We start from the raw sequence: 57,671 nt of genomic DNA on the forward strand, positions 1-57,671 counted from the left end.
ACCTCGAGCTCGGCGGGATCGCGCGGGCCGTACACCATGAACTCGGTGCCGAAGTCCTCGTACTGGTGGGGCTCGGCCCAGCCGAGTTCGGTGAGACGGGCGCCGCGTTCGGCAGGCAGCACCAGGTGCACGCTGGTGTCGTCGACGCCGTGCAGGTGCACGGGCTCGAGCCGCCCGTCGGGGAACAGCGAGGTCTCGACGGTGCGCGCGACCTCGAGCTCCTCGAGGAACACCGCCCGGGACGATTTCGGCGAGACCTGGCTGTGTCCCTCGACGACCCCGTCGGGGGCGAAGACGCTCGCCACGAGGCGGCCCCACAGCTCGGGCGTCGCGCGCTGGTCGAGCTGGCGCTGCGGCCCCTCGGTGGAGACGGTCGGGCGGGGGCCGTGGCGCGGGGTGTCGATCACCACGTCAGGCTAGAGGATCGCGGCCGGCGCGAGCTGGAGGCATCCGGTCGCATTGGCGTGCTCGCAGCGCAGCGACTACACTCGATCGACTGAACTCTCTCGGGCCGACTCCGGCCGAGCCTCTTCGCAACTGAATGGATCGTATTCGCATGGCAAGCACCGCTGACATCAAGAACGGCGTCGTCCTCTCGATCGACGGCCAGCTCTGGAGCGTCATCGAGTTCCAGCACGTCAAGCCCGGCAAGGGCGGTGCGTTCGTGCGCACCAAGCTGAAGAACGTCGTCAGCGGCAAGACCGTCGACCGCACCTACAACGCCGGCGCGAAGATCGAGATCGAGAACGTCGACCGCCGCGACTTCACGTACCTGTACAACGACGGCGACGGCTTCGTCTTCATGGACGCGACCGACTACGACCAGATCACCGTCTCGTCGACGGTCGTCGGCGACGCCGCGAACTTCATGCTCGAGAACCAGGCCGTCACCATCGCCCTGAACAACGGCAACCCGCTGTACATCGACCTGCCGGCCTCGGTCGTGCTCGAGATCACGTACACCGAGCCGGGCCTCCAGGGCGACCGCTCGACCGGCGGCACCAAGCCCGCCACCGTCGAGACCGGCTACGAGATCCAGGTGCCGCTCTTCCTCGAGACGGGCACCAAGGTCAAGGTCGACACCCGCACGGGCGACTACCTCGGCCGCGTGAACGACTAGTGAGCGCCCGTACCAAGGCGCGCAAGCGCGCGCTCGACATGCTGTACTCGGCCGACATGCGCCAGGTGCCCGTCGAGCAGATGCTGGTCGTCGAGGCGCAGAAGGCGGCGAACGAGCCCGAGCGCGCCGCGTCGTGGCTGTACGCGCGCGAGATCGTCGACGGCATCGTCGACCACCGCGCCGAGATCGACGAGCTCATCGAGACGAACTCCCGCGGGTGGACCCTCGAGCGGATGCCCGCGGTCGACCGCGCCCTGCTGCGCATCGGCGTGTGGGAGATCGTCTACAACGACGAGGTGCCCGATCCCGTCGCGATCTCCGAGGCCGTCGAGGCCGCGACCGTGCTGTCGACCGACGACTCCGCCGGCTTCGTGAACGGCCTGCTCGCGGCGATCTCGCACGCGAAGGCCTGACCGGCTCGATCGCCTCGAACGCGGCCGGCCCTGCTCACGCGGGGTCGGCCGCGTTCGTCATGAGCGCGGTCGTGAGCTCGACGACCTCGCGCGGGCCGTCGTGGGCGCGGAGGAGCCGCGCGAGGCGCTGGGCGTTCGCCGTGTAGGCGGGGTCGGCCGCGATCGTGCGGTACGCGCGCAGCACGGCCCGCGGCGACGGCCGACCGGTGCGGAGATCGATGCCGGCACCCGACCGGCCCACCCGTGCGGCCGCCTCGGGCTTGTCGGCGTCGCCGCCCGCGACGACCAGCGGCACGCCGTCGGACAGCGCGGCGAGGATGCCGCCCCAGCCGCCGTTCGTGATCATGACGTCGACGTGCGGCAGCAGCTCGGCGTGCGGCACGAACCCCGCGATGCGCGCGTTCGGCGGTGCGGGGAACGGGAAGCCCGGTTCGTCGGCCCGGCCCGTCGTCGCGACGAGCAGCACCTCCTGCCTCCCGAGCGCGCCGAAGGCGGGGGCGACGAGATCGCGGGGCTCGAGGTGCTGCGTGCCCTGGGTGACGTGCACCACCGGCCGCTCGTGGGCGAGCAGCTCGGGCCACCACTCGGGGAGCGGTCGCTCGCGGGGTGCCGACGGGGCATCCGGCGGGGCTGTCGAGAGCGCGCCCACGTATCGCACGCGCCCGGTGTCGGGGCGCGGTACGTCGAGCTCCGCGATGCCGCTGGCGCAGACGAGCTCGGGGGAGTAGCACGCCTCGTCGAAGGTGCGTCCGTCGGGCGGGAGCCCGGCGAGGGCGCGCTCCGACTCGTGCGCCCGCTGCAGCCGACGGGTCAGCACGCGGAGCGCACCGATCAGCAGGCGGTCGCGAGCATGCCCGAGCGCGCCGCGGGCGGGCGGGATGCCGAACCCGGGCGGCGGGGTCCCCGGGTCGAGGAGCGTGAGCGGGGTGAGGCACACGGTGACCCAGGGCGTCGCCGTGCGATCCGCGGCGAACGCCGCGCCGAGGCTCGTCGACTCGGCGACGAGCACGTCCCAGGGGCGCGCCTCGTACGCGGCGAGGAGATCGCGGCACTGAGCGGCGCCGGTGCGGATGAACAGCTGCTCGATGTTGCGCATCAGCTGGCCGAGCCCCGTGCCCGTGCCGAGGTCGGGGAAGGTCGCCGCGAGGTCGTGCTCGTCGAAGTCGGGGGCCGCCTGCCAGCGGACGACCTCGGCGCCGGCGGCCTCGAACGCCGCGGCATGGGCAGCGCCCGTGTAGACGCGCACGCGGTGCCCGGCGGCCGCGAAGGCCCCGGCAACGACCGCCATCGGCGCCACGTGCCCGTGGAACGGCGTCACCGCGAGCATCACCTCGGCCATGCGGTCATTGCACCACGCGGGGACTCGACGGCGCGCCCCGCACTCGGGGGGTCCGGCGAGGGTTTCCCTGAGGGCGCGTTCGGGGGAGACCACGAGCGAGGTTCAGCGGTCGCCATGGCGACCGGGTGCCGCTCCGGCGATGAGATGGATGTGCTGCCGCATCCGGCTGCCACTCCCAACTCACTCCGTCAGAAAGGCACCACCATGTCCTCCACCGCACTCGGCACCGGACGCGTCTCGACCGCGACGGGCCTCGACTCGGTCCTCGAACGCGCGAACTCCGCGCAGGCCGTCGTCCAGCGCGTCCTCGCCCGCATCGCCGTCCCGGCGCTCCGCGTCTCGCTCGGCCTCGTCTTCCTCGTGTTCGGCGCGCTGAAGTTCCTCCCCGGGGCGAGCCCCGTCGAGGACCTCGTCATGCGCACCTGGAACTCGCTCTCGTTCGGCCTCGTCGACGGCTACACGGCGATGGCGCTCACCGCCTCGCTCGAGGTCTTCGTCGGACTCGCCTTCGTCACGGGCTTCCTGCTGCGCATCGGCCTCCTGGCCCTCGCCGGCACCTTCGTCGGCATCTTCTCGCCGCTCGTGTTCTTCACCGGCGAGCTCTTCACGAGCGCAGGTCCGACGCTGACCGCGCAGTACATCCTCAAGGACGTCGTGCTCGTCGCCGCCGCGATGGTCATCGCGGCCAAGGCGCTGACCCGCCCGATCGGTCGTCGCTGAGACCGGCGGATGCCCCGGGCCCGGCGTCGTTCGAACGCCGGGCCCGGGGCATCCGTCGTGTCAGTCGGTCTCGTTGGCCCGGCGCCCCCACGCCGCGAACGCCGCGGCCACGAGGCCGAGCCCGACGAGGCTGCCGTGCGGCCAGTAGCTGAGCACGACCGTCGCGACGACGATCACGGGCAGGGTGGCGGCGAGCAGCAGGCGCTCCCAGAGCGGCACGCGGCCGCGCGGCGCGACCGCGGCGACGATCAGCGCCCACACGCCGATGAGGAGGAGCGCGAACGCCTCGGCGCCCCAGAGGGCGTGCAGCGGGGCGTCGATCGGGTGGTTCGCGTAGGAGAGCACCGTGATCGGGGCGCTCGCGAGCACGATCCAGCCGAGCACGCGACCGCTCCAGCCGAGCTGCGCGAACGCGGGACCCGTCGCGAACCAGATCAGCACGAACGACAGCGCGGCGGCCGAACCGAACACCAGGTAGTCGTCGCGGAGGCCGGCGGCGTGCAACCCGCCGCGCAGTCCGTCGTACACGGGGGAGTCGTCGAGGGTCCTGAGCCAGGCGGGGGAGCCCGCGCCCGACCAGACCGCCTGCTGCGGCGGCAGCAGGAAGAACGCCCACGCGGCGGCGGCGAACGCCGAGACGACGGCCCAGGGCCGGGAGGGGATCGTGCGCATGCACGAACGGTACCGGCGAGGAGGGCCGGTGCGCCACGGGCGCGAGGCGACCTCGCGTGACGCGGCGCCCCGCCGGATCCGGGGCCGCTGGTAGACTCGTCCGAGTTGGCAACCTTTAAGGCCGTCCTGTGAGGCGGAGAAGGGAGTCGGTCCATGGCACGTGCTGTGCTCAATCAGGCTGACATCCAGCGGGCGTTGACCCGCATCTCGCACGAGATCCTCGAGTCCAATCGCGGATCGGACGATCTCGTCCTCCTCGGCATCCCGACGCGCGGCGTGATCCTCGCCCGCCGGATCGCCGAGACCATCGCCCGCATCGAGCCCGATGCGCCCGCCGCGCTCGCGGGGGCGCTCGACGTCACGATGTACCGCGACGACCTCGCGCACACCCGCATGCGCACGCCGTCGCCCACCGAGCTGCCGCCGGGCGGCATCGACGGCAAGACCGTCGTGCTCGTCGACGACGTCCTCTACTCGGGCCGCACCATCCGCGCCGCGTTCGACGCGCTCGCCGACCTCGGTCGGGCCCGCGCCGTGCGGCTCGCGGTGCTCGTCGACCGCGGCCATCGGGAGTTCCCGATCCGTGCCGACTTCGTCGGCAAGAACCTCCCGAGCTCGACGCGCGAACGCATCAACGTGCGGCTCGAGGAGATCGACGGCGACGACGCCGTCTCCATCGAGGACGTCCAGTCCGAGGGAGGCGCACGATGAAGCACCTCCTCGGCACCCGCGAGCTCGGCCGCGAGGAGGCCGTCGCGCTGCTCGACATCGCGGAGGACATGGCCGCCGTGCAGGAGCGCGAGGTCAAGAAGCTCCCGACGCTGCGCGGCAAGACCGTCGTGAACCTCTTCTTCGAGGACTCGACCCGCACCCGCATCTCGTTCGAGGCGGCCGCGAAGCGCCTGAGCGCCGACGTCATCAACTTCAGCGCGAAGGGCTCCAGCGTCTCGAAGGGCGAGAGCCTGAAGGACACGGCCCAGACCCTGCAGGCGATGGGCGCCGACGGCGTCGTCATCCGCCACCACGCCTCGGGCGCCCCGCTCACGCTCGCGACGAGCGGCTGGATCGACGCGGGCGTCGTCAACGCGGGCGACGGCACGCACGAGCACCCCACCCAGGCCCTGCTCGACGCCTTCACGATCCGCAGGAGACTGCACGGGGCGTCCTCGCGCGGGCGGGGTCTCGACGGGGTGCACGTCGTCATCGTCGGCGACATCCTGCACTCCCGCGTCGCCCGGTCGAACGTGTGGCTGCTCACGACCCTCGGCGCCGAGGTCGAGCTCGTCGCACCGCCGACCCTCGTCCCGGTCGCGACCGGCGCCTGGCCCGCCGCGGTCGGCTACGACCTCGACGCGGCGCTCGCGGGCGGCCCCGACGTCGTCATGATGCTCCGCATCCAGGCGGAGCGCATGCACGCGGCCTTCTTCCCGAACAGCCGCGAGTACGCGCGCACCTGGGGTCTCGACGACGCCAGGTTCGACCGGCTGCCCCCGACTACGATGGTCATGCACCCCGGACCCATGAACCGCGGGCTCGAGATCTCGGCCCGTGCGGCGGATTCGCCGCGGTCCACGGTGCGAGAACAGGTCGCGAACGGAGTATCAGTGAGAATGGCCGCCCTCTACATGCTGCTGTCGGGCGAACGGGGTGAGAGCTGATGTCGACGCGTCACCTCATCACCGGTGCGACCCTCCCGAGCGGCGAGCGCGCCGACATCCTCATCGACGGCGGCGTCATCGCCGAGGTCGGCAGCATCCCGGGCGCCGCGGGTGCCACGGTGCACGACGCCGACGGCCTCATCGCCCTGCCCGGGCTCGTCGACCTGCACACGCACCTCCGCGAGCCGGGGTACGAGCAGAGCGAGACGGTCCTGACCGGCACGCAGGCCGCCGCCGCGGGCGGATTCACCGCGGTCTTCGCGATGGCGAACACCTTCCCCGTGGCCGACACCGCGGGCGTCGTCGAGCAGGAGGCGAGCCTCGGCCGCTCCGCCGGCTTCGCCACCGTGCAGCCGATCGGCGCCGTCACGGTGGGCCTCAAGGGCGCCGAGCTCGCCGAGCTCGGCGCGATGGCGCGCTCGCGCGCGAACGTGCGGGTCTTCAGCGACGACGGCTTCTGCGTCTCCGACCCGCTGCTCATGCGCCGCGCGCTCGAGTACGTGAAGGCCTTCGACGGCGTCATCGCCCAGCACGCCCAGGAGCCGCGGCTCACCGAGGGCGCCCAGATGAACGAGGGCGCGCTCTCGGGCGAGCTCGGCCTCGCCGGATGGCCCGCGGTCGCCGAGGAGTCGATCATCGCGCGCGACGTGCTGCTCGCCGAGCACGTCGGCAGCCGGCTGCACGTGTGCCACGTCTCGACGGCGGGCTCGGTCGAGGTGATCCGATGGGCGAAGGCCCGCGGCATCGACGTCACCGCCGAGGTCACCCCGCATCACCTGCTGCTCACCGAAGACCTGATCAGGGGCTACGACCCCCGGTTCAAGGTCAACCCGCCGCTGCGCCGGGAGGAGGACACGCTCGCGCTGCGCGCGGCGCTCGCCGACGGCACCATCGACATCGTCGCCACCGACCACGCACCGCACCCGGTCGAGGCGAAGGAGAGCGAGTGGGATGCCGCGGCGAACGGCATGGTGGGCCTCGAGTCGGCCCTCTCCGTGGTGCACGCCGCGGTCGTCGAGAACGGCCTGCTCGACTGGAACGACGTCGCACGGGTGCTCTCGCAGGCGCCCGCGAGGATCGGCCGCCTGCGGGGTCAGGGCGAGGCGATCGCCGTCGGCGCGGCGCCCGAGCTGACGCTCTACGACCCGAACGCCGCTGCGGTGTTCGACCTCGACCGGCTCGCCGGACGCAGCACCAACTCGCCCTACCTCGGCCGCACCCTGCCCGGGCGGGTCGTCGCGACCTTCCACGCGGGCTACGCCACGGCGCTCGACGGGCGCGTGCGCCCCGCCGAGGAGATCGCCGAGCTCGCGGCCGCCGCGAACGGGGGTGCGCATGGATAAGTGGATCGGCGCACTCGTCGCGGTCGCCGTGCTCGCGGTGATCGCCTGGCTCATGGTGCGTTCGTGGCGCCGACGCGCGGCGCGCGACTCGGTGCTGTCGGCCTACCCGGTGCCCGCCGTGCGCGGCGAGGCCGAGCTCGAGGCCGAGGTGCTCTACGTCGCGACCACGCCGGCGGGCGAGCCGCTCGAACGGCTCGCCGTGCAGGGCCTCGCGTTCCGCGGCGCCGGGCGCGTCGAGGTGATGCCCGAGGGCGTCGCCCTCCGCATCGCGGGCGAGCCGGTGAGCTTCATCCCGGCCGACCGGGTCGTCGGAGCCGCAACCGCGAGCTACGCGATCGACCGCGGCGTCGAGCCCGAGGGGCTCATCGCCCTCAGCTGGATCGCCGCGACGGACGACGAGACGCCCGAGGGCGCCGAGCCCCGGGTCGACAGCTACCTCCGAGCCCGGTATCCGGGTGACCAGGCCCGCATCCTCCGGGCCATCGAAGACATCGCCGCGGCGCCCGCCGCACCGCGGCCGGAACAACACGAGAGCGAGGCCTCGGATGACTGAGACCACCAACGCGAGCGAGCCGACCGGCACGCCCGAGACCGCCGAGGCGACCGCCGCGACGACGACCGCCTTCGGCCGCACCGGCGAGCCCGCCGTGCTCGTGCTGGAGGACGGCACGCGCTACGAGGGGCGCGCCTACGGCGCCCGCGGTCGCACGGTCGGCGAGGCCGTCTTCGCGACCGGCATGACCGGCTACCAGGAGACCCTCACCGACCCGTCGTACGCCGGCCAGATCGTCATGATGACGGCGCCGCACATCGGCAACACCGGCATGAACGACGCCGACGAGGAGTCGAACCGCATCTGGGTCGCCGGCTTCATCGTGCGCGACCCCTCCCGCGTGGTCTCGAACTTCCGCGCACAGCGCAGCCTCGACGACGACCTCGTCGCCTCGGGCGTCGTCGGCATCTCGGGCATCGACACCCGTGCCCTCACCCGCCACCTCCGCTCTGCGGGCTCCATGCGGGCCGGCATCTTCTCGGGCGACGACGCCGCGCTCAGCGCGGGCGAGCAGCTCGCCGTCGTGCAGTCGGGAGCGCAGATGGCCGGGCAGAACCTGTCGGGCGCCGTCTCGACGGCCGAGCCCTACTCGCTGCCCGCGACGGGCGAGCGGGTCGGCTCCGTCGCCGTGCTCGACCTCGGGGTGAAGACCTCGACGCTGAACTACCTCGCCGAGCGCGGCTTCGACGTGCACGTGCTCCCGCAGACGACGACCGCTGAGGAGGTGCTCGCGCTGCACCCCGACGCGCTGTTCTTCTCGAACGGACCCGGCGACCCCGCGGCATCCGACCAGCACGTCGAGATCCTCCGCACGGCGCTCCGCGCCGGCGTGCCGTACTTCGGCATCTGCTTCGGCAACCAGCTGCTCGGTCGCGCCCTCGGCTTCGGCACCTACAAGCTGCCGTTCGGCCACCGCGGCATCAACCAGCCGGTGCTCGACCGCGCGACCGGCCGCGTCGAGATCACCGCGCACAACCACGGCTTCGCGGTCGACGCGCCGACCGACCGGGTCAGCGAGTCGAGCGAGGGCTTCGGCCGCGTCGAGGTCAGCCACGTCGGCCTCAACGACAACGTCGTCGAGGGACTGAACTGCCTCGACATCCCCGCGTTCAGCGTGCAGTACCACCCCGAGTCGGCGGCCGGCCCGCACGACGCCAACTACCTCTTCGACCGGTTCCGCGACATGGTCATCGCGACGAAGTCCACCCCGACCCAGGAGGCCGGCAACTAATGCCCAAGCGCGACGACATCAACTCCGTCCTCGTCATCGGCTCCGGGCCGATCGTCATCGGCCAGGCGGCCGAGTTCGACTACTCGGGCACCCAGGCCTGCCGGGTGCTCCGCGCCGAGGGCGTGCGCGTCATCCTCGTGAACCCGAACCCGGCCACGATCATGACCGACCCCGACTTCGCTGACGCGACCTACATCGAGCCGATCACGCCCGAGATCATCGAGAAGATCATCGAGAAGGAGCGCCCCGACGCGGTGCTGCCGACCCTCGGCGGCCAGACCGCGCTCAACGCGGCCATCGCGCTCGAGGAGGCCGGCATCCTCGCCAAGCACGGCGTGGAGCTCATCGGCGCGAAGGTCGACGCGATCCGCAAGGGCGAGGACCGCCAGCTCTTCAAGGAGCTCGTCGTCGGGTGCGGCGCCGACGTCGCCCGCTCGCACATCGCCCACACGATGGATGAGGTGCTGGCCGCGGCCGAGGACCTCGGCTACCCGCTCGTCGTGCGCCCCTCGTTCACGATGGGCGGCCTGGGTTCGGGCTTCGCCTACGACGAGGCCGAGCTCCGCCGCATCGCAGGTGCCGGCCTGCACGACTCGCCGACCACCGAGGTCCTCCTCGAGGAGTCCATCCTCGGCTGGAAGGAGTACGAGCTCGAGCTCATGCGCGACACGCACGACAACACCGTCGTCGTGTGCTCGATCGAGAACGTCGACCCCGTCGGCGTGCACACGGGCGACTCGATCACCGTCGCGCCCGCGCTGACGCTGACCGACCGCGAGTACCAGAAGCTCCGCGACATCGGCATCGACATCATCCGCGCCGTCGGCGTCGACACCGGCGGCTGCAACATCCAGTTCGCGATCGACCCGGCCGACGGCCGCATCATCGTCATCGAGATGAACCCGCGCGTCTCCCGCTCCTCGGCCCTCGCCTCGAAGGCCACGGGCTTCCCGATCGCGAAGATCGCCGCGAAGCTCGCCATCGGCTACCGCCTCGACGAGATCCCGAACGACATCACCCGGGTGACGCCGGCGAGCTTCGAGCCGACGCTCGACTACGTCGTCGTCAAGGTGCCGCGGTTCGCGTTCGAGAAGTTCCCGGCCGCCGACCCGACCCTCACGACGACCATGAAGTCGGTCGGCGAGGCGATGGCGATCGGCCGCAACTACGCGACGGCGCTGCAGAAGGCGCTGCGCTCGCTCGAGAAGCGCGGATCCTCGTTCCACTGGGGCGAGGAGGCGCGCACCGTCGAGGAGCTCCTCGAGCAGGCGAAGGTGCCGACCGACGGTCGGATCGTGCTCGTGCAGCAGGCGCTCCGCAAGGGCGCGACGATCGAGCAGGCCTTCGAGTCGACGAAGATCGACCCGTGGTTCCTCGACCAGATCGTGCTGATCAACGAGGTCGCCGCGCACGTCGCCGCGGCCGAGGCCCTCGACCACGACACCCTGCTGCTCGCCAAGGACCACGGCTTCTCCGACGCGCAGATCGCCGAGCTCCGCGGCTTCGGCAGCGAGGCCGACGCCCGCGAGGTGCGTCACATCCTCGGCATCCGCCCGGTGTACAAGACCGTCGACACCTGCGCGGGGGAGTTCCCCGCCCTCACGCCGTACCACTACTCGAGCTACGACCAGGAGACCGAGGTCGCCCCGAGCGACCGCCGCAAGGTCGTCATCCTCGGCTCGGGACCGAACCGCATCGGCCAGGGCGTCGAGTTCGACTACTCGTGCGTGCACGCGTCGTTCGCGCTCTCGGCCGCCGGGTTCGAGACGATCATGATCAACTGCAACCCCGAGACGGTCTCGACCGACTACGACACGAGCGACCGACTCTACTTCGAGCCGCTCACCCTCGAGGACGTCCTCGAGGTGATCCACGCCGAGTCCCAGTCGGGCGAGCTCGTGGGCGTCGTCGTGCAGCTCGGCGGCCAGACCGCGCTCGGGCTCGCGAAGGGCCTCGAGGCGGCGGGCGTGCCGATCCTCGGCACCACGCCCGAGGCGATCGACCTCGCCGAGGAGCGCGGGCTCTTCGCCGGCATCCTCGAGAACGCGGGACTCCTGGCGCCGCGCAACGGCACCGCGATCGACCTCGCCGGCGCCGTGCAGGTCGCCGAGGGCATCGGATACCCGGTGCTAGTGCGCCCGAGCTACGTGCTCGGCGGCCGCGGCATGGAGATCATCTACGACACCGCCTCGCTCGCCGACTACTTCGCGCGCATCGAGGGCCAGGGCATCGTCGGCCCGAGCCACCCGCTGCTGGTCGACCGCTTCCTCGACGACGCGATCGAGATCGACGTCGACGCCCTCTACGACGGCACCGACCTCTACATCGGCGGCGTCATGGAGCACATCGAGGAGGCCGGCGTCCACTCGGGCGACTCGAGCTGCACCCTCCCGCCCGTGACGCTCGGCCGCGCCGAGGTCGACCGCGTGCGCGAGGCCACGCGCGCCATCGCCGAGGGCATCGGCGTCCGCGGCCTCCTCAACGTGCAGTTCGCGATCGGGGCCGGCGTGCTCTACGTGCTCGAGGCGAACCCGCGCGCCAGCCGCACGGTGCCCTTCGTCTCGAAGGCGCTCGGCATCCCGCTCGCGAAGGCCGCCAGCCGCATCATGGTGGGCGCGACCGTCGCCGAGCTCGTCGCCGAGGGCCTGCTGCCCGCCGCCGACGGCTCGCGCGTGCCGCTCGACGCGCCCGTCGCGGTGAAGGAGGCCGTGCTGCCGTTCCACCGCTTCCGCACCCGCGAGGGCATCATGGTCGACTCCGTGCTCGGCCCCGAGATGCGCTCGACCGGCGAGGTCATGGGCATCGACCGCGACTTCCCGCGGGCGTTCGCGAAGAGCCAGCTCGCCGCGTACGGCGGCATGCCCGAGACCGGCACCGTGTTCGTCTCGGTCTCCGACCGCGACAAGCGCGCGATCATCCTCCCGGTGCTGCGCCTGCAGCAGCTCGGCTACGAGATCACGGCGACCGAGGGCACCGCCGAGGTGCTGCGCCGCAACGGCATCGGCGCCCGCGAGGTGACGAAGTTCAGCGAGAAGCCGAACGACGACGCGACGTCGGTGGTCGAGCTCATCAACCGCGGCGAGGTCGACATCGTGGTGAACACGCCGAGCGGTCGCTCGGCGCGCGCCGACGGCTACGAGATCCGCGCCGCAGCGGTCGCCGCCGACATCCCGCTGTTCACGACGATCGCCGAGCTGTCGGCCGCCGTCGCGTCGCTCGACGTGAACGGCGACGGCTTCGAGGTCACGAGCCTGCAGGACTACCAGGCCAAGCGGGAGGTGTCGGCGTGAGCGACGAACCCCTGCCGTTCGGCGAACGGCTCGAGGCCGTCTTCGCCGCGTACGGCCGGCTCTGCGTCGGGATCGACCCGCACGCGTCGCTGCTCGCGTCGTGGGGCTACGACGACTCCGCCGCCGGTGTCCGCGAGTTCGGCCTGCGCACGGTCGACGCGGCGGCAGGCCGCGCCGGCATCGTCAAGCCGCAGGTGGCGTTCTTCGAGCGGCACGGGGCCGCCGGCTATGCGGCGCTCGAGCGCGTGCTCGCCGAGGCCCGCGACGCCGGCCTCCTCGTGATCGCCGACGCGAAGCGCGGCGACATCGGCTCGAGCGTCGACGCCTACGGCGAGGCGTGGCTGCGGCCGGGCTCCTCGCTCGAGGCCGACGCCATGACGATCAGCGCCTACCAGGGGCTCGGCTCCATCGAGCAGGTCATGGTGGCGGCCGAGCGCGCGGGCAAGGGGCTCTTCGTGCTCGCGGCGACCTCGAACCCCGAGGCGGCCGCCGTGCAGCGCGCCGTGCTGCAGCAGTCGAGCCGCGCGGGCTCCACGGTCGCCGGTGCGATCACCGCGGGCGTCGTCGCGTGGAACCAGGGTCGGGCGGATGCCTCCACGCGCTCCCTGGGCTCCGTCGGCGTCGTCATCGGTGCGACCGTCGACCTCCGCGCGGCGGGCCTCGACCGCGACGGCGAGGCGCCCCGCCCAGGTCTGCCGGTGCTCGCGCCGGGCTTCGGCCACCAGGGCGGCGAGCTCCGCGAGCTCCGGTCGATCTACGGCGCGTACAGCTCGGGCGTCATCGTGAGCGAGTCGCGGTCGCTGCTCGCCGCAGGACCCGACGGCCTCGCCGACGCCGTCGCCCGTCGCGTCGACGAGGTCGGGAGCGTCGATGTCTGACCCCCGCCCCGCCGCATCGACCCCGCCCGACGTCGACCGCGTCGCCGCGTCGCGTGCCGCCGTCGCCGCGCGGCGCGCACGAGCGAGCGTGAAGGCAGAGGTGGCCTCCGGCCGTCGCAGCCCGCTCGACGTGCTGCGGGTCGCGTTCGAGGAGCCCGAGGGCGTCGAGGGTCGCCTGCGCGTCACCGAGTTCCTCACCTCGATCCCCGCCATCGGCGCGACGAAGTCGACCCGCATCATGCAGGATCTCGAGATCTCGACCTCGAAGCGCCTCGGCGGCCTCGGGCGACTGCAGCGCCGGCGCCTCCGCGAGTTCATCGCCGAGTGGGTCGCCGCGCACGGCGGCACGGGCGATCGGCTCGTCGTGCTCGCCGGTCCGACGGCCGTCGGCAAGGGCACGGTCGCGAACCACATCCGCCAGCACCACCCCGACGTCAAGCTGTCGGTCTCGGCGACGACGCGCGCACCGCGACCCGGCGAGGTCGAGGGCGAGAGCTACTTCTTCGTCGACGACGCCGAGTTCGACCGCATGATCGAGGCGGGCGAGCTGCTCGAGTGGGCGACCGTCCACAACGCCTCCCGCTACGGCACGCCGCGCGGTCCCGTCGAGGACGCGATCGCCGCGGGCCAGAGCGTGCTGCTCGAGATCGACATCCAGGGCGCCCGCTCGGTGCGCCGTGCGATGCCCGACGCGACCCTGGTCTTCCTGCTCCCGCCCACGTGGGACGAACTGGTCCGCCGGCTCGTCGGGCGGGGCACCGAGACGGCCGCCGAGCAGCAGCGCCGGCTCGAGACCGCGAAGGTCGAACTGGCCGCGGTCGACGAGTTCGACCACCAGGTCGTGAACCACGAAGTCGGCGAGGCCGCCCAGAAGGTCGTAGACTTGATGAGACCTCGCAAGGGTCGTCGCTGAGCCGTCGCGGTTCGGGCACCCTCGCCACGAGCTTTCGCGCGCTCGGCGCGCACCCACGAAACAAGGAGTCATTCCATGGCTGAGAAGCTGTCCGGCATCATCGACCCGCCCATCGACGACCTGCTCTCGAAGGTCGACTCGAAGTACCAGCTGGTCATCTTCGCCTCGAAGCGCGCCCGCCAGATCAACGACTACTACGCCGACCTGCACGAGGGCAGCCTGTTCGACAACGTCGGCCCGCTCGTCGACTCGTCGATCGACGACAAGCCGCTGTCGGTGGCCATGCACGAGATCAACGAGGACAAGCTCCGGCTCCGCCCGCTGGGCGAGTGACCCCGGGGGCCGCGTGACCCTCAACATCGTCGTCGGCATCACCGGCGGCATCGCGGCGTACAAGGCCGTCGGCGTCGTCCGAGCCCTCGTCCTCGCCGGGCACGACGTGCACGTCATCCCCACCGAGGGGGCGCTGCGCTTCGTCGGCAGGCCGACCCTCGAGGCGATCTCGCGCAACCCGGTGCACACCGAGCTGTACGAGGGCGTCGCCGAGGTCCGCCACGTCGCGATGGGCCAGGCCGCCGACCTCATCGTCATCGCCCCGGCGACGGCGAACACGATCGCGAAGCTCGCGGCCGGCCTCGCCGACGACCTGCTCGGCAACAGCGTCCTTGCGAGCGAGGCGCCCGTCGTCATCGCCCCCGCGATGCACACCGAGATGTGGCGGCACCCGGCGACGCAGTCGAACATCGCGACGCTCGAGGGCCGCGGCGTCACCGTCGTCGGTCCCGCCGTCGGCCAGCTGACCGGCGCCGACAGTGGCCCCGGTCGCATGGAGGAGCCCGACGTCATCGTCGCGGCCGCACTCGCGGTCGCGGCATCCGCCGAGTCGGCGAGCCGCGATCTCGCGGGTCGCCGCATCGTCGTGACCGCCGGCGGCACGCGCGAGCCGCTCGACCCCGTGCGCTTCCTCGGCAACCGCTCGAGCGGCAAGCAGGGCGTCGCGATCGCCGAGGCCGCCCGTGCCCGCGGCGCCGACGTCACCCTCGTCGCCGCGAACCTCGAGATCGCCGATCCCGCGGGCTGCGACCTCCATCGCGTGTCGAGCGCGCTCGAGCTGCAGGCGGCCGTCACCGAGGCCGCCCGCGGCGCCGACGCGGTCATCATGGCGGCCGCCGTCGCCGACTACCGGCCCGCGAACATCAGCGAGCAGAAGATCAAGAAGGACGGCTCGGGCGACGGACTGACGATCGAGCTCGTCCGCAACCCAGACATCCTCGCCGGCCTCGGGCACGCGCCCCACGACGGCACCCTGCTCGTCGGCTTCGCCGCAGAGACCGAGCCCGACGACGGTCGCCTGCTCGAACTCGGGCGGGCCAAGCGCCGCGCCAAGGGCGCCGATGTGCTCGTCGTGAACCGGGTCGGCTGGAACGAGGGCTTCGCGAGCGACGAGAACTCCGTCGTCATTCTCGGCAGCGACGACGAGATCGTCACACGACTTCACGGAACGAAGCGGTCGGTGGCCGGTGCCATCCTCGACGTGGTTGTCTCGAAGTTCGCGCACACCACTGAAGACCGCACCACGAAAGAAGCCGACCCCGCATGAGCGCCCTCCGCCTCTTCACCTCCGAGTCCGTGACCGAAGGCCACCCCGACAAGATCTGCGACCAGATCTCGGACTCGATCCTCGACGCGCTGCTCGCGGTCGACCCGAACAGCCGGGTCGCCGTCGAGACCCTCGTGACGACCGGACTCGTCCACGTCGCCGGCGAGGTCACGACCTCGGGCTACGTCGAGATCCCCGCGATCGTCCGCGAGCGCGTCACCTCGATCGGCTACGACTCCTCCGACGTGTGGTTCGACGGCCGCTCGTGCGGCGTCTCGGTGTCGATCGGCGGCCAGTCGCCCGACATCGCCCAGGGCGTCGACCACGCGTTCGAGGCGCGCGAGCGCGCGAGCGACGACGAGCTCGACCGCCAGGGCGCGGGCGACCAGGGCATCATGTTCGGCTACGCCACGCGTGAGACGCCCGAACTGATGCCCGTGCCCATCTGGCTCGCGCACCGCCTCGCCGAGCGCCTCGCGCACGTGCGCAAGGCCGGCGAGCTCGACTACCTGCGCCCCGACGGCAAGACCCAGGTCACCGTCGGCTACGACGGGCAGACGCCGAAGACGATCGAGACGGTCGTGCTCTCGACCCAGCACTCGCCTGCGGTCTCGAACGAGCAGCTCCGCGCCGAGGTCGAAGAGCTCGTCATCCGCCCGGTGCTCGACACGGTCGAGCTCGCACGCCCCGAGCTGTCGGTGCTGATCAACCCGACCGGTCGCTTCGAGATCGGCGGCCCCCAGGGCGACGCGGGCCTCACGGGCCGCAAGATCATCATCGACACCTACGGCGGGGCGAGCCGTCACGGCGGCGGGGCGTTCAGCGGCAAGGACCCGTCGAAGGTCGACCGTTCGGCCGCGTACGCGATGCGCTGGGTCGCGAAGAACGCCGTCGCGGCGGGCCTCGCCGACCGGCTCGAGCTGCAGGTCGCCTACGCCATCGGCAAGGCCTCTCCGGTCGGGCTCTACGTCGAGACGTTCGGCACGGGCACGCTGCCCGACGACCAGATCATCGGCGCGATCCGCGAGGTGTTCGATCTCCGCCCCGCGGCGATCATCCGCGACCTCGACCTGCTCCGCCCGATCTACGCGCAGACCGCCGCCTACGGCCACTTCGGCCGCGAGCTGCCCGACTTCACCTGGGAGCGCCTCGACCGCGTCGCCGAGCTCCGCTCCGCCGCCGGGCTCTGAGGTGACGGCCGGCCCGGTCGCCAGGGTGCTCGTCGATTCGCCGTTGCCGCAACTCGACCAGCTCTTCGACTACCGCGTGCCCGAACGGCTCATCGACGAGGCGCGGCCGGGCGTCCGCGTGCGGGTCCCGCTGCGCTCGGGCGGGCGGATCGCCGACGGCTGGCTCGTCGAGCTCGCCGAGTCGAGCGAGTACGAGGGCCGTCTCGCCGAGCTCGACCTCGTGGTCTCCGAGGTGCCCCTGCTCACCCCCGAGGTGTGGGCGCTCGCACGCGCGGTCGCCGATCGGGCGGCCGGCAACGCGAGCGACGTGCTGCGGCTGGCGATCCCGAGCAGGTACGTGCGCGTCGAGCGCGCCTGGCGTGCGGCCGAGCCCGACCCCGGCGAGCTGCCCGGGCCGACCGCCGTCTCGGGGTACGAGGCGGGCGTCGTCGAAGCCGGTATCGCGGGCGGCGAGCGGATGGCCCTCGCCGCCGATCCGCGGCCGATCAAGCTGCCGTCGGGGGAGTGGGTGGGCGCCTGGGCGGTCACCCTCGCCGAGGCGGCCGCCGCCACGCTGGCGGCCGACCGGTCGAGCCTCCTCGTCGTGCCCGACTACCGAGACCAGGAGCAGCTCCAGGCCGCCCTCGCCGCGGTCGTCGATCCGCGGCGGGTCCTCCGCACCGATGCGCGGCAGACGGGCGGCGCCCGGTTCCGGGCGTTCCTCGACGCGCACGGCGACGACGCCCGCATCATCGTCGGCAACCGGTCGACGGTCTACGCGCCGGCAGCGCGGCTCGGACTCATCGCGCTGTGGGACGACGGCGACGCCCTCATGAACGAGCCGCTGAGCCCCGGCGTGCATCCGCGCGACGTCGCGCTGATCCGCCAGGAGCAGTCGGGAGCGGCCCTGCTCCTCCTCGGGCACACCCGCAGCGTCGAGGTCGAGCGACTCGTCGAGATCGGCTGGGTGCGATCGGTCTCGGCGCACCGTCACGCGCGCCCGCGCGTCATCCCGACCGAGCAGCAGGCGGCACCCGAGCCGGGCTCGGCGCGCATCCCGTCGGCAGCGTGGCGCCAGGCGCAGGAGGCGGTCCGGGACGGCCCCGTCCTCGTGCAGGTGGCCCGCCCGGGGCATACGCCGATGCTCTCGTGCGATCGCTGCCGTGAGCCCGCCCGCTGCGCTGCCTGCGGCGGCGTGCTCGCGGTGCCGCGCGCCGGCGGCGCGCCCCGCTGCACCCTCTGCGGCACGAGCGCCGCGAGCTGGCAGTGCCCCGTGTGCGAGTCGACGAAGCTGCGCGCCGTGACGGTCGGCGCGAGCCGTACCGCCGAAGAGCTCGGCCGGGCGTTCCCGCGGGCCAGGGTGATCCTGTCCGACGGGGAGCGGCCCGTCCTGCGTGTGGGGTCCGAGCCCGCGCTCGTCGTCGCGACGCGCGGCGCGGAGCCCGTCGCCGAGGGCGGCTACCGCGCGGTCCTGCTGCTCGACGGCGAGCGGATGCTCCTGCGCGAGTCGCTGCGCGTCGCCGAGGACTGCCTCCGCTGGTGGTCGAACGCGGCGGCGCTCGCGGCGCCGGGAGCCCCGGTCTTCCTCGTGGGGGTCGCCGGAGCGCTCGCCCAGGCGCTCGCAGGCTGGCGCCAGCTCGACTGGGCCGGCACCGAGCTCGCCGCCCGTCGCGCCCTGCGGTTCCCACCGGCGGTGCGCGTCGCGAGCGTCACGGCACCGCACGCGGGGGTCGAGCACGCCATCGCCGCGGCGACGGCGGCGGCGCCCGGGGTCGACGTGCTCGGGCCGACGCCCGCCGACGACGAGCTCGAGCGGGCGATCGTGCGGTTCGACTACGGCGCGGGCGCCGCGGTGGCACGCGCGTTGCGGGCCGAGATGATCCGGGTCGCCACCGAACGGCGGCGCCCGGTCGCCCGCCGGCGACCGCAGCGTCCGCGCGTCCTGCGCGTGCGCTTCGACGACGCCGAGGTGCCCTAGCGCGGGCGACTCGGGGACGGAGCGGACCGAGCCATCCGGAAGAATGATCGGGTGACCTCTCTGCGCCTCGTCTTCGCCGGTACCCCCGCACCCGCCGTGCCGAGCCTCGAACGGCTCGTGGGCGACGGCCGCCACGAGGTGGTCGGCGTCGTGACCCGCCCCGACGCGCCCCTCGGGCGCAAGCGCGTGCTCACCCCGTCGCCGGTCGCCGCTGCGGCGGAGGCGCACGGCCTGCCGGTCGTGAAGGCCGCCCGGCTCGACGCGGAGGCGACCGCCCGCATCGAGGAGCTCCGCCCCGACCTCGGCGTGATCGTGGCCTACGGCGGGCTCGTGCGCGAGCCGCTGCTCTCCCTGCCGCGCCTCGGCTGGATCAACCTGCACTTCTCGGTACTGCCGGCCTGGCGGGGCGCCGCGCCGGTGCAGCACTCGATCATCGCCGACGACGCCGAGCTCGGTGCCTCGGTCTTCCAGCTCGTGCCCGAGCTCGACGCGGGCGACGTCTTCGCGGTTCGCAGCTGGCCGAACGACGCCGGACTGACGGCCGGTGCCGCGCTCGAGCTGCTCGCGGGTCGCGGCGCCGACCTCCTGGCCGAGGTCGTCGACGGACTGGCCGCGAGCACCGCCCGGTCGGTACCGCAGACAGGCGAACCGAGCTTCGCGCCGAAGCTCACGATCGACGACGGTCGGATCGACTGGCGGCTGGGAGCGCGGGAGGTGCTCGCCCGCTACCGGGGCGTCACCCCCGAGCCCGGCGCGTGGACGACGATCGGCGGCGAACGGGTCAAGGTGCTCGAGGCGCGCCCGGCCGAACCCGCCGCCGAGGCGATCGCCCCGGGCGAGCTCCGCCCCGAACGCCGGCGGGTGCTCGTCGGCACCGCCGACGCGCCGATCGAGCTCGTGCGGGTGCAGCCCGCGGGCAAGGGCGCGATGGCCGCGGCCGACTGGGGCCGCGGCCTCGCCGAGGGGCTCCGCACGCTCGAGTAGACGGGGCGGCGACGGCCGCCGCCGAGGGCCGCGATCGCCGCGACGGGCGTGGGCCTCGCGACCCCGCGTACAGTTGACGGGTGCAGCAGCAACGCCCCGCCCGACGCCCCGACCGCGACCGCGACGCCCGGCGACCCCGCCAGGTGCGCGTCTCGCCGCCCCGCATCGTCGCCTACGAGGTGCTCGAGGCGGTCCGCACCGACGAGGCGTACGCGAACCTGCTGCTGCCCAAGCGGATCGAGCGCTCGAAGCTCAGCGAGGCCGACGCGGCGCTCGCGACCGAGCTGACGTACGGCACACTGCGGATGCAGGGCTTCTACGACGCGGTCATCGAGCTCGCGGCGGGCCGCCCGGCCGACCGCATCGACCCGCCGGTGCTCGACCTCCTCCGGCTCGGCGCGCACCAGCTGCTCTCCACCCGCGTGCCGACGCACGCCGCGGTCAACGAGCAGGTCGTGCTCGCGAAGCGCATCGCCCCCGCCGCGAGCGGGTTCGTCAACGGCGTGCTCCGCACGGTCTCCCGGTCGAGCCTCGAATCGTGGCGCGAGGAACTCGCCGCCGAGCTGCCGAACGACGACGCCCGGCTCGCGGTGCTGGCCTCGCACCCCGAGTGGGTCGTCCGGGCGTTCCGCTCGGCGCTCGTCAAGGAGGGGCGCGGCGAGGAGCTCGAGGCGCTCCTCGACGCCGACAACGTCGCACCCCGCGTGAACCTCGCGGTGCTGCCCGGCCTCGGCGACGAGTCGCCCGAGGAGCTCGGCGAGCCGAACCGCTTCTCGCCCATCGGCGCCACCGCGCCGAACCCGATCGCGCTCGTCGCCGCGCACGAGGGGCGCGTCCGCGTGCAGGACGAGGGATCGCAGCTCGCCGCACTGGCACTGTCGCGCGCCGCGGCGGTCGTGCCCGGCGAGCGGTGGCTCGACCTCTGCGCCGGACCGGGAGGAAAGACGGCGGTGCTCGCCGCAGAGGCACTCGCGAACGATGCGACCCTCGTGGCGAACGAACTCGTCCCGGCTCGCGCCGAGCTCGTGCGCCGGGCGATCGCGGGCGTCCCGCTCGAGGTGGAGGTCGCCGTCGGCGACGGCCGGGAGACGGATGCCTCCGCGCTCGGCTCGGCCGCGGGATTCGACCGCATCCTCCTCGACGCGCCCTGCACGGGCCTCGGCGCGCTGCGTCGTCGCCCCGAGGCGCGCTGGCGCAAGCAGCCCGCCGACGTGCCCGAGCTCACGCAGCTCCAGGGCGAGCTCTTCGACCACGCCGTGCGCCTGCTCGCACCGGGCGGCGTGCTCGCGTACGTCACGTGCTCGCCGCACACGGCCGAGACCCACGGCACCCTCGCCGCGGCCCTGCGCCGCTGGGAGGGCGAGCTGGAGCAGCTCGACACGCGAGCCGTCGTGCAGTCGGTGGGGCGCGAACCGCTCGACCTCGCGGGGCCGCCCGAGACGGTGCAGCTCTGGCCGCACCGCCACGGCACCGACGCGATGTTCATCGCCCTCGTGCGTCGCACGGCCTGATCGCGGGCGGGGGAGTCCCGCGGCATCCGCGCTCGATAGGCTTCGAGCCATGACGACGCGCATCAACCCGAGCATCCTCGCCGCCGACTTCGCGAACATCGAGCACGAGCTCGCCCGCATCGCGACGGCCGACCTCGTGCACGTCGACGTCATGGACAACCACTTCGTGCCGAACCTCACCTTCGGTCCGCAGATGGTCGAGCGCATCCGGGCGACGAGCCCGATCCCGCTCGACGTGCACCTCATGATCGACGACCCCGACCGGTGGGCGCCCGGCTACGCCGAGCTCGGGGCCGAGAGTGTGACGTTCCATGTCGAGGCCGCGGCCGACCCCGTGGCACTCGCCAGGCGGCTGCGCGAGATCGGCTCCCGCGCGGGCATCGCGCTGAAGCCGGGCACCGACGCCGAGCCGTTCCTCGAGGTGCTGCACGAGTTCGACCAGGTGCTCGTGATGACGGTCGAGCCGGGCTTCGGCGGGCAGTCGTTCATGCCCGAGACCATGCCGAAGCTGCGACGCGTCGCCGACGCGGTGCGCTCGGCCGGACTCGACGTCTGGCTCCAGGTCGACGGCGGCGTGACGGTCGACACGATCGGCACCGCGGCCGAGGCCGGCGCCGACACCTTCGTCGCCGGCTCGGCCGTGTTCAGGGGCGTCCCCGAGGAGCAGATCGCCGCGCTGAGGGCCGCCGCGTCCGCGCACCCCCACTCGCACCGGTAGCCTAGAAGCGTGAAGACCTTCGACGAACTCTTCGTCGAGCTGAGCGACAAGGCCCGCACCCGCCCCGAGGGTTCCGGCACCGTGCGCGAGCTCGACGCCGGCGTGCACGCCATCGGCAAGAAGATCGTCGAGGAGGCGGCCGAGGTCTGGATGGCCGCCGAGTACCAGAGCGACGCCGAGACCGCCGAGGAGATCTCCCAGCTGCTCTACCACCTGCAGGTGCTCATGCTCGCGAAGGGGCTCTCGCCGGCCGACGTGTACCGACATCTCTGATCACGCCCATGGCCGATCAGAACCGTCGACACGAAAGTACCGAAATGCTCAGAATCGCCGTGCCCAACAAGGGCTCGCTGTCCGAGACCGCCGCGCAGATGCTGTGGGAGGCCGGGTACACCGGTCGCCGCGACCCGCGCGACCTGCACACCGCCGACCCGCGCAACGGGGTCGAGTTCTTCTACCTCCGCCCCCGTGACATCGCCACCTACGTGGGCTCCGGCGCGCTTGACGTCGGCATCACGGGCCGCGACCTGCTGCTCGACTCCGGTTCCGAGGCCGCCGAGATCGCGCCGCTCGGATTCGGCGACTCGACCTTCCGCTTCGCCGGGCCCGCCGAGGCGTTCTCCGAGCTCTCCGACCTCGAGGGCGTGCGCGTCGCGACGAGCTATCCGGGCCTCGTGGGCGCCTTCCTCGAACGACAGGGCGTGACCCCGGCGAAGCTCGTGAAGCTCGACGGCGCCGTCGAGTCGGCGGTCCGGCTCGGCGTCGCCGACGCCGTCGCCGACGTCGTGTCGACGGGCGCGACGCTGCGCGCGGCGGGGCTCGAGATCTTCGGCCCGGTCATCCTCGACTCGACGGCCGTGCTGATCGGCTCGGGCGTCGACAAGCCCGGCGCCGCGACCCTGCTGCGGCGCCTCCAGGGCGTGCTCGTGGCCCGGCAGTACGTGCTCCTCGACTACGACGTGCCGGTCGAGCACCTCGAACGGGCGACGGCCGCGGCGCCCGGCTTCGAGTCGCCGACCGTGTCGCCGCTGCACGACCCCGAGTGGGTGGCCGTGCGCGTCATGATCCCGCGGGTCGACATGAACCACGTGATGGACGAGCTCTACGCGATCGGCGCACGGGCGATCCTCGTGTCCGCGATCCACGCCGCACGGTTGTGAGGCTGCGCGCATGAGCCTCGCAGTGCGTGTCATCCCGTGCCTCGACGTGGCCGCGGGCCGTGTCGTCAAGGGCGTCAACTTCCAGAACCTCCGCGACGCCGGCGACCCGGTCGAGCTCGCGGCCCGCTACGCGGCGCAGGGCGCCGACGAGCTCACCTTCCTCGACGTGACCGCGACGGTCGACGACCGCTCGACGACGTACGAGATGGTGCAGCGCGTCGCCGAGCAGGTGTTCATCCCCCTGACCGTCGGCGGCGGCGTGCGATCCACCGACGACGTCGCGCGCCTGCTGGGCCACGGCGCCGACAAGATCGGGGTGAACAGCGCCGCGATCGCGCGCCCCGAGCTCATCGCCGAGATCGCCGACCGCTTCGGCGCACAGGTCTGCGTGCTGTCGCTCGACGTGAAGCGCTCGGGTCGCACCGAGTCGGGCTTCGTCGTGACGACCCACGGCGGGCGCACCGAGACCGAGCTCGACGCCCTCGCGTGGGCGCGCCGGGCGATCGAGCTCGGCGCGGGCGAGCTGCTCGTGAACTCGATCGACGCCGACGGCACGAAGGCCGGGTTCGACCTCGAGCTCACGGGCCTCATGCACGAGCTCTCGTCCGTGCCGGTGATCGCCTCGGGCGGCGCGGGCCGGGTCGCCGACTTCGCGCCGGCGATCGCCGCCGGCGCCGACGCGGTGCTCGCGGCGAGCGTCTTCCACAACGGCGAGGTGACGATCGGCGAGGTCAAGCGTGCCCTCGCCGACGACGGGAGGGTCGTGCGATGAGCGGGTTCTCGACGGCCGAGCAGGCGCTCGAACGCGCGGTGTTCAACGAGCAGGGGCTGCTGCCCGCGGTCATCCAGCAGTGGGACACGGGCGAGATGCTCATGCTCGGCTGGATGGACCGCGAAGCGCTGCGCCGCACCCTCACCGAGGGCCGGGTCACGTTCTGGTCGCGTTCGCGCCAGGAGTACTGGCGCAAGGGCGACACGTCGGGGCACGCCCAGTACGTGCGCGAGGCGGCGCTCGACTGCGACGCCGATACCCTGCTGGTGAAGGTCGAGCAGATCGGCGCCGCGTGCCACACCGGCACGCGCACCTGCTTCGACGGCGACCCGATCGAGGTCGTCGTGGGCCACGCGCCCGCCGGCTGACGCGCCCGACCAGTTCGCAGACCAGCACGCCCGCCACCCGACGACGCGACGAGGAGACACCATGACCGCCGCCACGACGACGTTCGAGGAGTTCACCGGACTCCTGGCCGGCCGCAGGGTCGTGCCGGTGGTGCGCGAGCTCTTCGCCGACGGCGAGACCCCCGTCGGCATCTATCGCAAGCTCGCCCAGGGGCGTCCGGGCACCTTCCTCCTCGAGTCGGCCGAGCAGGGCGGCATCTGGTCGCGCTACTCGTTCGTCGGGGTCTCGTCGTACGGCGTGCTCACCGAGCACGACGACCGCGTCGTCTGGCAGGACTACGGGCTCTCGGCCGAGCGGGCGCTCGGCGAGGCATCCGCCCTGCCCCCGCTCGCGGCGCTCGAGGCGCTGTTCGAGCGCTGGCAGACCGAGGACGTCCCCGGCGCGCCGCCGCTCACCGGCGGCCTCGTCGGCTTCATCGGCTGGGAGGCCGTGCGCCAGATCGAGCACCTGCCGAACCGGCCGCCGGCCGAGTCGTCGATGCCGGGCCAGGCCTTCTCGTTCGTCGCCGAGCTCGTCGTGATCGATCACCGCACCGGCACGGTGCAGCTGATCGCCTCGGCGCTGAACGACGCCGACGCCACCGCCGACGAGCTCTGGCGTGAGGCGCAGGAACGCCTCGACCGCATGCAGCGCGCGCTCGCGGAGCCGGCGGAGGCCTGGCTCGCCGAGATCGACCTCGGCCGCCGCGCGACGCCGACCCACCGCACCGAGGAGGCCGACTTCCTCGCCGCCGTCGAACGCTCGAAGGACTTCATCCGCGACGGCGACGTGTTCCAGGTGGTCATCTCGCAGCGCTTCGAGCACGAGGCGACGGCGCCCGCGATCGACGTCTACCGGGTGCTGCGCAGCCTCAACCCGAGCCCGTACATGTACTTCGTGCACCTCGACGACGCCGACGGGGAGCCGTACTGGATCGTCGGCTCCTCGCCCGAGGCGCTCGTCAAGGTGCAGGACGGGCGCGTGTTCACGCATCCCATCGCCGGGTCGAAGCCGCGCGGCGCGACCCCCGAGGAGGACGCCGACCTCGAGTCCGAGCTCGTCGCCGACCCGAAGGAGCAGGCCGAGCACCTCATGCTCGTCGACCTCGCCCGCAACGACCTCGCGAAGGTGTGCGAGGCCGGCTCGGTCGAGGTGACCGAGTTCATGCGGGTCGAGCGCTTCAGCCACATCATGCACCTCGTCTCCTCGGTCGAGGGCGACCTCGTGCCCGGCGCCAACGCCATCGAGGTGTTCCGGGCGACCTTCCCGGCCGGCACGCTCTCGGGCGCGCCGAAACCCCGGGCGCTCGAGATCATCGACGAGCTCGAGCCCGCCCAGCGCGGGCTCTACGGGGGAGTGGTCGGCTACTTCGGCTTCGGCGGCGACGCCGATCTCGCCATCGCCATCCGCACCGCCACGATCTCGGGCGGCGTCGCCCGGGTGCAGGCCGGGGCCGGCCTCGTCGCCGACTCCGACCCGGTGAGCGAGTTCGAGGAGTCGCGCAACAAGGCGGCCGCGCCGCTGCGCGCCGTCGCCGTCGCGAACGCCATGCGGAGGGCCCGCTCGTGAGCCGTGCACGCATGAAGCTGCCAGCCATCGTCCTCACGATCGTCGGCGCGGGGCTCGGGCTGCTCGCCTGGAGCCAGACCTGGTTCGAGCTCGTCCTCGCGAGCGGGGCGGGCGCGCACGTCACCGCCGAGGTGATCGCGGTGCCGGGCAGCGTCGCCTCGCCGGCGATCGCCGCGCTCTCGCTCGCCGGGCTCGCCCTCGCCGCGGCGCTCGCACTGGCCGGCCCGGGCATCAGGGTCGTCCTCGGCCTGCTCGAGGTGGTGCTCGGCGGATGCCTCGTGCTCGCCGCGTCCCTCTCGCTCGGCGACCCCGTCGGCGCGGTGTCGCCCTCGGTGACCGAGGCGACCGGCGTCGCCGGCCGCGAGCCCACGGCCGAGCTCGTCGGCACCGCGGTCGCGACCGCCTGGCCGATCGTCGCGATCGTCGCCGGCGTCCTCGTCGTCGCGGCGGGCCTCGTCGTGCTCGTCACGGGCACGCGCTGGCCCGCCTCGACCCGCCGGTACCGCAGCGGCCTGGAGCCCGCCGGCGGCAACGGCACCGCCCCCGGCGGCAACGCCGACGCGCCCGAGCGTGCGGCGTCCGACCGCGCGATCGACGACTGGGACGAGCTGAGCCGCGGCGACGACCCGACCGATGACACGAACCACCCCGAACCGAACCGCTAGACTTGCGGGCGATACCCCCGCACGAAGGAGCAACATGAGCATCGAGACCGCAGACCCCGGCCACGGACACTCGCCCGCGGCGTGGACCGCCGTCACCATCATGCTCGTCGCGTTCGTGATCGGCACGGTCGCCTTCTTCTTCGATGCGCAGTGGCTCGTCTGGGCGTCGGCCGGTCTCCTCGTCGTCGGCCTGCTCGTCGGCTGGGTGCTCGCCCGTGCCGGCTACGGCGTCGGCGGCTCGAAGGTCGCTGAAAAGGCGCACTAGGTGCTGGCCGAACTGACGGCGAACGCGGTCGCCGATGCGGTCGCACGCCGTGAGAGCCGCCCGCTCGCCGAGGTCGAGGCCGCGGCGCTCGCCCGCCCCGCCGCGCTCGATGCGCTCGAGGCGCTGCGCCCAGCCGCGCACGTCAAGGTGATCGCCGAGATCAAGCGCTCGAGCCCCTCGCGCGGCTCGCTCGCGACGATCGCCGATCCGGCGGCGCTCGCCCGCAGCTACGAGCTCGGCGGCGCGAGCGCGATCAGCGTGCTCACCGAGGGCCGCAAGTTCGGCGGCTCGCTCGCCGACCTCGAGTCCGTGCGCGCCGCGGTCGCGCTGCCGGTGCTGCGCAAGGACTTCATCGCGACGCCGTACCAGGTCTTCGAGGCGCGTGCCGCCGGAGCCGACCTCGTGCTCCTCATCGTCGCCGCGCTCGACGACGCGACGCTCCGCGAGCTCTTCGACCTCATCGTCTCGCTCGGCATGACGCCGCTCGTCGAGACGCACTCGGCCGAGGAGCTCGATCGGGCGGCCGCGCTCGGCGCACGCCTGATCGGCGTGAACGCCCGCGACCTCTCGAGCTTCGAGCTCGACCGCGACCTCTTCGGCCGCCTCGCCGATCGCTTCCCCGAGGGTGCGATCAGGGTGGCCGAGTCGGCGGTGCTCTCGCCCGCCGACGTCGCGCACTACCGGGCGTCGGGTGCCGACGTCGTGCTCGTCGGCGAGGCCCTCGTCACGGGCGACCCGATTGCCAACCTCTCAGCTTTCCTGGCGGTGTGACATGGCGCTTCGCGCGCAGACCGGTCCGTACTTCGGCGACTTCGGCGGGCGCTTCGTGCCCGAATCCCTCGTCGCCGCCCTCGACGAGCTCGGTGAGGCGTACGACCTCGCGAAGCTCGACCCGGCGTTCGGCGCCGAGCTCGCCGAGCTCGGTCGCAGCTACACCGGCCGTCCGTCGATCATCACCGAGGTGCCGCGCTTCGCGAAGCACGCGGGCGGCGCCCGGGTCATCCTGAAGCGCGAAGACCTGAACCACACGGGGTCGCACAAGATCAACAACGTGCTCGGCCAGGCGCTGCTCACGAAGCGCATCGGCAAGCAGCGCGTCATCGCCGAGACGGGCGCGGGCCAGCACGGCGTGGCGACCGCGACGGCGGCGGCGCTCTTCGGCCTCGACTGCACGATCTACATGGGCGAGGTCGACACCGAGCGGCAGGCGCTGAACGTGGCGCGCATGCGGCTGCTCGGCGCCGAGGTCATCGCCGTCACGGCCGGCTCGCGCACCCTCAAGGACGCGATCAACGAGGCCATGCGCGACTGGGTCACGAACGTCGCGACGACCAACTACATCTTCGGCACGGTCGCCGGTCCGCACCCGTTCCCCGAGATGGTGCGCGACTTCCAGAAGATCATCGGCGAAGAGGCGCGCCAGCAGGTGCTCGACCTCACCGGCGCGCTGCCGACGGCCGTGACGGCGTGCGTCGGCGGCGGATCGAACGCGATCGGCATCTTCCACGCCTTCCTCGACGACGAGGGCGTCGGCCTCTACGGATTCGAGGCCGGCGGCGAGGGCGTCGACACGCCTCGGCACGCGGCGACCATCACGAAGGGCCGCCCCGGCGTGCTCCACGGCGCCCGCAGCTACATGCTGCAGGACGACGACGGCCAGACGATCGAGTCGCACTCGATCTCGGCCGGGCTCGACTACCCGGGCGTCGGCCCCGAGCACTCGTGGCTCTCCGCGATCGGGCGGGCGCAGTACCGCCCGGTCACCGATGACGCCGCCATGCAGGCGCTGCGCCTGCTCACCCGCACCGAGGGCATCATCCCGGCCATCGAGTCGTCGCACGCACTCGCGGGCACGCTCGAGCTCGGCCGCGAGCTCGGCCCCGACGCCACGATCCTCGTGAACCTCTCGGGGCGCGGCGACAAGGACATGGACACCGCAGCCCGGTACTTCGAGCTGTACGACGAGGAGGCCGGCGCATGACCGCTCGCAACACGGTCGGCCCGGTCATCGCGGGGCGCAACGCCGAGGCATCCGGGGCGCTCATCGGCTACCTGCCCGTCGGGTTCCCGACGCTCGACGAGAGCGTCGAGGCCGCCGTCGCGCTCGTCGAGAACGGCGTCGACGTGCTCGAGCTCGGGCTGCCGTACTCCGACCCCGTCATGGACGGCCCGGTCATCCAGGCCGCCACGCAGCAGGCGCTCGCGAACGGCTTCCGCCTCGCCGACGGCTTCGAGGCGGTGCGCCGCGTCACCGAGCGGGTGGACGCCCCGGTGCTGATCATGACCTACTGGAACCCCGTGGTGCAGTACGGCGTCGAGCGCTTCGCCGACGACCTCGCCGCCGCGGGGGGAGCGGGGCTCATCACCCCCGACCTCATCCCCGACGAGGGCGCCGAGTGGATCGCCGCGTCCGAGCGGGCCGGGCTCGACCGGGTCTTCCTCGCCGCTCCGACCTCGAGCGACGCGCGCATCGCGCAGGCCGTCGAGGCGAGCCGCGGCTTCGTCTACGCCGTGTCGACCATGGGCATCACGGGCGCGCGCAGCGACGTCGACGACGCCGCCCGCATGCTCGTGGCCCGCCTCCAGGAGGCCGGTGCCCCGGCGAGCTGCGTCGGGCTCGGCATCTCGACGGCCGCGCAGGTGCGCGAGGTGCTCGGGTACGCCGAGGGCGCGATCGTGGGGTCGGCGCTCGTGAAGGCCCTCGCCGACGGCGGGGTCCGGGCGGCGGGCGAGCTCGCAGCCGAGCTCGCGCGCGGCACGCGCGCCGAGTGAAGTACGCTGACTGAGGCCCACGCGGCCGACGTTTCTCCCGAGGAAAGGCAGCAGCCCGAGTGATTGCACCGCTCAGCATTCCGAGTCCCGACTACGAGTGGCAGGCCTGGGAGATCAACCTGTTCGGGTTGCAGCTCAACATCAACACCTACGCGCTCTGCATCCTCGTCGGCATCATCCTCGCCGTCGTGATCACCTCGCGCCGCCTGACCAAGCGGGGCGCAGAGCCCGGCATCGTGCTCGACATCGCGCTGTGGGCAGTGCCGCTCGGCATCATCGGCGCGCGCCTCTACCACGTGCTGACGCACCCCGACGACTACTTCTACGAGGGCGCGAACGTCTGGAACCCGTTCCAGCCCGGCGCCATCTGGAACATCTGGGAGGGCGGCAACGCGATCTACGGCGCCCTCATCGGCGGCGCGATCGGTGTGCTCATCGGCTGCCGGTTCACCGGCATCCGGTTCCTCTCCTTCGCCGACGCGCTCGCGCCCGGACTCCTCGTCGCGCAGGCGATCGGCCGGCTCGGCAACTGGTTCAACCACGAGCTGTTCGGCGCCCCCACCGACCTGCCGTGGGGCCTCGAGATCGAGTACGACAACGTGGCGTGGCCGCAGGGTCTCGCCGAGGGCACGCTCTTCCACCCGACCTTCCTCTACGAGCTCGTCTGGAACCTCGCGGGTGCGGCCCTGATCGTGCTCCTCGAGCGCCGCGTCAACCTGCGCTGGGGCAAGGCCTTCGCCGTCTACCTGATCTGGTACGGCCTCGGCCGCTCCTTCTTCGAGTCGATCCGCGTCGACCCGAGCGAGATGTTCCTCGGCATCCGCGTGAACGTCTGGGCGTCGTTCGCCGCCGTCGTCCTCGGCATCGTCATCCTCCTCGTGCAGCGCCGCCGGCACACCGGAACCGAGCCGAGCCCGTACGTGCCCGGACGTGAATGGAAGGGCCCCGACGCTGAGGTAGACTCAGACGAAATCGAGTCCGACTCAGACTCTCTCGACGACGGCGTCGAGGGCGAGAACGAATCCCTGGGCGAGACGGCGGCCACAAGCCCGAGCCGTTCCTCCTCTTAGGCAGCCGCCCCACATCACGTTCTCCGAACCGGCGCCGCACCATGCGTCGGACATCCCCGTGTAGGGCCGATGGCGTCCCCGCTTCCCACTAGTTGATGAGGACGGTCCCTGTGTCGCTCAGCCAACCCTTCTCGCGGTTCGGATCATTCCCGGCCGCGCAAGGCATGTACGACCCCGCCGACGAGAAAGACGCCTGCGGACTGGCGATGGTCGCCACGCTCCGCGGCACGGCGGGGCACGACATCATCACCGCGGCGCTCGACGCCCTGCGCCATCTCGAGCACCGCGGGGCCGTCGGCTCCGACGCGGGCACGGGCGACGGCGCGGGCATCGTGACCCAGATCCCCGACGAGTTCCTCCGCGCGGTGGCGCACTTCCCGCTGCCGGCGGCCGGGTCCTACATCGTGGGCAACGCCTTCCTGCCGGTCGACCCGACCACGCGCAGCTCGGTGAAGCGCCAGCTCGGCGAGCTCGCGGCATCCGAGGGCCTCGAGGTGCTCGGCTGGCGGGAGGTGCCCGTCCGGCCCGACGAGCTCGGCACGCTCGCGCGCGCCGCCATGCCGGCCGTGCAGCAGCTCTTCCTGCAGTCGAGCGCGACGACCTCGACCGGTGCGCGGCTCGACGGCATCGCCCTCGACCGGCTGGCCTTCCGCTTCCGCAAGCGGGCCGAGCGCGAGCTCGAGCTGTACTTCGCCTCGCTGTCGTGCCGCACGATGGTGTACAAGGGCATGGTCACGACGCTCCAGCTCGAGCCCTTCTACCCCGACCTCTCCGACGAGCGCTTCGCCTCGAAGCTCGCGCTCGTGCACTCCCGGTACTCGACGAACACCTTCCCGTCGTGGCCGCTCGCCCAGCCGTTCCGCATGATCGCGCACAACGGCGAGATCAACACGATCCAGGGCAACCGCAACTGGATGCGGGCTCGCCAGTCCCAGCTCGAGTCCGAGCTGCTCGGCGACCTCGGCCCGATCCTCCCGATCGTGACGCCCGGCGCGAGCGACTCGGCCTCCTTCGACGAGGTCGTCGAGCTGCTCACGCTCGCGGGCCGCAGCCTTCCGCACGCCATCATGATGATGGTGCCCGAGGCCTGGGAGAACCAGGCCGAGCTGAGCCCCGAGCGACGTGCGTTCTACGAGTACCACTCGATGCTCATGGAGCCGTGGGACGGCCCCGCGGCGATCGTCTTCACCGACGGGTCGCTCGTCGGCGCGACGCTCGACCGCAACGGCCTCCGCCCCGGGCGGTACGTCGTCACCGACGACGGGCTCGTCGTGCTCGCGAGCGAGATCGGCGTGCTCGACCTCGAGCAGTCGCGCATCGTCCGCAAGGGCCGGCTCCAGCCGGGCCGCATGTTCCTCGTCGACACCGAGGCGGGCCGCCTCATCGAGGACGACGAGATCAAGTCGCAGCTCGAGTCGTCCGCGCCGTGGGGCGAGTGGCTCGAGGAGGGCCGGATCCGGCTCGCCGACCTGCCCGAGCGCGAGCACATCGTGCACCCGCCTGCCTCGGTCAACCGCCGCCAGCGCACCTTCGGCTACACGGAGGAGGAGGTGAAGATCCTGCTCGCGCCGATGGCGCGCACCGGGCAGGAACCGCTCGGCGCCATGGGCTCCGACACCCCGATCGCCGTGCTGTCGAAGCGCCCGCGCCTCCTCTTCGACTACTTCACGCAGCAGTTCGCGCAGGTCACGAACCCGCCGCTCGACTCGATCCGCGAGGCGGTCGTCACCTCGCTCGGCACCTCGCTCGGGCCCGAGCGCAACCTGCTCGACGCGGGTCCCGAGCACGCGCGCCAGGTCTCGCTCACCTTCCCGGTGATCGACAACGACGAGCTCGCGAAGATCGTGCACATCGACCCCATGCCGGGCCGGCGCACGACGGTGACCATCCGCGGCCTCTACCGCTTCGACGAGGGCCCCGACGCGCTCCGCGACCGCATCGCCGCGATGTGCGGCGAGGTCGACGAGGCGATCGAGCAGGGTGCGAAGTTCATCGTGCTCTCCGACCGCGACTCCAACAAGGACCTGGCGCCGATCCCGTCGCTGCTCATGCTCTCGGCGGTGCATCACCACCTCATCCGTTCCGAGAACCGCATGAAGGTCGGACTCGTCGTCGAGGCCGGCGACGTGCGCGAGGTGCACCACATCGCCCTGCTCGTCGGCTACGGCGCCTCCGCGGTCAACCCCTACCTCGCGATGGAGAGCTGCGAGGACCTGGTGCGCGCCGGCGTCATCAGCGGGATCACCCCCGAGGACGCGGTCCACAACGTGATCAAGGCGCTCGGCAAGGGCGTCCTCAAGATCATGTCGAAGATGGGCGTCTCGACGATCTCGTCGTACGCAGGGGCCCAGGCCTTCGAGGCCGTCGGCCTCTCGCAGGAGTTCATCGAGGAGTACTTCACCGGCACGACGTCGAAGCTCGGCGGCGTGGGCCTCGACGTGATCGCGGCCGAGAACCTCGACCGGCACTCCAGGGCCTACCCGCAGGACGCGGCGGTGCGCGCGCACGAGCGTCTCGCGACCGGCGGCGAGTACCAGTGGCGCCGCGACGGCTCGCCGCACCTGTTCAACCCCGAGACGGTGTTCCGCCTCCAGCACTCGACGCGCAACCGCCGCTACGACGTGTTCCGCGAGTACACCTCGCTCGTCGACTCGCAGGCCGAGGAGCTCGCGACGCTCCGCGGCATGTTCGCGCTGCGCACGGGAACCCGGCCGGCGGTGCCGATCGACGAGGTCGAGTCGGTCGCCTCCATCGTAAAGCGCTTCTCGACCGGCGCGATGAGCTACGGCTCGATCTCGAAGGAGGCGCACGAGACCCTCGCGATCGCCATGAACCGGCTCGGCGCGAAGTCGAACACCGGCGAGGGCGGCGAGGACCTCGATCGGCTCCTCGACCCCGAGCGCCGCAGTGCGATCAAGCAGGTCGCGTCGGGCCGCTTCGGCGTGACGAGCATGTACCTGACGCACGCCGACGACATCCAGATCAAGCTCGCGCAGGGCGCCAAGCCCGGCGAGGGCGGCCAGCTGCCGCCGACCAAGGTGTACCCGTGGGTCGCGCGCACCCGTCACGCGACCGCGGGCGTCGGCCTCATCTCGCCGCCGCCGCACCACGACATCTACTCCATCGAAGACCTCAAGCAGCTGATCTTCGACCTCAAGCGGGCGAACCCGAAGGCGCGCATCCACGTGAAGCTCGTCAGCCAGTCGGGCATCGGCGCGGTCGCCGCGGGCGTCGCGAAGGCGCTCTCCGACGTGATCCTCGTCTCGGGGCACGACGGCGGCACGGGCGCCAGCCCGTTGAACTCGCTGAAGCACGCGGGCACCCCGTGGGAGCTCGGTCTCGCCGAGACGCAGCAGACGCTCATGCTGAACGGCATGCGCGACCGCGTCGTGGTGCAGGTCGACGGGCAGCTGAAGACCGGCCGCGACGTGGTCATCGGTGCGCTGCTCGGGGCCGAGGAGTTCGGCTTCGCGACCGCGCCGCTCGTCGTCGAGGGCTGCGTCATGATGCGCGTCTGCCACCTCGACACCTGCCCGGTGGGCGTGGCGACGCAGAACCCCGAGCTGCGCAAGCGCTTCACGGGCAAGCCCGAGTTCGTCGTGAACTTCTTCGAGTTCATCGCCCAGGAGGTGCGCGAGTACCTCGCCGAGCTCGGCTACCGCTCGCTCGACGAGATCATCGGCCGCCGCGAGCTGCTCGACGTCGACCGCGCGCTCGACCACTGGAAGGCCTCGGGCCTCGACCTGACCCCGGTGCTCGTCGGCCCCGACTTCTCGGAGTCCGAGCCGCGCCGCAACGCCCGCGAGCAGGACCACGAGCTCGACGAGCACTTCGACAACGAGCTCATCCGTCGCAGCGGAATCGTGCTCGACGAGGGTGGGGCGATCGAGATCGCGCTGCCGATCAAGAACACCGAGCGCGCCGTCGGCACCATGCTCGGCCACGAGGTCACCGTCCGCCACGGCGAACAGGGCCTCCCGGCCGGCTCGATCGACGTGACCCTCACGGGCTCGGCCGGCCAGTCGCTCGGCGCCTTCATGCCGAGCGGCATCACGCTGCGGCTCGAGGGCGACTCGAACGACTACGTCGGCAAGGGGCTCTCGGGCGGGCGCATCGTCGTCCGGCCGTCGCGCGACAGCGGCTTCGTCGCCGAGCGCAACGTCATCGCCGGCAACGTCATCGGCTACGGCGCCACCCGGGGCAGCATGTTCATCCGCGGCATCGTGGGCGAGCGCTTCCTGGTGCGCAACTCCGGTGCCACCGCCGTCGTCGAGGGCGTCGGCGACCACGCCCTCGAGTACATGACTGGCGGCCTCGCGGTGATCCTCGGCGAGACCGGTCGCAACCTGGGCGCCGGCATGTCGGGCGGCACCGCGTACGTGCTCGGCCTCCGCGAGGAGCGGGTCAACCGCGAGTCGCTCACGAGCGGCGAGCTCGAGCTCCTCCCGCTCGGCAGCGCCGACCGCGAGATCGTCCGCGACCTGCTCGAGCAGCACGTCGCCGAGACCGACTCCGCGGTCGCCGCCGCACTGCTCGCCGACGGCGACGCCGGGCTCGACCGCTTCACCAAGGTGCTGCCGCGCGACTACGCGGCCGTGCTCCGTACCCGCCAGAGCGCGGTCGACGAGGGGCTCGACCCCGACGGCGACGTCGTCTGGTCTCGCATCCTGGAGGTCACCAATGGCTGAGAGGACGAGGGTCTGGTGTCGCGCAGTATCGACGAACGTCCTGGAGGTCACCAATGGCTGAGAGGACGAGGGTCTGGTGTCGCGCAGTATCGACGAACGTCCTGGAGGTCACCATGGCTGAGAGGACGAGGGTCTGGTGTCGCGCAGTATCGACGAACGTCCTGGAGGTCACCATGGCTGAGAGGACGAGGGTCTGGTCTCGCGCAGTATCGACGAACATCATGGAGGTGACGAATGGCTGACCCCAAGGGCTTTCTGAAGGTCACCGAGCGCGAGCTGCCGAAGCGGCGGCCCGTGCCGGTCCGGATCATGGACTTCAAGGAGGTCTACGAGCAGGGCGACCCCGCGCAGCTGCGCAGGCAGGCCGGCCGTTGCATGGACTGCGGCATCCCGTTCTGCCACCAGGGCTGCCCGCTCGGCAACCTCATCCCCGAGTGGAACGACCTCATGTACCGGGGCGAGGGCCGCGCGGCGGTCGAGCGCCTGCACGCGACGAACAACTTCCCCGAGTTCACGGGGCGTCTGTGCCCGGCGCCGTGCGAATCGGCGTGCGTGCTCGGCATCAACCAGCCGGCGGTCACGATCAAGCAGGTCGAGGTCTCGATCATCGACCAGGCGTTCGGCAGCGGATGGGTGCAGCCGCAGCCGCCCGGGCGCCTGACCGGCAAGACGGTCGCCGTGGTCGGCTCGGGGCCCGCCGGCCTCGCGGCGGCGCAGCAGCTCACCCGCGCCGGCCACACGGTCGCGGTGTTCGAGCGCGACGACCGCATCGGCGGCCTGCTGCGCTACGGCATCCCCGACTTCAAGATGGAGAAGAAGCACCTCGAGCAGCGCCTCGCGCAGATGACGGCCGAGGGCACGCGGTTCCGGGCCGGCATGAACATCGGCGTCGACATCACCTGGGACCAGCTGCGCGAGCGCTACGACGCCGTCGTGGTCGCGACCGGCGCGATGGTGCCGCGCGACCTGCCGATCCCCGGGCGCGACCTGCCCGGCGTGCACTTCGCGATGGAGTACCTCGTGCAGTCGAACCGCCACGTCGCGGGCGACGAGGTCTTCGACCAGATCTCGGCCGAGGGCAAGCACGTCGTCGTCCTCGGCGGCGGCGACACCGGGGCCGACTGCATCGGTACCGCGCACCGCCAGGGCGCGCTGTCGGTGACGAACCTCGCGATCGGCAAGCAGCCGGGGGAGTCGCGCCCCGAGCACCAGCCGTGGCCGATGCACCCGACCGTGTTCGAGGTGCAGAGCGCGCACGAGGAGGGCGGGCACCGCGAGTACCTCGTCTCGACGGTCGAGTTCGTCGCGAACGACTCGGGCGAGCTCCGGGCCATCCGGGTCGCCGAGACCGAGTACCTCGACGGGCGACGCGTGCCGAAGGCCGGCACCGAGCGCGAGATCCCGGCCGACCTCGTGCTGCTGGCGCTCGGCTTCACCGGGCCCGAGAGCCGTGAGCTCGACGAGCAGCTCGCGCTGACGGTCACCGACCGCGGCAACCTCGACCGCGACGCGGCGTACGCGACCGCGCAGCCCGGCGTGTTCGTCGCCGGCGACGCCGGGCGCGGTCAGTCGCTCATCGTCTGGGCGATCGCGGAGGGCCGGGCTGCGGCCGCGGCCGTCGACCGGTACCTTGAAGGCGAGACCTCGCTGCCGAGCCCGATCCCGGCGAACGCGCGCGCGTTCGCCATCTGAACCCGGCGCGCCGTCGGCGGCGCGTCTTTCGTACCAACACCAGCGCTTCGGCGCGGAACACCGGGAGCACAGAACACATGAGACGAGCGAAGATCGTCGCCACCCTCGGGCCGGCGACGTCGAGCTACGAGCAGATCCGGGCGATCATCGATGCGGGCGTCGACGTCGCCCGCATGAACCTCAGCCACGGCACCTACGACGTCCACGAGGGCGTCTACCAGAACGTCCGGAAGGCCGCGAGCGACTCGGGTCGCGCGGTCGCCGTGCTCGTCGACCTGCAGGGGCCGAAGATCCGCCTCGGCAAGTTCGCCGACGGCCCCCACGAGCTCGCCGAGGGCGACATCTTCAAGATCACCACCGAGGACATCCTCGGCACGAAGGAGATCGTCGGCACGACCTTCAAGGGCCTCCCGCAGGACGTCAAGCCGGGCGACTTCCTCCTCATCGACGACGGCAAGGTGCGCGTCGAGGTCGTCGAGACCGACGGCACGGTCGTCACGACCAGGGTCGTCGTCGCCGGCCCCGTCTCGAACAACAAGGGCATCAACCTGCCCGGGGTCGCGGTCAACGTGCCCGCGCTCTCCGAGAAGGACGAGGCCGACCTCCGCTGGGGCCTCGAGCTCGGCGCCGACCTCATCGCGCTCTCGTTCGTGCGGAACGCGGCCGACATCACCCGCGTGCACGAGATCATGGACGAGGTCGGCCGCCGCGTGCCGGTCGTCGCCAAGGTCGAGAAGCCGCAGGCCGTCGACGCGCTCGAGGAGATCACCGAGGCCTTCGACGCCGTCATGGTCGCCCGCGGCGACCTCGGCGTCGAGCTGCCGCTCGAGGCCGTGCCGATCGTGCAGAAGCGCGCGGTCGAGATCGCCCGCCGTCTCGCCAAGCCCGTCATCGTCGCGACGCAGATGCTCGAGTCGATGATCCACAGCCCCGTCCCGACGCGCGCCGAGACCTCCGACGTCGCGAACGCGGTGCTCGACGGCGCCGACGCGGTCATGCTCTCGGGCGAGACGAGCGTCGGCGAGTACCCGGTCATCACCGTGCAGACGATGGCCCGCATCGTGGAGTCGACCGAGCAGCACGGCCTCGACCGCATCGCCCCGCTCGGCACGAAGCCCCGTACGCAGTCGGGCGCGATCACCGCGGCCGCCGTCGAGGTCGCCGACTTCGTCGAGGCGAAGTACCTCTGCGTCTTCACCGAGTCGGGCGAGACGGTGCGCCGCATGACGCGCCTGCGCTCGAAGATCCCCATCCTCGCCTTCACGCCCGACCCCGCGATCCGTCGCCGCATGGCGCTCAACTGGGGCGTCGAGTCGTTCGTCGTCTCGCGCGTCACCCACACCGACCAGATGGTCGGCCAGGTCGACGAGGCGCTCGCGAAGACCGGCAAGGCCGTCAACGGCGAGAAGGTCGTGATCATCTCGGGTTCCCCTCCCGGAATCCCGGGCACCACGAACGACGTGCGCGTGCACGTCGTCGGCGAGGTGCTCTGACTCGCACGTCCTGGAGGAGCCGGCCCGCATCGGGCCGGCTCCTTCGGCGTTTCAGTCGGCGCCACGACGTCGACGAGCTGCGACACTGCAGGGGTGGTCGTGCGATTCGAATGCCGAACGGTTCTGGCGATGCCCCGTGAGGCGGCGTTCGACCGATCGCTCTCCATCGACCTGCACGTCGCCTCCATGGCACACACGGACGAACGGGCGGTCGGGGGCGTGACGAGCGGGGCGATCGGCCTCGGCGAGGAGGTCTCGTGGCGCGCACGCCACTTCGGCGTGCGCTGGCGCATGACGAGCCGCATCACCGAGCTCGAGCGTCCGGTGCGCTTCGTCGACGAGCAGGTCCGCGGCCCGTTCCGGTCGTTCCGGCACGTGCACCGCTTCGAGTCCGACCGCGCCGACGAGACGCTCATGATCGACGACATCGAGTTCGCCGCGCCGTTCGGCCCGCTCGGCCGGCTCGCGGAGCGAGCGCTCGGGCCGTATCTCAGGCGCCTCATCGAGCGGCGGAACGCGCACCTCGCCGCCTCGGACGAGGCGTGACCGGGTCAGTCGATCGATTCGGTGCCGGTGGTGGGGGTCGAACCCACACGCCCTTTCGGGCAAAGCATTTTGAGTGCTCCGCGTCTGCCATTCCGCCACACCGGCCTGAGGCCTCGCCCAGAATACCGTAGGCTTTCCTGCGTGACAGACACCGAATCAACTCAGCCGGCAGCTCCGCGCCGCGTGGTCGTGGCGGAGGATGAGTCGCTCATCCGCCTCGACATCGTCGAGATCCTGCGCGACAACGGCTTCGAGGTCGTCGGCGAGGCGGGTGACGGCGAGACCGCCGTGGCGCTCGCGACCGAGCTCCGACCCGATCTCGTCATCATGGACGTCAAGATGCCCCAGCTCGACGGCATCTCCGCCGCAGAGCGTCTCTCGAAGGGCCACATCGCCCCGGTCGTCCTCCTCACGGCGTTCAGCCAGAAGGAGCTCGTCGAGCGCGCGAGCGAGGCCGGGGCCCTGGCCTACGTCGTGAAGCCGTTCACGCCGAACGACCTGCTGCCCGCGATCGAGATCGCACTGGCCCGGCACGCCCAGATCATCGCGCTCGAGGCCGAGGTCGGCGACCTCGTCGAGCGCTTCGAGACCCGCAAGCTCGTCGACCGGGCGAAGGGCCTCCTGAACGAGAAGATGGGCCTCTCCGAGCCCGAGGCGTTCCGGTGGATCCAGAAGGCGTCGATGGACCGCCGACTCACCATGAAGGACGTCTCCCAGGCGATCATCGAGCAGCTCGCCGCCAAGAAGTAGGGCTTCGAGCCCCGAACGACGGATGCCTCGACGACACGTGTCGTCGAGGCATCCGTCGTTCGCATTCGGGGCGACTCGGGCGTCGGGGAGTGTCGGCGGCCGCTTGTAGGCTGGTGCGGTGACGGACGCAGACAAGCCCACCCTCCTCGTCGTCGATGGCCACTCGCTGGCCTTCCGAGCCTTCTACGCCCTCCCGGTCGACAGCTTCACCACCCGCGACGGGCAGCACACGAACGCCATCCACGGCTTCCTGTCGATGCTGCTCCTGCTGCTGCAGAACGAGAAGCCCACGCACCTCGCGGTGGCGTTCGACATCTCTCGGCACTCGTTCCGCACCCGTGAGTACCCCGAGTACAAGGGCACCCGGGGCGAGACGCCGGTCGAGTTCAAGGGCCAGGTGCCCCTGCTGCAGGACGCGCTGAAGGCGATGGGCGTGCGCACCCTCGAGAAGGAGGACTTCGAGGCCGACGACATCCTCGCGACGCTCGCCGCGCGCGGCAGCGCCGAGGGCTACCGCGTGCTGCTCGTGTCGGGCGACCGCGACACCATCCAGCTCGTGAACGACGACGTCACCCTCCTGTACCCGAACACCCAGGGCGTGTCCCAGCTGAAGCGCTACGACACCGAGGCCGTGCTCGAGCGCTACGGCGTGCGCCCCGAGCAGTACCCCGACATCGCGGCCCTCGTCGGCGAGACGAGCGACAACCTCATCGGCATCACGAAGGTCGGCGAGAAGACCGCGGTGAAGTGGCTCGGCCTCTACGGCGACCTCGACGGCATCCTCGAGCACGCCGACGAGATCAAGGGCGTCGTGGGGCAGAACCTGCGCGACCAGCGCGAGAACGCGATCCGCAACCGTCGTCTCAACCGGCTGGTCACCGACGTCGAGCTCGACCTCGGCATCGACGAGCTCGCGGCGAAGCCGATCGACATCGAGGCCGTCCGCCCCGTGTTCGAGCGGCTCGAGTTCCGCACGCTGTTCGAGCGGCTCCGCAAGCTCGCCGCGGGCGAGACGAACGGCAACGGCAACGGCAACGGGGCGAGCGCCCCGGCGGCGGCTGCCGCGCCCGAGCAGGCCGCCCCGCCCATCCCGTCGCCGAGGCTGCTGCTCGACGAAGAGCTCGAGGCGTGGCTCGCCAAGGCCGTCGCGGCCGAACCGGCCGGTCTGGGGCTGAGCCTGGAGGTCGTCGACGGAACGGTCATCGGCGCCGGCATCGCGACGGCCTCCGAGACGGTGCGCCTGCCGTGGCAGGCCGGTCGCAGCGACTACGCGCCGTTCGAGGCCTGGCTCGCGAGCGATTCGCCCAAGATCATGACCGACGCGAAGCCGCAGCTCGAAGCGCTCGAGCGTTCGGGCCTCGCGATCGACGGGCTCGTGCTCGACACGCTCGTCGCGGGCTGGCTCGCACGCCCGATCCTTGCCGAGAAGACCCTCGCCGACCTCGTCGAGCGCTATCTCGGCGAGACCGTCCCGCAGGCCGATCCCTCGCAGCTCGTGCCCGAGGAGGGCACCGATGCCGGTGCTCCCGAGTACGCCTGGTTCACCCTGCGCGTCGCCCCTGTGGTGCTCCGCGCGCTGCCCGAGGCCTCGCGCAAGCTCCTCGCCGAGGTCGAGATGCCGCTCGTGCCGGTGCTCGCCGCGATGCAGCTGCGCGGCGTCGCCGTCGACCACGCCGAGCTCGCGGCGCTGTCGGGCGAGCTCGGCGACCGTGCGGCCGGCCTCGCCCAGCTCGCCTTCGCCGAGATCGGCCGCGAGGTGAACCTCGGTTCGCCCAAGCAGCTGCAGGAGGTGCTGTTCGACCAGCTCGCGATGCCGAAGACGCGGGCGACGAAGACCGGCTACACGACCGATGCGAACGCGCTGGCCGACCTGCAGGAGTCGAACCCGCATCCGTTCCTCGGCTACCTCCTCGAGCACCGCGACGCGACGAAGCTGCGCCAGATCGTCGAGTCGCTCGACAAGTCGATCGCCGCCGACGGCCGCATCCACACGACGTACGGCCAGATCGGCGCAGCCACCGGCCGCATGTCGTCGAACGACCCGAACCTCCAGAACATCCCGATCCGCACCGAGGACGGCCGCCGGATCCGCAAGGCGTTCCGTCACGGCGCGGACTTCGCCGAGCTGCTCACCGCCGACTACTCGCAGATCGAGATGCGGATCATGGCGCATCTCTCGGGCGACCCGGGGCTCATCGAGGCGTTCAACGCCGGAGAGGACCTGCACCGCTTCGTCGGCGCCCGCGTGTTCTCGGTCGACCCCGCCGACGTGACCCCGCTCATGCGCACCAAGGTGAAGGCGATGTCGTACGGACTCGCCTACGGGCTCAGCGCGTTCGGTCTCTCGAAGCAGCTCCGCATCGACCGCGCCGAGGCGACGCAGCTCATGAAGGAGTACTTCGAGCGCTTCGGCGCGGTGCGCGACTACCTGCGCGGCGTCGTCGAGCAGGCGAAGATCGACGGCTACACCGAGACGATCTTCGGCCGACGTCGGCCGTTCCCCGACCTGAACAGCCCCAACCGCGTGCACCGCGAGAACGCCGAGCGGGCCGCCCTCAACTCGCCCATCCAGGGCTCCGCGGCCGACATCATGAAGATCGCGATGGTGAGCGTCGAGCGCGAGATCGCCGAACAGGGGCTCGCGAGCCGCATGCTCATGACCGTGCACGACGAGCTCATCTTCGAGGTCGCGGGCGGTGAGAGCGAGGCGCTCGAGGCGCTCGTGCGCGACAAGATGGCGAACGCGGCCGAGCTCCTCGTCCCGCTCGACGTCCAGGTCGGGCGCGGTGCGAACTGGGAGGACGCGGGGCACTGATCGAGAGATCCTCGACGTCGACAGGGGTGTCCCGGCTGTCCTAGGTTCGAAGGATGGCATCGAGTGAGCGCACCCCGTCCGACGTCGACCGCATCGCGGAGGGCTGGGTCGACACCCTCGTCGACCTCGACCCGGGCATCGGCACCTACATCGGCCGCACGAGCCACGACGACCGTCTCGCCGACTACTCGCCGGCCGGCCACGAGCAGCACATCGCCGCGATCCGCGAGACCGCTGCGGCGCTGCGCGCGGCGACGCCCGTCGACGACGTCGACCGGATCACGGTCGCCGACCTGGGTTCCGAGCTGGCGCTCGCGCTCGAGCGCCACGACGCGGGCCTCCACCTGCGCGACCTCAACGTGATCGCGAGCCCCGCGCAGGAGATCCGGGACGTGTTCGACCTCATGCCGACCGCGGAGGTCGACGACTGGGTGCGCGTGGCCGCCCGCCTCGGTGCCGTGCCCGGCGCGCTCGACGGCTACGTCGAGACGCTCCGTGCCGGCATCGCCGCGGGAACGGTCCCCGCCGTCCGTCAGGTGCGCGAGGTCGCCGCCCAGGCGCGCCGCATCGCGAAGGCCGACGGGTTCTTCACGACCTTCGCCGCGGAGGCGAGGGCGGGGGAGTCCGAGCTCCCCGCCTCGCTCCGGCGCGACCTCGAGTCGGGCGCGGGCACCGCGAGCGAGGCCTACGGGCGGCTGGCCGAGTTCCTCGAGTCCGAGCTCGCACCCGTCGCCGGCGACGCCGACGCCGTCGGCCGAGACGTCTACGCCCTCGAGTCGCGGCGCTTCCTCGGCGCCGTGATCGACCTCGACGAGACCTACGAGTGGGGCATCGAGGAGCTCGCCCGCATGGTCGACGAGCAGGAGTCCATCGCGAACGAGATCGTGCCCGGGGCATCCGTCGCCGAGGCGATCGCGTACCTCGACGCCGACCCCGCGCGCAAGCTCCACGGCACCGACGCGCTCCGTGGCTGGATGCAGGAGACGAGCGACCGCGCGGTGGCGGAGCTCGCGGGAACCCAGTTCGCCATCCCCGACGAGATCCGCACCCTGGAGTGCATGATCGCGCCCACGCAGGAGGGCGGCATCTACTACACGGGCCCCAGCGACGACTTCTCGCGGCCGGGTCGCATGTGGTGGTCGGTCCCCGAGGGCGTGACAGAGTTCGACACGTGGCGCGAGCTCACCACCGTCCACCACGAGGGCGTTCCGGGGCACCATCTCCAGATCGGCCAGGCGGTCGTGAACCGCGGGCAGCTGAACACCTGGCGCCGGCAGCTCGCCGGCACCTCGGGCCACGCCGAGGGGTGGGCGCTCTACGCCGAGCGACTCATGCAGGGCCTCGGCTACCTCGACGACCCCGCCGACCGCCTCGGGATGCTCGACGGCCAGCGCATGCGCGCCGCCCGGGTCGTGCTCGACATCGGCGTTCACCTCGGCAAGCAGCGCCCCGACGGCCAGGGTGCGTGGACGGGGGAGTACGCCCACGAGTTCCTCTCGCGGAACGTGAACATGAACGAGGGCTTCGTGCGGTTCGAGGTGAACCGCTACCTCGGCTGGCCCGGGCAGGCGCCGTCCTACAAGGTCGGCCAGCGCATCTGGGAGCAGCTCCGCGACGAGGTCGCGCGGCGCGAGCGGGCGTCGTTCGACATCCGCGACTTCCACCACGACGCGCTCGCGCTCGGCGGCGTCGGACTCGACACCCTGCGCCCGGCGCTCCTCGGCTGAGCGACCGCAGCGCAGCGGCGCGGAGCGCGGACCGGCGGCCCGGTTGCCGCGGGCCGCGTGAATCCGTTAGGATCGAACGTCACTCTTGTGACATCCCTGTCCGCATGCCCATCGCGGAACCAACTTACGCTCTACCGCGCGATGGGCTCGATATTGTCCTTTACGGAGCATTCACTACATGACAACCGCAACGACCAAGGCGCCCAAGCAGGTCGCGATCAACGACATCGGATCTGCTGACGATTTCCTCGCCGCGGTCGAGAAGACTCTGAAGTTCTTCAACGACGGCGACCTCATCGAGGGCACCGTCGTGAAGATCGACCGCGACGAGGTCCTCCTCGACGTCGGCTACAAGACCGAGGGCGTCATCCCCTCGCGCGAGCTTTCGATCAAGCACGACGTCGACCCCAGCGAGGTCGTCGGCGTCGGCGACACCGTCGAGGCCCTCGTTCTCCAGAAGGAGGACAAGGAAGGCCGCCTCATCCTGTCGAAGAAGCGTGCTCAGTACGAGCGCGCATGGGGCGACGTGGAGAAGATCAAGGAAGCCGACGGCGTCGTGACCGGTTCGGTCATCGAGGTCGTCAAGGGCGGCCTGATCGTCGACATCGGCCTCCGCGGCTTCCTCCCGGCGTCGCTCATCGAGCTCCGCCGCGTGCGCGACCTCACGCCGTACCTCGGCCAGGAGATCGAGGCGAAGATCCTCGAGCTCGACAAGAACCGCAACAACGTCGTGCTCTCGCGCCGCGCGCTCCTCGAGCAGACGCAGTCCGAGTCGCGCTCGACGTTCCTCGCGAACCTCCACCCGGGCCAGATCCGCAAGGGCGTCATCTCGTCGATCGTCAACTTCGGTGCGTTCGTCGACCTCGGCGGCGTCGACGGTCTCGTCCACGTCTCCGAGCTCTCGTGGAAGCACATCGAGCACGCCAGCGAGGTCGTCGAGGTCGGCCAGGAGGTCACCGTCGAGGTGCTCTCCGTCGAGCTCGACCGCGAGCGCGTCTCGCTGTCGCTCAAGGCGACCCAGGAGGACCCGTGGCAGGTCTTCGCCCGTACCCACGCGATCGGCCAGGTCGCCCCGGGTAAGGTCACGAAGCTCGTTCCGTTCGGTGCGTTCGTCCGCGTCGCCGACGGCATCGAGGGCCTCGTCCACATCTCCGAGCTGTCGGGCAAGCACGTCGAGCTCGCAGAGCAGGTCGTGTCGGTCGGCGAAGAGGTCTTCGTCAAGGTCATCGACATCGACCTCGAGCGTCGCCGCATCTCGCTCTCGCTGAAGCAGGCGAACGAGGGCGTCGACCCCGAGGGCACCGAGTTCGACCCGGCGCTCTACGGCATGCTCACCGAGTACGACGAGCAGGGCAACTACAAGTACCCCGAGGGCTTCGACCCCGAGACCAACGAGTGGCGCGAGGGCTTCGAGGCCCAGCGCGAGAAGTGGGAGCAGGACTACGCTGCCGCTCAGGCTCGCTGGGAGGCGCACAAGAAGCAGGTTGCTGCTTCGCTCGCCGCCCAGGCTGCCGACGACTCGTTCTCGGCCGGCGGTGCCTCGTACTCGAGCGACTCGGCCGGTTCGGGCACTCTCGCCGACGACGCGTCGCTCGCGGCGCTGCGCGAGAAGCTCTCGAGCAACAACTGATCGCATTCCGCGAGACGGAAGGCCGGTCCCCTCGGGGGCCGGCCTTCCGGCATTTCAGGGGGCGGGCGAAGGATGCTCCGCGCTGCGCGCGCGCTGCGTGCGGCGACGTCGGACGAGGAGGACGACGGCGATCGCGAGCACGACGGCGCCGAGCACCACGAGCACGGGGGCGAGGATCGCGGCGAACGCGAGGGCGAAGCTCCCGGCATCCTCCACCGCGCTGGCGATGGGCGCGCCGACGCCGGCCGTGGCGGTGTTGATGACCGGGCGGGCGGCGGCCTTGCCCAGATGCACGAGGAGCGCGAGGCCGACGCCGACGGCGAGCGGCACCCACTGCGACGAGGTGAAGAACGCCTCGGGATCGGTGACCGCGACGGTCTCGGCGCCGATGCCGGAACTGAACGCGAGCCCGCCGGCGGTCGGGCGCACGACGGTCTGCACGAGGTCGTTCACCGAGTCGAGGCCGGAGATCTTGTCGGCGACGAACTCGACGACGAGCAGTACCACCAGGATCAGCAGCACCCACTCGTTGGCGAGCCAGGCCCAGGCCGCGGGCAGTTCGACGAGGCCGGTGAAGCGGTCGAGCGCGCCGAGGATCACGAGGGGGATCCATGCGTTCAGGCCGGCCGCGAGGGCGAGCCCGGTGCCGGTCAGCAGTTCGAGCATGCCGCCTCCTCTTCGAACGTGTCGAGTGTCGCACGATTAGAGTGGACACGTGTATCTGATCGGCCTCACGGGCGGCATCGCCTCAGGAAAGTCCACCGTCGCGCGGCGCCTCTACGAGCACGGCGCCGTGCACCTCGACGCCGATGAGCTCGCACGTCGCGTCGTCGAGCCCGGCACGCCCGGGCTGGCCGCGATCGTCGCCGAGTTCGGCGATGGCGTGCTGCGCGCCGACGGCTCGCTCGACCGGGTGAAGCTCGGTGAGCTCGTCTTCGCCGACGACGCGGCCCGCGCCCGTCTCAACGCGATCGTGCACCCCGCGGTCCGCGAGCTGTCGGGCAGGCTGATCGCGAAGGCCGAGGCCGAGAACCCCGACGCGGTGGTCGTGTACGACGTGCCGCTGCTCGTCGAGGCATCCGTCGACCACCCCTTCGACCTCATCGTCGTGACGAACGCGCCGCGCAAGACGCAGGTGAAGCGCCTCGTGGAGGAGCGCGGCCTCGACTTCAACCAGGCGCAGGCGCGCGTCGACGCCCAGGTCGACAACACGCGTCGGCTCGAGATCGCCGACGTCGTGATCGACACCGACGGCACCCTCGCGCACACGATGAGCCAGACCGACGCCCTCTGGGCCGACATCGTCTCGCGCCGGGCCGCCCGCGCCTGATCGCACGTCGTCCGCGTCGACGGCGCGGCGGTGAGCGCCGTCTGGACCGCGTGCCCGGCGTGGCCGGCGGGCTCCGGGGCCGGGGCGTGCGCCGCGGGCGAACGCCGGCCGCGGTGTCGGTGGGCGAACCTAGACTTGCAGGATGCAGGCCACGCGTTCAGTTCGTCCGTTCGAGGTCGTCAGCGAGTACCGTCCGAGCGGTGATCAGCCGCAGGCGATCGCCGAGCTGGCCGGGCGCATCAACGCCGGCGAGACCGACGTGGTGCTGCTCGGCGCGACGGGCACCGGCAAGTCGGCGACCACCGCCTGGCTCATCGAGCAGGTGCAGCGGCCGACGCTCGTGCTCGCGCACAACAAGACCCTCGCGGCGCAGCTCGCCACCGAGTTCCGCGAGCTCCTGCCCAACAACGCGGTCGAGTACTTCGTGTCGTACTACGACTACTACCAGCCCGAGGCCTACGTGCCGCAGACCGACACCTTCATCGAGAAGGACTCGTCGATCAACGCCGAGGTCGAGCGCCTGCGCCACTCGACGACGAACTCCCTGCTCAGCCGCCGCGACGTCGTCGTCGTCTCGACCGTCTCGTGCATCTACGGCCTCGGCACCCCTGAAGAGTACCTCGGCGCGATGATGCCGTTGCAGGTGGGGCAGCGGGTCGACCGCGACTGGCTCATCCGCAAGTTCGTCTCGATGCAGTACCAGCGCAACGACGTCGACTTCTCGCGCGGCAACTTCCGTGTGCGCGGCGACACGATCGAGATCATCCCGATCTACGAAGAGCTGGCGATCCGCATCGAGATGTTCGGCGACGAGATCGAGGCGCTCTACAGCCTGCACCCGCTCACCGGGCAGGTCGTCGCGAAGCTCGACGCGGTGCCGGTGTTCCCGGGGTCCCACTACGTCGCCTCCACCGAGGTGATGCAGCGGGCGATCGGCACGATCCGCACCGAGCTCGACGAACGGCTCGCGGAGCTCGAGCGCGAGGGCAAGCTGCTCGAGGCGCAGCGGCTGCGCATGCGCACCACCTTCGACCTCGAGATGATGGAGCAGATCGGCTTCTGCTCCGGCATCGAGAACTACTCGCGGCACATCGACGGTCGCGAGCCCGGCGAGGCGCCGCACTGCCTGCTCGACTACTTCGCCGACGACTTCCTCGTCGTCATCGACGAGTCGCACGTCACCGTGCCGCAGATCGGCGCGATGTACGAGGGCGACTCGTCGCGCAAGCGCACGCTCGTCGAGCACGGCTTCCGGCTGCCGAGCGCACTCGACAACCGCCCGCTCAAGTGGAACGAGTTCAAGAACCGCGTGGGGCAGACCGTCTACCTCTCGGCAACCCCGGGGCGGTACGAGATGGGCGTCGCCGACGGCGTCGTCGAGCAGATCATCCGCCCGACGGGCCTCGTCGACCCGCAGATCGTGGTGAAGCCCTCGAAGGGGCAGATCGACGACCTGCTGGAGGAGATCCGCACGCGCGCCGAACGCGACGAGCGCGTGCTCGTCACCACGCTCACGAAGAAGATGGCCGAGGAGCTCACCGACTTCCTCACCGAGGCCGGGGTCCGGGTGCGCTACCTGCACTCCGACGTCGACACCCTCCGCCGCGTCGAGCTGCTCACCGAACTGCGCGCGGGCGTCTACGACGTGCTCGTCGGCATCAACCTGCTCCGAGAGGGCCTCGACCTGCCCGAGGTCTCGCTCGTCGCGATCCTCGACGCCGACAAGGAGGGGTTCCTGCGTTCGGCGACCTCGCTCATCCAGACGATCGGCCGTGCGGCGCGAAACGTCTCGGGCGAGGTGCACATGTACGCCGACGTGCTCACCGACTCGATGAACCAGGCCATCGAAGAGACGACGCGCCGACGCGAGATGCAGCTCGAGTACAACCGGGCGAACGGCATCGACCCCCAGCCGCTCCGCAAGCGCATCGCCGACATCACCGAGGTGCTCGCCCGCGAGGAGGCCGACACCGCGGCGCTGCTCGCCGGCCGCGACGGGCGCAAGAAGTCGCCGGTGCCGAACCTCCGTCGCGAGGGCATCGCCGCCGAGGGCGCGAACGACCTCGAGGAGCTCATCCGCGATCTCAACGAGCAGATGCTCGAGGCGGCGGGCGAGCTGAAGTTCGAGCTGGCCGCACGACTCCGCGACGAGGTGTCCGAGCTCAAGCGCGAGCTCCGCCAGATGGAGAAGGCGGGGCACCTCGGGTAGCACCCCGGGGGCGCCTGCTGCGCTCCACGGCCCGCACCATCGCGTCGATCGAACATATGTTCGCTCAGAGCGCGTGCCGCCGAGCCGTCCGTGTCGGTGGTCCTCCTTAGACTCGTAGGGTGCCAGTTTCACGTCTCGATGCCCATTCGCGCCTGAGTGTCCGCGGAGCCCGCGTGCACAACCTGCACAACGTCGACGTCGAGATTCCTCGCGACGCGATGGTGGTGTTCACGGGGCTCTCGGGGTCGGGCAAGTCGTCGCTCGCCTTCGACACGATCTTCGCCGAGGGGCAGCGCCGCTACGTCGAGTCGCTCTCGGCCTACGCGCGGCAGTTCCTCGGCCAGGTCGATCGACCCGACGTCGACTTCATCGAGGGGCTGAGCCCGGCCGTCTCGATCGACCAGAAGTCGACGAACCGCAACCCGCGCTCGACGGTCGGCACCATCACCGAGATCTACGACTACATGCGGCTGCTGTGGGCGCGCATCGGCGTGCCGCACTGCCCGGTCTGCGGCGAGAAGATCCAGCGGCAGACCGTGCAGCAGATCGCCGACCGGCTGATGGAGCTCGAGGCCGGCACCCGGTTCCAGGTGCTGAGCCCGGTCGTCTCGAAGAAGAAGGGCGAGTTCGTCGACCTCTTCCGCGAGCTCGCGGCGCAGGGCTACTCGCGCGCCGTGGTCGACGGCGACGTCATCCGGCTCGACGAGCCGCCGAAGCTGAAGAAGCAGGTCAAGCACGACATCTCGGTCGTCGTTGACCGACTCGTCGCGGGGGCCGACGTGCTCGGTCGGCTCACCGACTCGCTCGAGACCGCGCTGCGGCTCACCGACGGGCTCGTCCAGGTCAACTACGTCGACGAGCAGGGTCCCGACGCGTGGGCCACCTTCTCCGAGAAGCTCTCCTGCCCGAACCAGCACCCCATCCAGCTCACCGAGATCGAGCCGCGCACCTTCTCGTTCAACGCGCCGTTCGGCGCCTGCCCCGAGTGCTCGGGCCTCGGCACCCGCATGTCGGTCGACGAGGCGCTGCTGCTCGGCGATCCCGAGCTGAGCATCGCCGACGGCGTCATCCTCCCGTGGACCTCGCAGGGCAAGAGCCTCTACAACTACTACGAGAAGCTGCTCGACGGCCTCGCCCGCGATCTCGGCTTCTCGCTCGACACTCCATGGGAGCAGCTCGACGAGGACGCTCGCAACGCCGTGCTCCGCGGCGACAACTTCGAGGTCAAGGTGCGCTGGCGCAACCGCTACGGCCGCGAGATGAGCTACAGCTCGGGCTTCGAGGGCGTCGTGCCGTACATCGAGCGCCAGTACCTGCAGGCCGAGACCGACGTGCAGCGCGCCCGGTGGTCCGAGTACCTGCGCGAGGTGCCGTGCCCGGTCTGCGACGGCAAGCGGCTGAAGCCCGAGGTGCTCTCGGTGCTCATCCACGACCACAGCATCGCCGACGTCGGCCTGCTGAGCCTGACCGACGCCCGCGCCTTCATGGACCGGCTCGAGCTCACCGAGCGCGAGCAGAAGATCGGCGCGCAGGTGCTGCGCGAGATCAAGCTCCGGCTCGACTTCCTCATCAGGGTCGGCCTCAGCTACCTCGACCTGGCCCGCGCGGCCGGTACGCTCTCGGGCGGCGAGGCGCAGCGCATCCGTCTCGCGACGCAGATCGGCTCGGGCCTCACCGGGGTGCTCTACGTGCTCGACGAGCCGAGCATCGGCCTGCATCAGCGCGACAACCGCCGGCTGATCGACACGCTGATCGCCCTCCGCGACCTGGGCAACACGCTCATCGTCGTCGAGCACGACGAAGACACCATCCGCACGGCCGACTGGATCGTCGACATCGGGCCGGGCGCCGGCGTCAACGGCGGTACCGTCGTGCACTCGGGCAGCTACGCCGACCTCCTGAAGAACACGCGTTCGCTCACCGGCGACTACCTCTCCGGCCGTCGTGAGATCGCCGTGCCGGCTCGCCGTCGGGCGATCGATCGCGAGCGCGTGATCTCGGTGCAGGGCGCCGAGGCCAACAACCTCCGCGGCGTCGACGTCGAGTTCCCGCTCGGCGTGCTGACGGCCGTCACCGGCGTCAGCGGCTCGGGCAAGTCCTCGCTCGTCAACGACATCCTCTACCGGGTGCTCGCCAACCGGCTGAACGGGGCCCGCAAGGTGCCGGGCAAGCACCGCCGCGTGACCGGCCTCGAGCACCTCGACAAGGTCGTCCACGTCGACCAGGCGCCGATCGGCCGCACGCCGCGGTCGAACCCCGCGACCTACACCGGCGTGTTCGACCGCATCCGCACCCTCTTCTCCGAGACGAACGAGGCGAAGGCGCGGGGCTACCTGCCCGGCCGCTTTAGCTTCAACGTCAAGGGCGGCCGTTGCGAGGCGTGCTCGGGCGACGGCACGATCAAGATCGAGATGAACTTCCTGCCCGACGTCTACGTCGCGTGCGAGGTCTGCGGGGGCCAGCGCTACAACCGCGAGACCCTGCAGGTGCACTACAAGGGCAAGAACATCGCCGAGGTGCTCGAGATGCCGATCAGCGAGGCGGCCGAGTTCTTCGAGCCGATCTCCGCGATCCACCGCTACCTGAAGACCCTGGTCGACGTCGGTCTCGGCTACGTGCAGCTCGGCCAGAGCGCGACCACCCTCTCGGGCGGCGAGGCGCAGCGCGTGAAGCTCGCGACCGAGCTGCAGCGCCGCTCGAACGGCCGCAGCGTCTACGTGCTCGACGAGCCGACCACCGGCCTCCACTTCGAAGACGTGCAGAAGCTCCTGAAGGTGCTCGGCAAGCTCGTCGACAAGGGCAACTCGGTGATCGTGATCGAGCACTCGCTCGACGTCATCAAGTCGGCCGACTGGATCATCGACCTCGGCCCCGAGGGCGGGTCGGGCGGCGGCCAGATCGTCGCGACCGGCACGCCCGAGCAGGTGGCCTCCGTGTCCGAGAGCCACACCGGGTTCTTCCTCCGCGAGATCTTCGACGCCGCGGCCGACCGCGCCGACGTCGCCAGCTGAGGCGATGAGCAGCGCAGCGTCGTACGACCAGAGCGTCCCGTACCGGCCGAAGTCGGGCGAGATCCCGACCGAGCCGGGGGTCTACCGCTTCCGAGACGCCGAGCGACGCGTGCTCTACGTCGGCAAGGCGAAGAACCTGCGGGCGCGGCTCTCGAACTACTTCGCCCCGCTCCGCAGCCTCCACGAGCGCACTCGGCGCATGGTGACGAGTGCCGCCTCGGTCGAGTGGACGGTGGTCGGCAGCGAGGTCGAGGCCCTCCAGCTCGAGATCACGTGGATCAACGAGTTCCACCCGCCGTTCAACGTGCGCTTCAAGGACGACAAGTCCTACCCGTACCTGGCCGTCACGCTGGCCGACGAGGCGCCCAGGGCGTTCGTCACGCGCAACCGCAAGCTGCGCGGCGCGCGCTACTTCGGCCCGTACCCGAAGGTGTGGGCGATCAACGAGACGCTCGAGATCCTGCTCAAGCTGTTCCCCATACGCACCTGCAAGGACAGCGACTACCGGCGGGCGATGGCGAGCGGCAAGCCCTGCTTCGCGGGGCAGATCGGGCGATGCTTCGGGCCGTGCTCGGGCAAGGTCACGATCGCCGAGCACCGCGAGAACGTCGATCGGTTCGTCGCGTTCATGCAGAACCAGGATCGCCGGATCCTCGGCGAGCTCGAGCAGCGCATGCGGTCCGCCGCGGCGGCCCAGGAGTACGAGGCCGCGGCCCGGTACCGCGACCGTCTCGTCGCGGCGAACGCCTTCTTCGAAAAGAGCGCGATGGTGCTCGGAGACTCGGTCGACCTCGACGTCTTCGGCATCGACCACGACGAGCTGTCGGCGGCCGTCCAGCTCTTCATCGTGCGCGGCGGGCGCGTGCGCGGCATCCACTCGTGGACGGTCGACAAGGAGCTCGACGTCCCGCTCGGCGAACTGGTCGACTCCGTCGTGCAGAACGCCTACGGCGACGGGCTCCGCCCGCCCGGCGAGGTCGTCGTCCCCGAGCTCCCCGACGACGCCGTCGCCCTCGAGGCATGGCTGGGCGAGCAGGCGGGTCGCAAGGTGCGGCTCAAGGTCGCGCAGCGCGGCGACAAGGCCTCGCTCCTCCAGACGGCGACGCAGAACGCCAAGCAGACGCTCATGCTCTACAAGACCCGGCGCAGCGCCGACTTCACGACGAGATCCCGCGCCCTGGAGGACATCCAGGAGGCGCTCGGCATGGCGGACGCCCCCCTGCGCATCGAGTGCTACGACGTCTCGCACCTGAGCGGCACGAACATCGTCGCGTCGATGGTCGTCTTCGAAGACGGCCTCGCGCGCAAGGACGAGTACCGCAGGTTCACGATCCCGAGCTCGACCGACGACACCGACTCCATCCATCAGGTGCTGACGCGCCGGCTCGCGTACCTCGCAGGGCCGGTCGACGACGACGCGGCGTCCGCGGATGCGATCGCGGCCGACACGGCGGCCGACGGCGCCGCATCGACCGGAGCGGACGCCCCCGACGCCCCCGACGCGCCCGAGATGTCCGAGCGCCGCAAGAAGTTCGCCTACCGGCCGAACCTCCTCGTCGTCGACGGCGGACAGCCGCAGGTCGCCGCCGCGGCGCGGGCGCTCCGCGAGTCCGGCGTCGAGGGCATCTACCTCTGCGGCATCGCGAAGCGCCTCGAGGAGATCTGGACGCCCGAGGCCGACTTCCCGGTGATCCTCCCGCGCAACAGCGACGCCCTCTTCCTCTTCCAGCGCGTCCGCGACGAGGCGCACCGCTTCGCGATCACGCATCAGCGGCAGCGCCGCAAGCGCGACATCGGTTCGGTGCTGTCCGAGATCCCCGGGCTCGGCCCGTCCCGGGTGAAGGAGCTGCTGCGGCACTTCGGCTCCGTCGCCCGCCTGCGGGCGGCCGACGAGACGGCGATCGCCGAGGTGAAGGGCGTCGGACCGACGCTCGCCGCGACGGTGCACGCCCGACTGCACGCCGACGAGGCCCCCGTGCCCCGATAGGCTGGGATGTCGGTATGCAGAAGGGGGTCGGGATGACGACGGGGGAGCCCGAGGAGCAGGAGATGCTCATCGTCACGGGGATGAGCGGGGCCGGGCGTTCGACCGTGGGCAACGCGCTCGAGGACCTGGGCTGGTACGTCGTCGACAACCTGCCGCCGCAGATGCTGCGTCCCCTCGTCGAGCTGGTCGAGCGCGCAGGCACCTCGCTTCCGCGCATCGCCGCGGTCGTCGACATCCGCGGCCGGGACTTCTTCTCCGAGCTGCAGGACATCATCCAGGCCCTTCGCGCGGGCGTGAACGTCCGCGTGGTCTTCCTCGACGCGAACGACGCGGTGCTGGTGCGCCGGTTCGAGTCGGTGCGGCGCCCGCACCCGCTGCAGGGCAACGGCACGCTGCTCGACGGCATCGGGGCCGAGCGGGCCCGGCTCGCCACCCTCCGGGAGGCGAGCGACATCGTCGTCGACACCTCCGACCTCAACATCCACCAGCTCGCGAACCTCGTGACCGAGACCTTCGCGGGCGCCGACCACGCGGGCCTCAGGGTCACGATGCAGAGCTTCGGCTTCAAGTACGGTGCGCCGACCGACGCCGATCTGATCGCCGACGCCAGGTTCCTGCCCAACCCGTTCTGGAACCCCGAGCTCCGACACCTCACCGGCGAGGACGCCGCCGTGAGCGAATTCGTGCTCGGCCAGCCCGGGGCGATGGAGTTCCTCGACGCGTATGCTCGCGCGCTCGAACCCGTGCTGGCCGGCTACCAGCGAGAGAACAAGCGACACGCGACGATCGCGATCGGCTGCACGGGCGGCAAGCACCGCTCGGTGGCCATGGTCCGAGAACTCGCCGAGCGCGTCTCGAAGATGCCCGGCGTCGTCGTGAGCGTCAAGCATCGCGACCTCGGTCGCGAATGACGCCGGGTCCCCGCAACACAGATTGGATGACGAGGTGGCATTGACCGCTGATGTGAAAGAAGAGCTCGCCCGGGTCGAGGTCTCCAAGACGAGCGTGCGCATCGCCGAGCTCGCCTCGGTGCTGCGGTTCGCAGGTGGGCTCCACATCATCTCGAATCGCATCGCGATCGAGGCCGAGCTCGACTCCAAGAACGTCGCGCGTCGCGTGACGCGCGATCTCGGCGAGATCTACGGAGTCCGGCCCGATGTCTCGGTCGTGTCGCCGACGGGAGTGCGACGCACGAACAACTACCTCGTGCGCATCCTCGAGGGCGGCGAGACCCTCGCTCGCCAGACCGGGCTCCTCGACGCGCGTCGCCGCCCGGTCCGGGGCCTTCCGAACAAGCTGACCACGGGCTCGCGCGACGAGGTCGCGGCGATCTGGCGCGGCGCATTCCTCGCGCAGGGGAGCCTCACCGATCCCGGCCGCTCCGCTGCGCTGGAGGTGACCTGCCCCGGCAACGAGACCGCGATGGCGCTCGTCGGCGCCGCCGGTCGCCTCGGCATCGCGGCGAAGGCCCGCGAGGTGCGCGGCGTCCACCGGGTGGTCATCCGCGACGGCGAGGCGATCAGCGCCATGCTCGCCGCCATGGGGGCGAGCACGACGGTGCGCAACTGGGAGGAGCTGCGCCAACGCCGGGAGGTGCGCGCCACAGCGAATCGCCTCGTCAACTTCGACGACGCCAACCTCCGTCGCTCCGCGCAGGCCGCGGTCGCGGCCTGCGCCCGTGTCGAGCGCGCGATGGAGCTCCTCGGCGACGACATCCCCGACCACCTGAAGTACGCGGGCGAGCTGCGGCTCGCCCACCGCGAGGCGAGTCTCGACGAGCTCGGCCACCACGCCGACCCGCCCATGACGAAGGACGCCGTGGCCGGCCGCATCCGGCGGCTGCTCGCGATGGCCGACAAGCGCGCCGCCGACCTCGGGGTGCCCGGGACCGAGGCGAGCCTCCCCGCCGATCTCGACGAGGTCTGAGCGGGCCGTCGCCCGTTCCCGCACCGCTGCGCGGGCGCCCGCACCCCGAGCAGGAGACGGCCTCCCGCTCCGGGGCGTTCGTCGCGCCTCGGGGTGTCCGTCGTGCGCCGGGTCGCCCGCCCGTCACACGGCGACGCGATCCCGACGGCGCCCCGGCGCGCCTCGGCCGCACGGGCATAGACTCGGGAATGCCGCCGCGGAGATCCGGGGAGACGCCCGGGTGCCCCGGCGCACCTGACAAGGAGAAGCAATGGCTGACTACACCCTCCCCGATCTCGCCTACGACTACGCGGCGCTCGAGCCGGCGATCAGCGGCACGATCATGGAGCTGCACCACTCGAAGCACCACCAGGCGTACGTGACCGGCGCGAACTCCGCCCTCGCGCAGCTCGCCGAGGCGCGCGACTCGGGCAATCTCGCGAACGTGAACAAGCTCGAGAAGGACCTCGCCTTCAACCTCGGCGGTCACGTCAACCACTCGATCTTCTGGACGAACCTCTCGCCCGAGGGCGGCGACAAGCCGACCGGCGAGCTCGCCGCGGCGATCGACGACCACTTCGGCTCGTTCGACAAGTTCCAGGCGCACTTCACCGCGACGGCGCTCGGCGTGCAGGGCTCGGGCTGGGCGGTGCTCGCGTGGGACTCGCTCGGTCAGCGCCCGATCATCGTGCAGTTCTTCGACCAGCAGGGCAACCTGCCGGCGGGCCTCGTGCCGCTGCTCATGCTCGACGTCTGGGAGCACGCGTACTACCTCGACTACAAGAACGTCCGGGCCGATTACGTCAAGGCGTTCTGGTCGATCGTGAACTGGGAGAACGTCCAGCAGCGCTTCACCGCAGCTGGTGAGAAGACCTCAGGGCTGCTGCTACTGTCGTAAACGGATGGTGTCCCCGGACTCGTCCGGGGACACCGCCGTCCGATCAGTCCACCCGTGCAACGGCGCTGTGCGCGCCACGTCATCCAGGAGACATCTGTGTCTGTAAAGATCGGTATCAACGGATTCGGCCGCATCGGCCGCAACTACTTCCGCGCGGCGCTCGCCCAGGGGGCCGACCTCGAGATCGTCGCGGTGAACGACCTCACCGACAACAAGACCCTCGCGCACCTCCTGAAGTAC

At 71.5% G+C, this 57,671-nt stretch carries 49 protein-coding genes and 1 tRNA gene (2 of these 50 cut by a window edge); 45 read left to right on the top strand and 5 right to left on the bottom strand.

Annotation, left to right across the window (positions count from 1 at the left end):
* Nucleotides 1-407: the 5' portion of a luciferase family protein gene (locus ACFVSL_RS11165; protein WP_386941023.1), read on the bottom strand. The gene continues 49 nt to the left of window position 1, outside the view; only the first 407 of its 456 coding nucleotides appear in the window; its start codon is at nt 405-407; the stop codon falls past the left edge of the window.
* A 149-nt stretch (nt 408-556) separates the two neighbouring features.
* Between ACFVSL_RS11165 and efp the strand changes: the two genes are divergently transcribed.
* Both efp and nusB read left to right on the top strand, forming a co-directional pair.
* Nucleotides 557-1,120: an elongation factor P gene (gene efp / locus ACFVSL_RS11170; RefSeq protein ID WP_157424144.1), complete on the top strand. Its 564-nt coding sequence runs from the start codon at nt 557-559 to the stop codon at nt 1,118-1,120.
* The gene (gene nusB, locus ACFVSL_RS11175; protein ID WP_022887995.1) at nt 1,120-1,533 is read left to right on the top strand and encodes a transcription antitermination factor NusB; all 414 of its coding nucleotides are present in this window, start codon (nt 1,120-1,122) and stop codon (nt 1,531-1,533) included. The genes efp and nusB overlap by 1 nt, the downstream gene beginning before the upstream one ends.
* Nucleotides 1,534-1,567: 34 nt before the next feature.
* On the opposite strand, the gene ACFVSL_RS11180 is transcribed toward nusB, so the two are convergent.
* On the bottom strand, nt 1,568-2,872 hold the full coding sequence (locus ACFVSL_RS11180) for a nucleotide disphospho-sugar-binding domain-containing protein (RefSeq protein ID WP_386941026.1): 1,305 nt from the start codon (nt 2,870-2,872) through the stop codon (nt 1,568-1,570).
* A 204-nt stretch (nt 2,873-3,076) separates the two neighbouring features.
* Between ACFVSL_RS11180 and ACFVSL_RS11185 the strand changes: the two genes are divergently transcribed.
* Nucleotides 3,077-3,592: a DoxX family protein gene (locus ACFVSL_RS11185; RefSeq protein ID WP_386941027.1), complete on the top strand. Its 516-nt coding sequence runs from the start codon at nt 3,077-3,079 to the stop codon at nt 3,590-3,592.
* Nucleotides 3,593-3,652: 60 nt separating this feature from the next.
* Here the strand turns inward: ACFVSL_RS11185 and ACFVSL_RS11190 are convergent, their stop codons facing one another.
* On the bottom strand, nt 3,653-4,264 hold the full coding sequence (locus tag ACFVSL_RS11190) for a hypothetical protein (protein ID WP_386941029.1): 612 nt from the start codon (nt 4,262-4,264) through the stop codon (nt 3,653-3,655).
* Nucleotides 4,265-4,417: 153 nt separating this feature from the next.
* Between ACFVSL_RS11190 and pyrR the strand changes: the two genes are divergently transcribed.
* From pyrR to ACFVSL_RS11340, 30 genes are all read left to right on the top strand, one after another.
* Entirely contained in the window at nt 4,418-4,975 is a 558-nt protein-coding gene (gene pyrR, locus ACFVSL_RS11195) for a bifunctional pyr operon transcriptional regulator/uracil phosphoribosyltransferase PyrR (RefSeq protein WP_386941031.1), read from the top strand.
* The gene (locus ACFVSL_RS11200; RefSeq protein ID WP_386941032.1) at nt 4,972-5,922 is read left to right on the top strand and encodes an aspartate carbamoyltransferase catalytic subunit; all 951 of its coding nucleotides are present in this window, start codon (nt 4,972-4,974) and stop codon (nt 5,920-5,922) included. Before pyrR ends, ACFVSL_RS11200 begins: the two co-directional genes overlap by 4 nt.
* Nucleotides 5,922-7,265, top strand: a complete 1,344-nt coding sequence (locus tag ACFVSL_RS11205) for a dihydroorotase (RefSeq protein ID WP_386941033.1) — start codon at nt 5,922-5,924, stop codon at nt 7,263-7,265. The genes ACFVSL_RS11200 and ACFVSL_RS11205 overlap by 1 nt, the downstream gene beginning before the upstream one ends.
* Nucleotides 7,258-7,818 carry a hypothetical protein gene (locus tag ACFVSL_RS11210; protein ID WP_386941034.1) on the top strand — a complete coding sequence of 187 codons (561 nt, stop codon included), beginning with the start codon at nt 7,258-7,260 and terminating at the stop codon, nt 7,816-7,818. Before ACFVSL_RS11205 ends, ACFVSL_RS11210 begins: the two co-directional genes overlap by 8 nt.
* 94 nt (nt 7,819-7,912) lie before the next feature.
* Nucleotides 7,913-9,049, top strand: coding sequence for a glutamine-hydrolyzing carbamoyl-phosphate synthase small subunit (gene carA / locus ACFVSL_RS11215; RefSeq protein ID WP_386941138.1), 1,137 nt, complete (start codon nt 7,913-7,915; stop codon nt 9,047-9,049).
* Nucleotides 9,049-12,339: a carbamoyl-phosphate synthase large subunit gene (gene carB / locus ACFVSL_RS11220; RefSeq protein ID WP_386941035.1), complete on the top strand. Its 3,291-nt coding sequence runs from the start codon at nt 9,049-9,051 to the stop codon at nt 12,337-12,339. Before carA ends, carB begins: the two co-directional genes overlap by 1 nt.
* Nucleotides 12,336-13,217, top strand: coding sequence for an orotidine-5'-phosphate decarboxylase (gene pyrF, locus ACFVSL_RS11225; protein WP_386941036.1), 882 nt, complete (start codon nt 12,336-12,338; stop codon nt 13,215-13,217). Before carB ends, pyrF begins: the two co-directional genes overlap by 4 nt.
* Nucleotides 13,210-14,130: a guanylate kinase gene (gene gmk / locus ACFVSL_RS11230; RefSeq protein WP_386941037.1), complete on the top strand. Its 921-nt coding sequence runs from the start codon at nt 13,210-13,212 to the stop codon at nt 14,128-14,130. Before pyrF ends, gmk begins: the two co-directional genes overlap by 8 nt.
* 75 nt (nt 14,131-14,205) lie before the next feature.
* Nucleotides 14,206-14,463: a DNA-directed RNA polymerase subunit omega gene (rpoZ, locus tag ACFVSL_RS11235; RefSeq protein ID WP_376945441.1), complete on the top strand. Its 258-nt coding sequence runs from the start codon at nt 14,206-14,208 to the stop codon at nt 14,461-14,463.
* 13 nt (nt 14,464-14,476) lie between these two features.
* Nucleotides 14,477-15,730, top strand: coding sequence for a bifunctional phosphopantothenoylcysteine decarboxylase/phosphopantothenate--cysteine ligase CoaBC (coaBC, locus tag ACFVSL_RS11240; protein ID WP_386941038.1), 1,254 nt, complete (start codon nt 14,477-14,479; stop codon nt 15,728-15,730).
* Entirely contained in the window at nt 15,727-16,920 is a 1,194-nt protein-coding gene (metK, locus tag ACFVSL_RS11245) for a methionine adenosyltransferase (protein ID WP_386941039.1), read from the top strand. The genes coaBC and metK overlap by 4 nt, the downstream gene beginning before the upstream one ends.
* Before the next feature lies 1 nt (nt 16,921).
* The gene (locus ACFVSL_RS11250; RefSeq protein WP_386941040.1) at nt 16,922-18,877 is read left to right on the top strand and encodes a primosomal protein N'; all 1,956 of its coding nucleotides are present in this window, start codon (nt 16,922-16,924) and stop codon (nt 18,875-18,877) included.
* A gap of 60 nt (nt 18,878-18,937) precedes the next feature.
* Nucleotides 18,938-19,861: a methionyl-tRNA formyltransferase gene (gene fmt, locus ACFVSL_RS11255; protein WP_386941139.1), complete on the top strand. Its 924-nt coding sequence runs from the start codon at nt 18,938-18,940 to the stop codon at nt 19,859-19,861.
* 143 nt (nt 19,862-20,004) lie between these two features.
* Entirely contained in the window at nt 20,005-21,372 is a 1,368-nt protein-coding gene (locus ACFVSL_RS11260) for an RsmB/NOP family class I SAM-dependent RNA methyltransferase (protein WP_386941140.1), read from the top strand.
* Between the two features lie 49 nt (nt 21,373-21,421).
* Nucleotides 21,422-22,090, top strand: a complete 669-nt coding sequence (gene rpe, locus ACFVSL_RS11265; protein ID WP_386941041.1) for a ribulose-phosphate 3-epimerase — start codon at nt 21,422-21,424, stop codon at nt 22,088-22,090.
* Between the two features lie 9 nt (nt 22,091-22,099).
* Nucleotides 22,100-22,363, top strand: coding sequence for a phosphoribosyl-ATP diphosphatase (locus tag ACFVSL_RS11270; protein WP_157424159.1), 264 nt, complete (start codon nt 22,100-22,102; stop codon nt 22,361-22,363).
* 44 nt (nt 22,364-22,407) lie between these two features.
* On the top strand, nt 22,408-23,250 hold the full coding sequence (hisG, locus tag ACFVSL_RS11275) for an ATP phosphoribosyltransferase (RefSeq protein WP_386941042.1): 843 nt from the start codon (nt 22,408-22,410) through the stop codon (nt 23,248-23,250).
* Nucleotides 23,251-23,260: 10 nt separating this feature from the next.
* Nucleotides 23,261-24,022, top strand: a complete 762-nt coding sequence (gene hisF / locus ACFVSL_RS11280; protein WP_386941043.1) for an imidazole glycerol phosphate synthase subunit HisF — start codon at nt 23,261-23,263, stop codon at nt 24,020-24,022.
* The gene (hisI, locus tag ACFVSL_RS11285) at nt 24,019-24,390 is read left to right on the top strand and encodes a phosphoribosyl-AMP cyclohydrolase (protein WP_386941044.1); all 372 of its coding nucleotides are present in this window, start codon (nt 24,019-24,021) and stop codon (nt 24,388-24,390) included. The genes hisF and hisI overlap by 4 nt, the downstream gene beginning before the upstream one ends.
* Nucleotides 24,391-24,451: 61 nt before the next feature.
* A complete protein-coding gene (locus ACFVSL_RS11290) occupies nt 24,452-25,978 on the top strand; it encodes an anthranilate synthase component I (RefSeq protein WP_386941045.1) in 1,527 nt (508 codons plus the stop codon).
* Between the two features lie 11 nt (nt 25,979-25,989).
* A complete protein-coding gene (locus ACFVSL_RS11295) occupies nt 25,990-26,643 on the top strand; it encodes a Trp biosynthesis-associated membrane protein (RefSeq protein WP_386941046.1) in 654 nt (217 codons plus the stop codon).
* A gap of 34 nt (nt 26,644-26,677) precedes the next feature.
* Nucleotides 26,678-26,908 carry a DUF6704 family protein gene (locus tag ACFVSL_RS11300; protein ID WP_386941047.1) on the top strand — a complete coding sequence of 77 codons (231 nt, stop codon included), beginning with the start codon at nt 26,678-26,680 and terminating at the stop codon, nt 26,906-26,908.
* Nucleotides 26,909-27,679: an indole-3-glycerol phosphate synthase TrpC gene (gene trpC, locus ACFVSL_RS11305; protein WP_386941048.1), complete on the top strand. Its 771-nt coding sequence runs from the start codon at nt 26,909-26,911 to the stop codon at nt 27,677-27,679. It abuts the gene before it with no gap.
* Nucleotide 27,680: 1 nt separating this feature from the next.
* On the top strand, nt 27,681-28,889 hold the full coding sequence (gene trpB, locus ACFVSL_RS11310; RefSeq protein ID WP_386941049.1) for a tryptophan synthase subunit beta: 1,209 nt from the start codon (nt 27,681-27,683) through the stop codon (nt 28,887-28,889).
* On the top strand, nt 28,886-29,680 hold the full coding sequence (gene trpA, locus ACFVSL_RS11315) for a tryptophan synthase subunit alpha (RefSeq protein WP_386941050.1): 795 nt from the start codon (nt 28,886-28,888) through the stop codon (nt 29,678-29,680). Before trpB ends, trpA begins: the two co-directional genes overlap by 4 nt.
* Before the next feature lie 59 nt (nt 29,681-29,739).
* Nucleotides 29,740-30,750 carry a prolipoprotein diacylglyceryl transferase gene (gene lgt, locus ACFVSL_RS11320; protein WP_386941051.1) on the top strand — a complete coding sequence of 337 codons (1,011 nt, stop codon included), beginning with the start codon at nt 29,740-29,742 and terminating at the stop codon, nt 30,748-30,750.
* Between the two features lie 164 nt (nt 30,751-30,914).
* Nucleotides 30,915-35,438 carry a glutamate synthase large subunit gene (gene gltB / locus ACFVSL_RS11325; protein ID WP_386941052.1) on the top strand — a complete coding sequence of 1,508 codons (4,524 nt, stop codon included), beginning with the start codon at nt 30,915-30,917 and terminating at the stop codon, nt 35,436-35,438.
* Nucleotides 35,439-35,672: 234 nt separating this feature from the next.
* Nucleotides 35,673-37,130 (top strand): glutamate synthase subunit beta, encoded by a 1,458-nt coding sequence (locus ACFVSL_RS11330; RefSeq protein ID WP_386941053.1) that lies wholly within the window; start codon nt 35,673-35,675, stop codon nt 37,128-37,130.
* 77 nt (nt 37,131-37,207) lie between these two features.
* Nucleotides 37,208-38,623 (top strand): pyruvate kinase, encoded by a 1,416-nt coding sequence (pyk, locus tag ACFVSL_RS11335; RefSeq protein WP_386941054.1) that lies wholly within the window; start codon nt 37,208-37,210, stop codon nt 38,621-38,623.
* Nucleotides 38,624-38,809: 186 nt separating this feature from the next.
* Nucleotides 38,810-39,169 carry an SRPBCC family protein gene (locus ACFVSL_RS11340; RefSeq protein ID WP_386941055.1) on the top strand — a complete coding sequence of 120 codons (360 nt, stop codon included), beginning with the start codon at nt 38,810-38,812 and terminating at the stop codon, nt 39,167-39,169.
* A 22-nt stretch (nt 39,170-39,191) separates the two neighbouring features.
* Here the strand turns inward: ACFVSL_RS11340 and ACFVSL_RS11345 are convergent.
* Nucleotides 39,192-39,274: transfer RNA gene (locus ACFVSL_RS11345), tRNA-Leu, on the bottom strand.
* A gap of 36 nt (nt 39,275-39,310) precedes the next feature.
* Here ACFVSL_RS11345 and ACFVSL_RS11350 point away from each other — a divergent pair.
* The 4 genes from ACFVSL_RS11350 (at nt 39,311) to rpsA (ending at nt 46,091) form a co-directional block, all read left to right on the top strand.
* Complete coding sequence (locus tag ACFVSL_RS11350) at nt 39,311-39,919, top strand: ANTAR domain-containing response regulator (RefSeq protein WP_022888030.1); 609 nt, start codon at nt 39,311-39,313, stop codon at nt 39,917-39,919.
* Between the two features lie 118 nt (nt 39,920-40,037).
* Nucleotides 40,038-42,734: a DNA polymerase I gene (gene polA / locus ACFVSL_RS11355; protein ID WP_386941056.1), complete on the top strand. Its 2,697-nt coding sequence runs from the start codon at nt 40,038-40,040 to the stop codon at nt 42,732-42,734.
* Nucleotides 42,735-42,787: 53 nt separating this feature from the next.
* On the top strand, nt 42,788-44,461 hold the full coding sequence (locus ACFVSL_RS11360) for a DUF885 domain-containing protein (RefSeq protein WP_386941057.1): 1,674 nt from the start codon (nt 42,788-42,790) through the stop codon (nt 44,459-44,461).
* Nucleotides 44,462-44,639: 178 nt separating this feature from the next.
* The gene (rpsA, locus tag ACFVSL_RS11365; protein ID WP_386941058.1) at nt 44,640-46,091 is read left to right on the top strand and encodes a 30S ribosomal protein S1; all 1,452 of its coding nucleotides are present in this window, start codon (nt 44,640-44,642) and stop codon (nt 46,089-46,091) included.
* A 54-nt stretch (nt 46,092-46,145) separates the two neighbouring features.
* Here rpsA and ACFVSL_RS11370 read toward each other — a convergent pair whose 3' ends face one another.
* Complete coding sequence (locus tag ACFVSL_RS11370; RefSeq protein ID WP_386941059.1) at nt 46,146-46,757, bottom strand: DUF4126 domain-containing protein; 612 nt, start codon at nt 46,755-46,757, stop codon at nt 46,146-46,148.
* Between the two features lie 49 nt (nt 46,758-46,806).
* Here ACFVSL_RS11370 and coaE point away from each other — a divergent pair, with 49 nt between their 5' ends.
* The 8 genes from coaE to gap all read left to right on the top strand — a co-directional run.
* Nucleotides 46,807-47,421, top strand: coding sequence for a dephospho-CoA kinase (gene coaE / locus ACFVSL_RS11375; protein WP_386941060.1), 615 nt, complete (start codon nt 46,807-46,809; stop codon nt 47,419-47,421).
* A gap of 142 nt (nt 47,422-47,563) precedes the next feature.
* Nucleotides 47,564-49,630: an excinuclease ABC subunit UvrB gene (gene uvrB, locus ACFVSL_RS11380; protein WP_386941061.1), complete on the top strand. Its 2,067-nt coding sequence runs from the start codon at nt 47,564-47,566 to the stop codon at nt 49,628-49,630.
* A gap of 119 nt (nt 49,631-49,749) precedes the next feature.
* Nucleotides 49,750-52,641: an excinuclease ABC subunit UvrA gene (gene uvrA / locus ACFVSL_RS11385; protein WP_386941062.1), complete on the top strand. Its 2,892-nt coding sequence runs from the start codon at nt 49,750-49,752 to the stop codon at nt 52,639-52,641.
* Between the two features lie 4 nt (nt 52,642-52,645).
* Complete coding sequence (gene uvrC / locus ACFVSL_RS11390) at nt 52,646-54,628, top strand: excinuclease ABC subunit UvrC (RefSeq protein WP_386941063.1); 1,983 nt, start codon at nt 52,646-52,648, stop codon at nt 54,626-54,628.
* A 32-nt stretch (nt 54,629-54,660) separates the two neighbouring features.
* Entirely contained in the window at nt 54,661-55,539 is an 879-nt protein-coding gene (rapZ, locus tag ACFVSL_RS11395) for an RNase adapter RapZ (RefSeq protein ID WP_386941064.1), read from the top strand.
* Nucleotides 55,540-55,573: 34 nt separating this feature from the next.
* Nucleotides 55,574-56,554 carry a DNA-binding protein WhiA gene (gene whiA / locus ACFVSL_RS11400; RefSeq protein ID WP_386941065.1) on the top strand — a complete coding sequence of 327 codons (981 nt, stop codon included), beginning with the start codon at nt 55,574-55,576 and terminating at the stop codon, nt 56,552-56,554.
* Nucleotides 56,555-56,804: 250 nt separating this feature from the next.
* Nucleotides 56,805-57,431: a superoxide dismutase gene (locus ACFVSL_RS11405; RefSeq protein WP_386941066.1), complete on the top strand. Its 627-nt coding sequence runs from the start codon at nt 56,805-56,807 to the stop codon at nt 57,429-57,431.
* A 96-nt stretch (nt 57,432-57,527) separates the two neighbouring features.
* A protein-coding gene (gene gap, locus ACFVSL_RS11410; protein WP_386941067.1) for a type I glyceraldehyde-3-phosphate dehydrogenase crosses the window boundary here: on the top strand, nt 57,528-57,671 show its beginning. 861 nt of this gene lie beyond the right edge of the window; only the first 144 of its 1,005 coding nucleotides appear in the window; it begins with the start codon at nt 57,528-57,530; the stop codon falls past the right edge of the window.

This window comes from Agromyces sp. NPDC058064, assembly GCF_042885275.1.
GTDB lineage: Bacteria > Actinomycetota > Actinomycetes > Actinomycetales > Microbacteriaceae > Agromyces.

Bases quoted from the DNA above. Each gene is read 5' to 3' on its own strand.
- rpsA (WP_386941058.1), top strand. From the start codon at position 44,640: ATGACAACCGCAACGACCAAGGCGCCCAAGCAGGTCGCGATCAACGAC.
- ACFVSL_RS11295 (WP_386941046.1), top strand. From the start codon at position 25,990: ATGAAGCTGCCAGCCATCGTCCTCACGATCGTCGGCGCGGGGCTCGGG.
- hisF (WP_386941043.1), top strand. From the start codon at position 23,261: ATGAGCCTCGCAGTGCGTGTCATCCCGTGCCTCGACGTGGCCGCGGGC.
- efp (WP_157424144.1), top strand. From the start codon at position 557: ATGGCAAGCACCGCTGACATCAAGAACGGCGTCGTCCTCTCGATCGAC.
- metK (WP_386941039.1), top strand. From the start codon at position 15,727: ATGAGCGCCCTCCGCCTCTTCACCTCCGAGTCCGTGACCGAAGGCCAC.
- hisG (WP_386941042.1), top strand. From the start codon at position 22,408: ATGCTCAGAATCGCCGTGCCCAACAAGGGCTCGCTGTCCGAGACCGCC.
- ACFVSL_RS11200 (WP_386941032.1), top strand. From the start codon at position 4,972: ATGAAGCACCTCCTCGGCACCCGCGAGCTCGGCCGCGAGGAGGCCGTC.
- ACFVSL_RS11360 (WP_386941057.1), top strand. From the start codon at position 42,788: ATGGCATCGAGTGAGCGCACCCCGTCCGACGTCGACCGCATCGCGGAG.
- trpB (WP_386941049.1), top strand. From the start codon at position 27,681: ATGGCGCTTCGCGCGCAGACCGGTCCGTACTTCGGCGACTTCGGCGGG.
- ACFVSL_RS11210 (WP_386941034.1), top strand. From the start codon at position 7,258: ATGGATAAGTGGATCGGCGCACTCGTCGCGGTCGCCGTGCTCGCGGTG.
- rapZ (WP_386941064.1), top strand. From the start codon at position 54,661: ATGACGACGGGGGAGCCCGAGGAGCAGGAGATGCTCATCGTCACGGGG.
- ACFVSL_RS11205 (WP_386941033.1), top strand. From the start codon at position 5,922: ATGTCGACGCGTCACCTCATCACCGGTGCGACCCTCCCGAGCGGCGAG.
- ACFVSL_RS11370 (WP_386941059.1), bottom strand. From the start codon at position 46,757: ATGCTCGAACTGCTGACCGGCACCGGGCTCGCCCTCGCGGCCGGCCTG.
- carB (WP_386941035.1), top strand. From the start codon at position 9,049: ATGCCCAAGCGCGACGACATCAACTCCGTCCTCGTCATCGGCTCCGGG.
- ACFVSL_RS11185 (WP_386941027.1), top strand. From the start codon at position 3,077: ATGTCCTCCACCGCACTCGGCACCGGACGCGTCTCGACCGCGACGGGC.
- gmk (WP_386941037.1), top strand. From the start codon at position 13,210: ATGTCTGACCCCCGCCCCGCCGCATCGACCCCGCCCGACGTCGACCGC.
- ACFVSL_RS11330 (WP_386941053.1), top strand. From the start codon at position 35,673: ATGGCTGACCCCAAGGGCTTTCTGAAGGTCACCGAGCGCGAGCTGCCG.
- rpoZ (WP_376945441.1), top strand. From the start codon at position 14,206: ATGGCTGAGAAGCTGTCCGGCATCATCGACCCGCCCATCGACGACCTG.
- uvrB (WP_386941061.1), top strand. From the start codon at position 47,564: ATGCAGGCCACGCGTTCAGTTCGTCCGTTCGAGGTCGTCAGCGAGTAC.
- ACFVSL_RS11290 (WP_386941045.1), top strand. From the start codon at position 24,452: ATGACCGCCGCCACGACGACGTTCGAGGAGTTCACCGGACTCCTGGCC.
- rpe (WP_386941041.1), top strand. From the start codon at position 21,422: ATGACGACGCGCATCAACCCGAGCATCCTCGCCGCCGACTTCGCGAAC.
- trpA (WP_386941050.1), top strand. From the start codon at position 28,886: ATGACCGCTCGCAACACGGTCGGCCCGGTCATCGCGGGGCGCAACGCC.
- ACFVSL_RS11190 (WP_386941029.1), bottom strand. From the start codon at position 4,264: ATGCGCACGATCCCCTCCCGGCCCTGGGCCGTCGTCTCGGCGTTCGCC.
- ACFVSL_RS11300 (WP_386941047.1), top strand. From the start codon at position 26,678: ATGAGCATCGAGACCGCAGACCCCGGCCACGGACACTCGCCCGCGGCG.
- uvrC (WP_386941063.1), top strand. From the start codon at position 52,646: ATGAGCAGCGCAGCGTCGTACGACCAGAGCGTCCCGTACCGGCCGAAG.
- gltB (WP_386941052.1), top strand. From the start codon at position 30,915: ATGTACGACCCCGCCGACGAGAAAGACGCCTGCGGACTGGCGATGGTC.
- ACFVSL_RS11180 (WP_386941026.1), bottom strand. From the start codon at position 2,872: ATGGCCGAGGTGATGCTCGCGGTGACGCCGTTCCACGGGCACGTGGCG.
- ACFVSL_RS11340 (WP_386941055.1), top strand. From the start codon at position 38,810: ATGGCACACACGGACGAACGGGCGGTCGGGGGCGTGACGAGCGGGGCG.
- ACFVSL_RS11405 (WP_386941066.1), top strand. From the start codon at position 56,805: ATGGCTGACTACACCCTCCCCGATCTCGCCTACGACTACGCGGCGCTC.
- pyrR (WP_386941031.1), top strand. From the start codon at position 4,418: ATGGCACGTGCTGTGCTCAATCAGGCTGACATCCAGCGGGCGTTGACC.
- pyk (WP_386941054.1), top strand. From the start codon at position 37,208: ATGAGACGAGCGAAGATCGTCGCCACCCTCGGGCCGGCGACGTCGAGC.
- hisI (WP_386941044.1), top strand. From the start codon at position 24,019: ATGAGCGGGTTCTCGACGGCCGAGCAGGCGCTCGAACGCGCGGTGTTC.